We start from the raw sequence: 57,671 nt of genomic DNA on the forward strand, positions 1-57,671 counted from the left end.
GCAACGGCAACCCGACCGGAATGTTGATCGCCAAACCCAATGCCATGATCCTTTATTCGACGCTGGCAAAAGGACCAAAACTGCCGCTGGAAATGCAGGTTAACTCGACCCGTCAGTTTATGCGCGAGCTGAACCGTCTGGGACTGACCAGCGCCATCGATGCGGGCGGTGGGTTCCAGAACTACCCGGAAGATTATGAGATAATTGAGCAGCTACACGCCAATAAACAGATGACGGTGCGTATCGCCTACAACCTGTTTACCCAGCGTCCGAAGCAGGAACTGGAAGACTTTGAACGCTGGACCGATATGCTCAAGCCAGGGCAGGGAACCGACTTCTATCGTGCCAATGGGGCAGGGGAAATGCTGGTTTTCTCGGCCGCGGATTTTGAAGACTTCCTCCAGCCACGCCCGGATCTGCCGGAAGGTATGGAAGATGAGCTGGAGCGCGTGGTGCGACACCTGGTTGAGCACCGCTGGCCGTTCCGCTTGCATGCTACCTACGATGAATCCATCAGCCGAATGCTGGACGTGTTTGAGAAGGTAAATCGTGATATCCCGTTCAATGGTCTGCACTGGTTCTTCGATCACGCCGAAACGATTACCGAACGGAATATCGAGCGTGTAAAAGCGCTGGGGGGCGGGATAGCGGTTCAGCACCGTATGGCGTTCCAGGGCGAATATTTTGTCGATCGCTATGGTAAAGATGCGGTCAAACATACACCGCCGGTGGCGAAAATGCTGGCGGCTGACGTTCCGGTCGGATTGGGGACTGACGCCACCCGCGTGGCCAGCTACAACCCGTGGACCGCGCTCTACTGGCTGGTTTCGGGCCGTACCGTTGGTGGTATGGCGATGTACGATGATAACAATTGCCTGCCACGCGATGTGGCGCTGGAACTGTGGACGGCCGGTAGCGCCTGGTTCTCCAGCGAACAGGGTAAGAAAGGGCGCATCGAGAAAGATCAACTGGCCGACCTGGTGGTGCTGTCTAAAGATTACTTCAGCGTGCCGGAAGAAGAGATCAAAGGCATCGAGTCGGTGATGACCATTGTCGATGGCAAAGTGGTGTACGCGGCAGGGTATTTCACTCCGCTGGCACCGCCAGCCATTCCGGTTGTGCCGGACTGGTCGCCGGTAGTGAAGGTGCCGGGGCACTATCGCTCAGCGCCACCTGCTGCGGCGAAAATTGGCGCAATGGTGCAGATGCACCAGTGCTGCGGCAGCTGCGGCGTACACGGTCACCAGCATGATATTGCGCGTAAGTCGGGGATTCCGGTGTCGGACGATCGGGCTTTCTGGGGCGCACTTGGTTGCTCCTGCTTCGCGTTTTAATCCCTCCTCACAGCCCCTGGCCAAACGCAGGGGCTGATTGTATTTTCTGAAAAGCGGGTCATAGTGTTAACAGATATGGCGTAACTGCAACAAATTGTGTCATTCTGGTCTGTCTTTATACAGTGAAGGTGGAAACATGGATGAGCTGCTAACCCTTGGCTGCATTGTTTTATTCTTCGCGCTGGTAGTGGTACCTTGCCTCGCGATCGTGGCATACAGACGCAGTGCGGCGGTACGTTCCGAACTGGTGGCCTTGCGCCGTCGGGTAGAGGAACTTGAGCTGCGCGGCGTGGTGCCAGAGTCTGTGGCGCAGGCAACAGCCATTGAGCCGACGCCTGCAACAGAGAGTATTCTTTCTGATGCGCCAACGTCTGCGATTAGCAACGTGGTGCCGGAACCTGTCACTGAGCCGACGCCGGAACTTGTTAACCCGTGGGCTTCGCAGCCGAAGCCGGAGAAAGCGGCGGTATCCACGCCCAACGTCGAGCGCCCTTCTGCTTTTGGTGGGGTGATGTCATCGCTGGTGCGCTGGTTTATGCAGGGCAACCCGTTGGCAAAGCTCGGTATTTTGCTCCTGTTCCTGGGGCTTTCTTTCCTGTTGCGTTACACCGTCGAACATTCTTTGTTTCCGCTTGAGCTGCGCCTGGTGGCTGCCGCATTGTTTGCTATTGTCCTGTTGGCACTGGGCTGGCGGTTAAGGCATAAGCAACCGGTCTATGCGCTGATCCTACAGGGCGGGGCTACGGGGGCACTCTATCTCACCGTCTTTGGCGCGTTCCGGCTGTGGCAAATGCTGCCCATGACGCTGGCATTTGCGCTGCTGGTGGCGATTTGCGCGGCCAGTGTGGGTCTGGCTATTTTGCAAAAGGCACTCAGCCTGGCGATGCTGGCAAGCCTTGGCGGCTATCTCGCGCCGCTGCTGCTTTCCACCGGCGGCGGCAGTCATGTCGCACTCTTCTCTTTCTATCTTTTGCTCTCGGTGGGCATTCTCGCCATCAGCATCTGGCAGCACTGGCGGGAGCTGAATCTGCTCGGCCTGCTGTTTACCTTTGGCGTTGGCGGTTTGTGGGGACTGGATGACTATCGGCCTGAGTATTACCTGAGCTGCCAACTTTTCCTGATCGCCAACACCATTATTTTTGGCGTGCTGAGCGTGGCGCTATCGCTTCGGGCGCAGGAAAAAGGCAAACAGATTATTGACGGCGTGCTGCTGTTTGCTCCTCCACTGATAGGTTTTGGCATGCAGTATGCCATTACCCGACATATGGCATATGGTCCGGCGCTCAGCGCGCTAGGCTACGGTGGTTTCTATCTGGTGTTGGCGACGCTTGCCTTGCGGCGTTCGTCTTCTCTGGGGAGACCTCTGGTATTAGCTGCCCTGGCGCTCGGCGGCGCATTTACCACCCTGGCCATTCCGTTGGCGCTTTCAGCCCGTTGGACGGCGATGGCCTGGTCGCTGGAGGGGCTGGGTATCCTCTGGTTGGGCGTGCAACAACAGCAACGACGCATGAGTTATAGCGGTACGGCGCTGCTCGTGCTGGCCGTGGGCAGCGCGCTATGGGCGCTGACGAACGGCACAACCGCACTTTCGATGATGCTGATTTTTGCCGTGCTTAGCCTTAGCTGGCTGGCTGGTGCATGGCTATGGCGCAACATTCGGATACAGGGCAGTTGGGGGCTTCTCGCGGGTGGTTTGCTTTTCTGGATTATTGCACTTGTTGCGGCATCGCAACTCATCCTGAAACAGGATCGGTGGGTGCTGTCTGGCGTGTTGGCATTAATGGCGGTATCGGTTTGGGGCTGGCGAGCGATTGCTGGTCGCCTGGCATGGCGGGAGCTGGATGCCAGTAAATGGCTGCTGTGGCCGATGATGCTCGTGGTGCTGATGTATCAAATCTCTTTGCAGCAGATTTTTGCGGCGGGTTGGCCGAATCTGGCCTGGTGTGCGGCGCTAGTTGTTGCGCTGGCGCTGCTCTGGCGTGACGCGCAGATATTACCGCCAGCGCTTTCCCGGCTGGCGCATTTGTCGTTCTTCTGGATGATTTTATTGGCGCTGGCGGTTGAGCTGTTCTGGTTCGCGCAGGCGCTGCCGTGGGGCAGGGCTGCGTGGGGAAGCGGCCTGATGATGGCGGCTGGTGGGCTGCTGATTTTCATGGTTTATCAAGCTGTTCATCGCAAGCTCTGGCCGTTTCGCATCTGGCCGGCCCTCTATTCAGTTCAGGCGATGATTCCCGTTGCGCTGGCACTGGTCGGTTTGCTCGTGCTGACGAATTTACAGGATGGCGTGGTTTATCGTCAGACGTATCTGCCGTTGCTCAACCCGTTGGAAGAGGGCGCAGCGTTTGCCCTGCTGGGGTTGGTGGTGTTTTATCGCGTGTCTCAACGCTATTTCCCGGTTCAGCTTTCCGTATGTCGCCCATGGCCGGTTGTGGCGCTGATGGCGCTCAGCTTTTGGTGGCTTAATGGTTTGCTGCTGCGCGTGTTGTCCTGGTATGGCGAAGTTGCGTGGAATGTCCAGGCGCTATGGGATTCGCGGCTGATTCAAACCTGTTTTGCTCTGTTCTGGATGTTAGCGGCGCTGGTGGTGATGCTGCGAGCGACCCGGCGTCGCTCGCGCCAGGAATGGCTGTGTGGCGCGGTTTTGCTGGGGATAGTCATCGTTAAACTGATGCTGGTGGACAGCGCGGGAGGCGGCGGCCTGGCGCGTGCGGTCGCGTTTATTGGCGTGGCCATTCTGGTGCTGATTATTGGCTATTTTTCACCCTTACCGCCCAAAGCTGGAGAAGAAAAATGAAATGGATGAAAGCGGTTCTCTGGAGTGCTCTGTTAGGAGCAACCGGCGCTGCGTGGGGCAGTAATACGGCTACGGATGCGCCAGCAGACTACGCGACGGGAGTGAAGCTCTTTACGCCTGGGTCAGAGCAATGGTATAGCCTCCCTCTGCCTTTAGCGGTATACCACGAGGCAGTCTGGCCGGACTTACGTGATATCAGGGTGTTCAACCGTCAGGGTGACGTAGTGCCTTTCACTCTGCTGGCAGAAAAAGCGCAGGCAACGTCCCCGAAAACCATTCCTCTGCGCCTTTTCCCGTTTGATTCTACGGCGCAGCAGGTGACGCCAACGCAAGATAATGAACGACCCGCGGTCCTGCTGCGTTCTAAAAATGGCATAGAAATTCGCTTCGAAAGTGAAAACCAGCAATCCATCGGGCAGAGTTATTTAATCGCTTTGCCAGACGATGTGAAAGAGACGCCATCGCTGTCCCAGTTACGTTTGATCTGGGATGCGCCTGCGAAAAACTGGCAGGGAACGGCATCGCTTTATTACAGCCGCGATTTGCGTGACTGGAGGTTGATTACAGGAAATGCGCCGCTGATGGATCTGACGCATAGCGACGACCGGTTGAAAATGGACACCTTAGGCGTTGATGATTTGCGAATGTCCGCTGATGGCGTCCCCTGGCTGCTGCTGATTCTTGATTCGCAAAGTCCTGCGCTGAATCTGAGCGGGGTGAGTGGAATAACCCGTGAGGAGCCTTCGCTTATCCGGCCTGTTTCGATGAATGCTGAAGCGGAGAGAATCGCCGAAAACCAGGCGATTTGGCGATGGTCCAGGCCGCAACCGTTGACCTCATTAAAGGTTTCACTGGATAACGAAGGCGTGTTGCCGGTTGAGCTTGAATGGCGCAAGGCAGAAAAAGAGGCCTGGCAGCCTTTAACCCGAACGGTTCTCTACAATCTGGAAAATCAGTATTCGGATGATATTCCGCTCTCCGGTGAATTGGTTGAGGCTGTCCGGATGACGACGCTTCAGGCGCGTTTGCCTGCCACCTTACCCGTGCTCAGAGGGGAGCGTGACAGCTATAAAGTGATTTTTAACGCGCAAGGCCAAAGCCCGTTTATCCTGGCATGGGGAAACAAAGCGGCGGAACCGGCGAGCATCAGTCTGGCGATGCTGATCCCGGAGGCGTTACGCAAACACAACGACCCCGACAAAATGTCGCAGGCTTTTGAGGATGAACGGGTCACCCTGGGTGGCGAGGCGAGGCTGACGGCAACGTCAGTCGCTGAGCAACAAAGCCAGTGGAAAACGCTGTTGGTATGGGGGGCGTTGATACTTGGCGTCGCCGTACTGGCTCTGATGGCGTGGAGAATCTGGCGAGAAGTGAAAAAGGGTAATCCGACATAAACCAATAAAAAAGGCCCGCATTGCGGGCCTTTTGTCGATTCATGCCAATTACAGGCTGGAAACGTTCTCGGTCAGGTATTTTGCCACGCCGTCCGGAGACGCGTTCATACCTTCTTTACCTTTTTCCCACTGTGCCGGGCAAACGTCGCCGTGCTCTTCGTGGAACTGCAGCGCGTCAACCATGCGCAGCATTTCGTCGATGTTACGGCCCAGCGGCAGATCGTTAACCACCTGGTGGCGAACAACGCCGTTAGCGTCGATCAGGAAAGAACCGCGCAGAGCAACGCCCGCTTCCGGGTGCTCGATGCCGTAGGCTTTCTGAATTTCGCGTTTGATGTCAGCAACCATTGCGTATTTCACTGCACCGATGCCGCCTTTGTCGACAGGGGTGTTACGCCATGCGTTGTGGACAAATTCAGAGTCGAAGGAAACGCCAACAACTTCAACGCCGCGCTTCTGGAATTCTTCGTAACGTTTGTCGAATGCGATCAGTTCAGACGGGCAAACGAAGGTGAAGTCCATCGGCCAGAAGAACAGAACGGTAGTTTTACCGTTGGTATGCTGTTTGAAGTTGAAGTTTTCAACGATCTCACCACTACCCAGTACCGCAGCTGCTGTGAAATCCGGAGCCTGACGAGTTACCAGTACCATATAATTCTCCTGCAATGTTAAGGGGTTTTTGGAACGCAACGCGGGCCAGTATAGAGAGTGTTCGGGAATAAGACAAAGAGGCGTTGGCAATCAATGAGACAGGTTTTGTCTATCAATCTTTTGCCGGATCGCGGCTACGGCTTATCCGGCGGGGAATGCGGGCTGCAATCAAAGGGTTTTACGCCGCGCCTGGTCCATCATTTGCGGATAAAATTGCCAGAAACGTTCTTCTAACGCATCGTAATGCGTATCGAGGTCATACCATGAGTCGCGCAGGGCATCGAGTCGCGGGCGGCGGCTGGCCATGCCGTTCAGGACGTTCTGGATAAAATCCATGTCCCGGTAGCGCTCAAGCCATTTCTCTGACCATATATAGTTGTTCAGATTGATAAAGCGCGGCGGCGATTCCGGCAAAATAGTGGTTACCTGGGTACGGGCATAGCGCACAAAGTCCGTCAGCGGGAAGTCAGGGGAGATTTCCGACCAGTGGCGCGACAGAAAATGATCCCACATAACGTCCAGCGTAATCGGTGCGACGCGGCGCGTTTCGCTACGAAACCACTCTTTGGCTTCACGCACCTGCGGCAGGTTATCGGTCATCACGTCGATACGACGGTGCATGAAGATGCCTTCCACCACGTCAGGCGAATAGTGCGTTTCCGGATTACCCCGGACAAAATCGGCCAGCAGATTGCCGGAAAGCGAGCTGTCGGCAAGATGAGCGAGATGCAAATGTGCAAGAAAATTCATAGTTAAACGTTTATCCAGAGGGGTAAAGGTTGCAGGGAGAACGCCCCGGCACTAGACTACCCGCCTCTTATTTTAGTCTGAGTCAGTGTCATGCGCGTTACCGATTTCACCTTTGAACTACCCGAATCCCTGATTGCCCACTATCCGCAAGCTGAGCGCAGTAGCTGCCGCTTGCTGTCTTTGGACGGGCCGACGGGCGCGCTGACGCACGGTACTTTCACCGATTTGCTCGATAAGCTCAACCCTGGAGATTTGCTGGTCTTTAACAACACTCGCGTCATTCCTGCGCGTTTGTTTGGCCGTAAAGCCAGCGGCGGCAAGATTGAAGTACTGGTCGAGCGTATGCTGGATGACAAACGTATTCTGGCGCATATTCGTGCTTCGAAAGCGCCGAAGCCGGGCGCTGAGCTGCTGCTGGGCGACGACGAAAGTATTAACGCGACGATGGTCGCCCGCCATGACGCGCTGTTTGAAGTTGAGTTTAACGACGAACGCAGCGTGCTGGATATCCTCAACGCCATCGGCCATATGCCGTTGCCGCCGTATATCGACCGTCCCGATGAAGACGCCGACCGCGAGCTGTACCAGACCGTGTATAGTGAAAAACCGGGTGCCGTCGCCGCGCCGACTGCGGGTCTGCACTTTGACGATCCGCTGCTGGCTAAACTGCGCGATAAAGGTATTGAAATGGCGTTCGTCACGCTGCACGTCGGCGCGGGTACTTTCCAGCCGGTGCGCGTAGACACCATTGAAGACCACATTATGCACTCTGAATATGCGGAAGTGCCGCAGGATGTGGTGGACGCGGTGCTGGCGGCGAAAGCGCGCGGCAACCGCGTGATTGCGGTGGGCACCACCTCCGTACGTTCACTGGAAAGCGCAGCGCAGGCTGCCAAAAACGACCTTATCGAGCCATTCTTCGGCGATACGCAAATTTTCATTTATCCAGGCTATAAATATCAGGTGATTGATGCCCTGGTAACCAACTTCCACCTGCCGGAATCGACGCTGATCATGCTGGTTTCCGCGTTTGCTGGTTATAAAAACACCATGCACGCCTATCATGAAGCGGTAAAAGCGGAATATCGCTTTTTTAGTTACGGTGATGCGATGTTTATCACGTACAATCCGCAGGCTATTTCTGAGCGACCGTGAGAAGGCTATCTCACTTGCCATTTTGATGGCGGGCAGTGCTCGCCATCCTCACGTACTGCGTGTACGCTCCGGTGGCTGTGCGCTGGTCGCTCCCAAACTGGCTGTGCCGATTGCGCCTTCGCCAGTGGGTTAAGATATTTTTACTCCGTGGAGTGAATCCATGGGGAAAGTTTAATCATCAGACTGTCTCTCTGATGCAGGAGAAAAAATGAAATTTGAACTGGATACCACAGACGGTCGCGCGCGTCGCGGCCGCCTGGTTTTTGATCGTGGCGTAGTAGAAACGCCTGCTTTTATGCCGGTCGGTACTTACGGCACCGTAAAAGGCATGACGCCGGAAGAAGTTGAAGCGACCGGCGCACAGATCATCCTCGGCAACACCTTCCACCTGTGGCTGCGCCCGGGTCAGGAAATCATGAAGCTGCACGGCGATCTGCACGATTTTATGCAGTGGAAAGGGCCGATCCTCACCGATTCCGGCGGCTTCCAGGTGTTCAGCCTGGGCGATATCCGTAAGATAACCGAGCAGGGCGTGCATTTCCGTAACCCGATCAACGGCGATCCGATTTTCCTCGATCCCGAGAAGTCGATGGAGATTCAATACGATCTCGGTTCCGATATCGTGATGATCTTCGACGAATGTACACCGTATCCGGCCGACTGGGACTATGCTAAACGCTCGATGGAGATGTCTCTGCGTTGGGCGAAGCGCAGTCGCGACCGTTTTGATAGTCTCGGCAACAAAAATGCGCTTTTTGGCATCATTCAGGGCAGCGTTTACGAAGATTTACGTGATATCTCTGTTAAAGGTCTGGTAGATATCGGCTTTGATGGCTACGCTGTCGGCGGTTTGGCTGTCGGTGAGCCGAAGGAAGATATGCACCGCATCCTGGAGCATGTATGCCCACAGATTCCGGCAGATAAACCGCGTTACCTGATGGGCGTCGGCAAACCAGAAGATCTGGTTGAAGGCGTGCGTCGCGGTATCGATATGTTTGACTGTGTGATGCCAACGCGAAATGCCCGTAATGGTCATTTGTTTGTGACTGACGGCGTGGTAAAAATTCGTAACGCGAAACATAAAAGCGACACCAGTCCGCTCGATGCTGAGTGTGATTGCTACACCTGTCGCAATTATTCGCGCGCTTACTTGCATCATCTCGACCGTTGCAACGAAATATTGGGCGCGCGTCTCAACACGATTCATAACCTTCGCTACTACCAGCGTTTGATGGCGGGTTTACGCAAGGCTATTGAAGAGGGTAAATTAGAGAGCTTCGTGACCGATTTTTACCAACGTCAGGGTAGACCAGTTCCACCTGTGAACGTTGATTAATTTTAATAATGAGGGAATTTGAATGAGCTTTTTTATTTCTGATGCGGTAGCGGCAACAGGTGCTCCGGCGCAGGGCAGCCCGATGTCTCTGATTCTGATGCTGGTGGTGTTTGGTCTGATTTTCTACTTCATGATCCTGCGCCCGCAGCAAAAGCGTACCAAAGAACATAAAAATCTGATGAGCTCCATTGCGAAAGGCGATGAAGTGCTGACTAACGGTGGTCTGGTGGGTCGCGTGACCAAAGTAGCAGAATCTGGCTACATCGCTATCGCGCTGAACGACACCACTGAAGTGGTTATTAAACGTGATTTCGTAGCTGCCGTTCTGCCGAAAGGCACCATGAAGGCGCTGTAATTTATTGTTTTCCCAAAGGGAACTGCCGTGTTAAACCGTTATCCTTTGTGGAAGTATGTCATGCTGATCGTCGTTATTGTCGTCGGTCTGCTCTATGCGCTTCCCAACCTGTATGGTGAGGATCCGGCTGTTCAAATCACTGGCGTGCGCGGTGCCGCCGCCAGTGAGCAAACGCTGATCCAGGTCCAGAAAACGTTACAAGAAGATAAAATCACACCTAAGTCTGTGGCTCTGGAAGAGGGTGCTATTCTCGCGCGCTTCGACTCCACTGATACCCAACTGCGCGCACGTGAAGTGTTAATGGGCGTACTGGGCGATCAGTATGTCGTGGCGCTTAACCTTGCTCCGGCAACCCCGCGCTGGCTGGCAGCCATTCACGCAGAACCGATGAAACTCGGTCTTGACCTGCGTGGCGGCGTTCACTTCCTGATGGAAGTGGATATGGACACCGCGCTGAGTAAGTTGCAGGAACAAAATATCGATAGTCTGCGCAGCGATCTGCGTGAAAAAGGCATTCCTTATACTACCGTTCGTAAAGAAGATAACTACGGTCTGAGCATCACTTTCCGTGATAGCAGCGCCCGTGATGAAGCTATCTCTTACCTGAGCAAGCGTCACCAGGATCTGGTTATCTCCAGCCAGGGCAGCAATGCTCTGCGTGCGGTAATGACCGATGCGCGCTTGAGCGAAGCCCGTGAGTACGCGGTACAGCAGAACATCAACATTCTGCGTAATCGTGTTAACCAACTGGGTGTTGCTGAGCCGGTGGTACAACGCCAGGGTGCTGACCGCATTGTGGTCGAACTGCCGGGTATTCAGGATACCGCGCGTGCGAAAGAAATTCTGGGCGCAACCGCGACGCTGGAGTTCCGTCTGGTAAACACCAACGTTGACCAGTCCGCTGCGGCATCGGGTCGTGTTCCGGGTGACTCGGAAGTGAAACAGTCTCGTGAAGGTCAGCCGGTTGTGCTGTACAAACGCGTGATTCTGACCGGTGACCATATCACCGACTCTACTTCCAGCCAGGACGAATACAATCAGCCGCAGGTTAACATCTCGCTGGATAGCGCGGGTGGTAACATCATGTCCAACTTCACTAAGGACAACATCGGTAAGCCGATGGCGACCCTGTTCGTGGAGTACAAAGACAGCGGTAAGAAAGATGCTAACGGTCGCGCAGTGCTGGTGAAACAGGAAGAGGTGATTAACATCGCCAACATTCAGTCTCGCCTGGGCAACAGCTTCCGTATCACCGGTATCAACAACCCGAACGAAGCGCGTCAGCTTTCTCTGCTGTTACGTGCCGGTGCGTTGATTGCGCCGATTCAGATTGTTGAAGAACGTACCATCGGCCCAACCCTGGGTATGCAGAACATTAAACAGGGTCTGGAAGCATGTCTGGCCGGTCTGGTGGTGTCTATCCTGTTCATGATTTTCTTCTATAAGAAGTTCGGTCTGATTGCGACCAGTGCGCTGATTGCTAACCTGGTGCTGATTGTCGGTATTATGTCGTTGCTGCCGGGTGCTACGCTGAGTATGCCGGGGATTGCGGGGATCGTCTTAACCCTTGCCGTCGCGGTCGATGCGAACGTACTGATCAACGAACGTATCAAAGAAGAGTTGAGTAACGGGCGTTCGGTGCAGCAGGCGATCAATGAAGGTTATGCGGGCGCATTTAGCTCCATCTTTGATGCGAACATTACGACGCTGATCAAGGTCATCATCCTGTACGCAGTGGGCACCGGGGCAATTAAAGGGTTCGCGATTACTACCGGTATTGGTGTGGCGACGTCGATGTTTACCGCGATTGTCGGTACACGTGCCATCGTAAACCTGTTGTATGGCGGCAAGCGCGTCAAAAAGCTGTCAATCTGAGGAGTGCGAAGTGGCACAGGAATATACTGTTGAACAATTGAACCACGGCCGTAAAGTCTGGGACTTTATGCGCTGGGACTACTGGGCTTTCGGCATTTCAGGTTTCCTGCTGATTGCGGCCATCGTGGTGATGGGCGTACGCGGGTTTAACTGGGGTCTCGATTTCACCGGTGGTACGGTTATTGAAATCACGCTGGAAAAACCGGCCGATATGGACGTGATGCGCGATGCGCTGGAGAAAGCGGGCTTTGTTGATCCGCTTCTGCAGAACTTCGGCAGCAGCCACGACATTATGGTACGTATGCCGCCAACTGAAGGCGCAGACGGCGGTCAGGTGCTGGGCAGCAAAGTGTTGAGTGTGATTAACGAATCCACCAACCAAAACGCCGCGGTGAAACGAATTGAATTCGTGGGGCCGAGCGTGGGTGCAGACCTGGCGCAAACCGGTGCGATGGCGCTGATGGCGGCGCTGATCTCCATCTTGGTGTACGTCGGTTTTCGCTTTGAATGGCGACTGGCGGCTGGGGTAGTTATCGCGCTGGCGCACGACGTGATTATCACACTTGGGATCCTGTCGTTGTTCCATATCGAGATTGATCTGACTATCGTCGCATCGCTGATGTCGGTAATCGGTTACTCGCTGAACGACAGTATCGTAGTATCTGACCGTATTCGTGAAAACTTCCGCAAAATTCGTCGCGGTACGCCTTACGAAATCTTTAACGTGTCATTGACTCAGACGCTGCACCGTACGTTGATTACGTCCGGTACGACGTTGATGGTTATTCTGATGCTGTTCCTGTTCGGTGGTCCGGTACTGGAAGGCTTCTCGCTGACGATGCTGATCGGTGTTTCCATCGGTACCGCATCTTCTATCTACGTGGCATCGGCGCTGGCGCTGAAGCTGGGTATGAAGCGTGAACACATGCTGCAGCAGAAGGTCGAGAAAGAAGGGGCGGATCAACCGTCGATTCTGCCTTAACCATTAAGAGTGAAGATACTGGAATCCCGATCGCAAGGTCGGGATTTTTTTTGCCTGCGATTTAGCAGCAAACCATTATCTTTTTCTCTCGACACACTACTGACAGTATGCTGTCAGTAGCCCTGTCTTATAGTCCTTCTGAGATTACCCACACAGGCAGGAGGAAGTATGAAGAACGTAATTAACTGGTTTGAAATCCCCGTGGCACAAATGGATCGCGCCATCGCTTTTTATGAGCCAGTGATGCAGGTTTCGTTGCGTCGGGAGAATATGGATTGCGCCGAGCTTGCCGTATTCCCGTATCAGGATCCCGCGCCCGGCGGGGCGCTGGCTAAATTTGACGGTATTACGCCTTCAGCGCAGGGCGCTATTATTTATCTGCATACGGACGATTTGGCAGCCACGCTTGAACGCGTCGCCACTGCTGGCGGTCAATGCGTGTTTGGCCCACTCGAATTGGGGCAGGACATTGGTACGATTGCGCTATTTACTGACAGTGAAGGCAATCGTGTTGGTTTACATCAACCCGCGTAATACTTTCAGGACTGAGGATTAACATGAGCAGACGCGCCGACCGCTTGTTTCAGATTGTACAAATCCTGCGTGGCAGGCGAGTGACAACGGCGGCGCTGCTGGCAGAACGCCTTGAAGTTTCTGAACGGACGATTTATCGCGATATCCGCGATCTCTCTTTATCCGGCGTGCCCATTGAAGGAGAAGTGGGCAGCGGATACCGCTTGATGGCCGGGTTTGATCTGCCGCCGTTGATGTTAACGCATCACGAATCAGAAGCATTGATGGTAGCGATTCGGTTGCTGAAAACATGGGGCGGAGATTCACTCTCACAGGCGCTGGAATCCGCGCAGGAAAAAGTGCTGGCGATATTGCCGCCAGAGAGTCGGCGCAGAGCCGAGCAAACGCGGATTTTCGCGCCAGATTTTGGTAATCAGCCGCATTCACGCAGTGCGTTCGATCTCATACATCGCGCGGTTTCGGCGCAGCAGGCGCTGGCGCTGCATTATCGCGATGAGTCCGGGAACCTCTCCTGGCGCGACGTTCAACCGTTGGGCTTATTTTTCTGGGGCGAGCACTGGCTGCTGGTTGCCTGGTGCGAGATGCGTGACGATTATCGCTGCTTTCGCGTTGATCGATGTCTGAAGATCACGCCACTCAACAGGCACTTTCGCGAATCGGCGGATCGCTCGCTAAGTGACTTTTTACGTAAAGTACGCTGTGAAGACCAGCCATAAAAAAGCCAGCGGTTAAGCTGGCTTGTCTGCGAAACATTGTCTGGATTAGAAGTTGTAACCTACGACCAGGTAACCACCCCAACCGGTAGATTTCGCGCTGAAGTCGCCTTCGCCCCAGTTCAGAGTATCTCCACCTTTCCACTGGCCGCCGTTATGGAAGTAACGCGCGACTACGGAGTAGTGCCAGTGATCGTAGTTCAGCGCCAGCACGTGGCTGGAAGCGATAGAGTTGCTGGTGCGGTTCGGATCATCACCCAAATCTGAGCCCCAGTCGAAGTTGGTGAAGCCGATGTAGGTCAACTGACCGCCCCAAACCTGGGTGATCGGCACAAAGTATTTCACTTTGAAACGGTAGCCATCCCACTCGTTTTCGTTGGATGCGCCATAGTTCTGCCACTGGTATTTAGCATACACGTTCAGGGAAAGACCCATCGGCAGACCGGTATCGATATCGGTACCCAGGCCCATATACCAGGTGCTCTGGCGGCTGGCTTTGTTGTCACCCATATCGTAGATGTAGTTGTTGGCGAAATACCATTCTTTGAACGGGCCAAAGCTCAGGTCAGCACCGGTCAGTTTGTCGATGGAGAAACGCGGTTCGATTTCCATAAACAGCGGGGAACCGTCAGACCAGATGCCTTTGTCGTTGCCGTTACCCCAGTCGAAGGTTTTCGGAATATCGATGTAGCCATAGAAGTCAAACCAGTCTTTTTTAGCAAACGCTTCGTATTCCAGATACACATCGTTGTTCAGTTTCGGGGAGAAACGGGTGTGGTAGCTGCCCACCACGTTGACGCTCTGGTGCCACCAGTCGGACAGATATTGCGGTTTGTCATTTTCTGCTGCATTGGCAGTGAAAGACGAGGAGAGCGCCAGCACTGCACCGGCTGCAAGTAATGTTTTTTTCATATGTATGCCACTGTTTGAAATCCCTTTCGGGATAGAAAAATGCGCAATTTGCGTTTCTATACACTTCATCCTTCAAGACGCCTCTTTGTTGGCTGCCTTTGCTCACCCCTGTTACTTACTGATGTAAGCTCCAGGGATTCACGCAGTTGCCGCCTCGATGCATCTTGCATGATTTTGTGTAGAAATATTTCGTGTTTCTTCGGAGCCTATTATAAAAATCATTGTTCACAAAAATATGTCTTGTTTCACAGTTCTATCATTTGCGTAATCGATTGCGTTCACGTTTGCGTACTTTAGGCGGCGAATTGTACTGGCTCCCATGAATGTTGCCAAGTTTTAACAGAAATATTGGTTATGTCAGGGGAGTAACAAAATAAGGCGAAGTGATGTTGCGGAACGCACAAAACGTCCCGCAAAAAAGTTTATTGGCTAACAGGCTGGATGTCGTGGATGCGAACAAACCCTAACTGGTCCGCAGAAAGGCCATTTAACTGCAGCGGAATATCGACGTCGCTGGGTGCAAGGATACTCGCGGGGGCAGTGACCAATTGATTCTGAACGTTCACTTCCTGATAGTTATCCGTGGTGCCCTGAATTTGTCCGTACTCGACGGTGGCGCTAAAGGCGGGTAAAGGTGTGTTGGATTCACCCTGAATCCGCAGCGTCAGACGTGTGCCGTCGGCGTTTGGCGCAATATTGATTAGCGACATACGTAGCGTGCCAATCTGGCTGTCCAGTCGGGCAGGCGTTTTGGAACCCGGCAACAGATAGACGCCGCTGGTTGATTTTGCATTCAACATATTCTGTTGTGTAATTTTTACCGTTTCCTGATTGAGCTGCGTCATCTCTTTGTTCAACGTGCTAACGCTTTGATGCATCTGACGTACTTCGCTTTGCTGTGCGCAGGCGCTAAGACTAAAGAGACTTCCCACCAGGACAATTCTTAGGTAACGTCTTGTCATTGTGATTACTTCCTTCATTGTCGCGATAGCATAATGGTAGTGCGCACTGAGCACGAAGGCATCGATCCTTTGTCTCAAAAGCGCTGCGCCTTTGTTGTCACGCCAGTTCAGGGTAAAATAGATTTCTGTTAACCACTGAGGTACAGGACGCCGTATGCATTGCCCATTCTGTTTCGCCGTAGACACTAAGGTAATTGACTCTCGTCTTGTAGGCGAGGGCTCCTCAGTACGCCGCCGTCGGCAGTGTCTGGTCTGTAATGAACGTTTCACCACTTTTGAAGTGGCTGAACTTGTTATGCCGCGCGTTGTGAAAAGCAACGATGTGCGTGAACCCTTTAATGAAGATAAGCTGCGCAGCGGCATGCTCAGAGCGCTTGAGAAACGCCCGGTCAGCTCTGATGACGTCGAAATGGCGTTGAACCATATCAAATCACAACTGCGTGCAACTGGCGAGCGTGAGGTGCCGAGCAAGATGATCGGCAACCTGGTGATGGAGCAGTTGAAAAAACTCGATAAAGTCGCCTATATTCGCTTCGCCTCGGTTTATCGGAGCTTCGAAGATATCAAAGAATTTGGCGAAGAGATTGCTCGCCTACAGGACTAAGCCATGCAGGATGAATTGTACATGGCGCGCGCGCTGAAGCTTGCTGCGCGCGGACGTTTTACCACGCATCCCAATCCCAATGTGGGCTGCGTGATTGTGAAAGATGGGGAGATCGTCGGTGAAGGATATCATCACCGCGCGGGCGAACCGCATGCTGAAGTCCATGCCCTGCGGATGGCTGGAGAAAAAGCGCAAGGGGCAACCGCCTATGTCACGCTTGAACCCTGCAGCCATCATGGTCGTACGCCGCCATGCTGCGATGCGTTGATTGCCGCGGGTGTGACGCGTGTGGTTGCGGCGATGCAGGATCCCAATCCACAGGTAGCAGGTCGTGGCCTCTACCGTTTGCAGCAGGCGGGTATCGATGTCAGCCACGGGCTGATGATGAGCGAGGTTGAGCAGCTTAATAAAGGTTTTCTCAAGCGCATGCGTACCGGATTCCCGTATCTGCAGCTTAAGCTTGGCGCGTCGCTTGATGGGCGTACGGCGATGGCCAGTGGTGAAAGCCAATGGATAACCTCGCCGCAGGCGCGCCGCGATGTGCAACGTCTGCGGGCGCAAAGCCATGCCATCTTAACCAGCAGCGCGACGGTGCTGGCCGACGATCCTCTGCTTACCGTGCGTTGGTCGGAGCTTGGGGAGTCAACCCAGGCGAGTTACCCGCAGGAAAATCTGCGCCAGCCAATCCGCATTGTTCTTGATAGCCAGAATCAGGTCACGCCGGAGCATCGTATTGTGCAACAGCCAGGAGAAACCTGGATTGTCCGGACTGAAGACGATTCTCGTAGCTGGCCGGAGGCGGTACGCAGCCTGAAGGTGCCGGAACATAACGGGCATCTGGATCTGGTGGTGCTGATGATGCAGTTGGGCAAACAGCAAATTAACAGCATTTGGGTTGAAGCTGGCCCTACGCTTGCGGGCGCGTTATTACAGGCCGGTTTGGTTGATGAGCTAATCGTGTATGTTGCGCCTAAACTGTTAGGCAGTGATGCGCGAGGATTATGTGTGCTGCCAGGGCTTGAGAAACTGGCCGACGCGCCCCATTTCAAATTCAACGAGATACGCCAGGTGGGCCCGGACGTTTGCCTGCATTTAACCACTGCGTGAGGCTTTCTGAATTAGAGCAAGCAGCGCACAGAATATTATGATAAAATCCGCCCCCCTTACGGGGCCATAAATCGAACCCGAAGGAAGAATATGAACATTATTGAAGCTAACGTTGCTACCCCGGACGCTCGCGTCGCCATCACCATTGCGCGTTTCAACAACTTTATCAATGACAGCCTGCTGGAAGGTGCGATTGACGCCCTGAAACGTATTGGCCAGGTAAAAGATGAAAACATTACCGTCGTTTGGGTTCCAGGCGCATATGAGCTGCCGCTGGCGGCTGACGCGCTGGCGAAAACCGGTAAATACGACGCGGTGATTGCGCTCGGTACGGTGATCCGTGGCGGTACTGCGCACTTCGAATATGTGGCTGGCGGTGCTAGCAATGGCCTGGCGCATGTCGCTCAGGACAGTGGCATTCCGGTAGCCTTCGGTGTTCTGACCACCGAAAGTATTGAACAAGCCATCGAACGTGCTGGCACTAAAGCCGGCAACAAAGGCGCAGAAGCTGCACTGACTGCGCTTGAAATGATTAATGTATTGAAAGCCATCAAGGCCTGATTTTTGTAAGGGGAAATCCGTGAAACCTGCTGCTCGTCGCCGCGCCCGTGAGTGTGCCGTCCAGGCGCTTTACTCCTGGCAGTTGTCCCAGAACGACATCGCTGATGTTGAATACCAGTTCCTGGCGGAACAGGACGTGAAAGATGTTGACGTTCTGTATTTCCGTGAACTGCTGTCCGGGGTGGCGACTAACAGCGCGTACCTGGATGGATTAATGAAGCCTTACCTGTCTCGTCTGTTGGAAGAGCTGGGTCAGGTAGAAAAAGCCGTGCTGCGTATTGCGCTGTTTGAACTGTCTAAACGTAGTGATGTGCCGTACAAAGTGGCCATCAACGAAGCGATTGAACTGGCGAAAACCTTCGGCGCTGAAGACAGCCACAAGTTCGTGAACGGCGTACTGGATAAAGCAGCACCTGTGATTCGCCCCAACAAAAAGTAATCCCGAGGCCGGCTGGATGGTGGAACCTGTTTCCGCTGTCCCCGGCTTTTTCTTTTTTTTCTGCTGAGGCATAACGTATGGCATGCGGCGAGTTTTCCCTGATTGCCCGTTATTTTGACCGCGTAAGAACGTCTCGTCTTGATGTCGAAACCGGTATTGGTGACGACTGCGCACTTCTGAACATCCCTGAAAAACAGACGCTGGCGATCAGTACCGATACGCTGGTGGCTGGCAATCATTTCCTTCCCGACATTGATCCTACCGATCTGGCCTGGAAAGCCCTGGCGGTGAATTTGAGCGATCTGGCGGCGATGGGAGCCGATCCTGCGTGGCTGACGCTGGCGCTCACGTTACCTGACGTCGATGAAGCCTGGCTTGAAGCTTTCAGCGATGGCCTGTTTGAACTCCTTAATTACTACGATATGCAGCTGATTGGCGGTGATACCACGCGTGGACCGCTGTCGATGACGTTGGGTATTCATGGCTACGTTCCCGTTGGGCGTGCCTTAAAACGCTCCGGTGCGAAACCGGGTGACTGGATTTATGTGACCGGCACGCCGGGCGACAGCGCTGCCGGGCTGGCGATTTTGCAGGATCGCTTGCAGGTTGCAGAGGTAAAAGACGCAGACTATCTGCTGAAACGCCATCTGCGTCCCACGCCGCGTATTTTGCAGGGACAAGCCCTGCGCGATCTGGCCAGTGCGGCTATCGATATCTCTGACGGTCTGATTTCCGATCTGGGGCATATCGTTAATGCCAGCGGCTGCGGCGCACGGGTTAACGTTGACGCGCTGCCTTACTCCGCGGCGTTTGCCCGGCACGTGGAGCCGGAACAGGCCCTGCGCTGGGCACTCTCGGGTGGTGAAGATTATGAGTTATGCTTTACCGTACCGGAAATTAATCGTGGCGCGCTGGACGTAGCGCTGGGAAATCTCGGCGCAACGTTTACCTGCATAGGACAGATGAGCGCGGACGTGGAAGGTATTCACTTTACGCGCGATGGAAAATCCGTCACGTTCGACTGGAAAGGATATGACCATTTTGCCGCGCCTTAAAAAAGATGTCGCCAAAAGCCGCCTGAGTATGCGCAATCCGTGGCATCTGTTAGCCACCGGTTTTGGCAGCGGGCTGAGCCCAATTGTTCCTGGCACCATGGGATCGCTGGCGGCGATCCCTTTTTGGTATTTAATGACGTTTCTGCCGTGGCAGCTGTATTCACTGGTGGTGATGTTATCTATCTGTATCGGCGTTTATCTGTGCCATCAAACGGCGAAAGATATGGGCGTGCACGATCACGGTAGCATTGTCTGGGACGAGTTTGTCGGGATGTGGATAACCCTGATGGCGCTGCCGACCAACGACTGGCAGTGGGTTGCCGCCGGATTTGTGATTTTCCGTATTCTGGATATGTGGAAGCCGTGGCCGATTCGTTGGTTCGATCGCAACGTACATGGCGGTACGGGAATTATGATCGACGATATCGTGGCCGGGATACTGTCCGCCGGGATACTGTACTTTATTGGCCATCACTGGCCGGTAGGGATCATTTAACGGGTTTGCCGGATGGCGGCGTAAATGCCTTATCCGGCCTACAATCGCGCTTATTTAAATCCCACCACCGGATGCTGTTTGTACGGCGTTTCCAGCTCGGCAATCTGCTCCGGCTTCAGCGTTAAATCCACCGCATTGAGCAACTCATCCAGCTGTTCCTCGCGCGATGTGCCGATAATCGGTGCTGCCACACCCGGTTTGCTCAGCAGCCAGGCCAGCGCGACCTGCGCACGGGTTACGCCCAGTTCCTCACTGACGCCGGTCAGCCGTTCGGCGATTTGCGCGTCGTTTTCATCGCTCTCGCTGTACAAATTTTTACCGACCTCATCGGAAACCAGACGGGCGGTCGTTTCTCCCCAGGGGCGCGTCAGGCGACCACGCGCCAGCGGACTCCATGGGATCACTGCCACACCCTCCTGATAGCAAAGCGGCAGCATTTCGCGTTCTTCTTCGCGGTAGATCAGGTTGTAGTGATCCTGCATGCTGACGAACTGCGCCCAGCCGTGTTGCTTCTGTAAGGCCAGCGCCTGAGCAAACTGTGAAGCGTGCATGGATGAGGCGCCGATATAGCGCGCTTTACCGGCTTTCACTACGTCGTTAAGGGCTTCCAGCGTTTCTTCGATCGGCGTGTTGTAATCCCAGCGGTGAATTTGCAGGATGTCCACATAGTCCATACCCAGGCGTCTGAGGCTGTCGTCGATTGAGCGCAGGATTTGTGCGCGGGATAAACCTTCCGCTAAATCATCCACCTGGTGAAAAACCTTGGTCGCCACCACGACATCTTCGCGGCGGGCGAAATCACGCAGCGCGCGGCCGACAATCTCTTCGCTGCTGCCAGCGGAGTAGCTGTTGGCGGTATCGAAAAAGTTAATGCCGCCTTCAAGAGCGTGTTTGATTATCGGGCGGCTACTTTCTTCAGGTAGCGTCCAGGCATGATTGCCGCGATTGGGCTCGCCAAACGTCATGCAACCCAGGCAAAGGCGGGAGACCCGAAGGTCGGTTTTTCCTAAGGTGTTGTATTTCATCAATCCACTCCTGCTTAGCTCGTGATGAGTTAAGCATAGCAGGAGCGGAGAGAGGATTATGCCAGCCAGGCCTTGATTTTGGCCTCAATGCCGGCGGCATCAAGACCCAGATCGGCGCGAGCCTCATCCTGAGTCCCCTGCGGGATGAAGAAGTCAGGCAGGCCAATGTTCAGCACCGGAACGGGTTTGCGATGGGCCATCAGCACTTCGTTTACGCCGCTGCCAGCGCCGCCCATAATGGCGTTCTCTTCGAGGGTGACCAGCACCTCGTGTTGGGCTGCCATTTCGAGGATCAACGTCTCATCCAGCGGTTTGACAAAGCGCATATCAACCAGCGTGGCGTTCAGCGACTCTGCGACCTGCGCGGCTTCCGGCATTAGGGTACCGAAGTTCAGTATCGCCACTTTCTCCCCGTGACGCTTCACGATGCCTTTCCCAATTGGCAGTTGCTCCAGCGGCGTTAGCTCAACGCCCACCGCGTTACCGCGTGGGTAGCGTACAACCGTTGGGCCGTCGTTGTAGTGATAGCCGGTGAACAGCATCTGGCGACATTCGTTCTCATCGCTCGGGGTCATAATGACCATTTCCGGGATGCAGCGCAGGAAGGAAAGATCGAACGCCCCCTGGTGGGTTTGCCCATCTGCGCCAACAATACCAGCCCGGTCAACGGCGAACAGGACCGGCAGTTTCTGAATGGCGACATCATGCAGCACCTGATCGTAGGCGCGTTGCAGGAAGGTAGAGTAAATAGCCACGACCGGCTTATAGCCGCCAATCGCCAGACCGGCAGCAAACGTTACCGCGTGCTGCTCGGCAATCGCCACATCGAAGTAGCGGTCCGGGAACTTACGTGAGAACTCCACCATACCGGAGCCTTCACGCATCGCCGGAGTTATCGCCATCAGCTTATTGTCTTTCGCTGCGGTTTCGCACAGCCAGTCACCGAAGATTTTTGAATAGCTCGGCAGGCCGCCGCTGCTTTTCGGCAGGCATCCGCTGGACGGATCGAATTTTGGTACCGCGTGGAAGGTAATCGGATCTTTTTCCGCAGGCTCGTAACCACGACCTTTTTTGGTCATGATGTGCAGGAACTGCGGACCTTTAAGGTCGCGCATGTTCTTCAGCGTAGTGATAAGCCCCAGCACGTCGTGACCGTCTACCGGACCAATATAGTTAAAGCCCAGCTCTTCAAACAGCGTACCCGGCACAACCATGCCTTTGATGTGTTCTTCGGTACGCTTGAGCAGCTCTTTAATCGGCGGCACGCCGGAGAAAACTTTCTTCCCGCCTTCGCGCAGCGAGGAGTAGAGTTTGCCAGAGAGCAGTTGCGCCAGGTGGTTGTTCAGCGCGCCGACGTTCTCTGAAATCGACATTTCGTTGTCGTTGAGGATAACCAGCATGTCGGGCTTAATATCACCCGCGTGGTTCATCGCTTCAAACGCCATCCCGGCGGTGATAGCGCCGTCGCCAATCACACAAACGGTACGACGATCTTTGCCTTCTTTCTCGGCGGCAACCGCAATACCAATACCGGCGCTGATGGACGTTGAGGAGTGCCCAACGCTCAGTACGTCATACTCGCTCTCACCGCGCCACGGGAACGGATGCAAACCGCCTTTCTGACGAATGGTGCCGATTTTATCGCGGCGGCCGGTCAGAATTTTGTGCGGGTAAGCCTGATGTCCCACATCCCAGATTAACTGGTCAAACGGGGTGTTGTAGACATAGTGCAGCGCGACGGTGAGTTCCACCGTGCCCAGACCAGAGGCGAAGTGCCCGCTGGAACGGCTTACGCTGTCGAGCAAATAGCGGCGCAGTTCGTCGCAAAGCTTTGGCAGACTCTCTTTTGGCAGCAGGCGTAACTCCTGGGTGGAGTCGACCAGCGCCAGGGTCGGGTATTTGGCTATATCAAAACTCATCGCAAGCTCATGGGATATGTTGGTTTATTTATCACGCTGGATTATATAGTCCGCTAGCGCTTCCAGTGCCGAGGTATCGAGTGACTGTGCGGCCAGCAAACTTAGCGACTCGCGGGCATCCTCAATTAAATCCCGGGCTTTGTTCTGGGCTTGCTCAAGACCCAGAAGTGCAGGATAGGTACTTTTGCCAAGCTGCTGGTCAGCACCCTGACGTTTACCCAATGTTGCAGTATCGCCTACCACATCCAGGATGTCATCCTGAACCTGGAAGGCCAGACCGATGCTTTCTGCGTATTTGTCGAGTATTGCCAGGCATTCTCGCCCTTTATCGCCAGCGCTTAATGCTCCCAGACGTACGGCGGCGCGAATCAGTGCCCCGGTTTTATGGCGGTGAATACGCTCCAGCGCATCCAGCTCAACCTGATGACCTTCAGCTTCCAGATCCAGCGCCTGACCGCCGCACATACCGGCAATACCGCTGGCCCGGGCCAGTTCAGAGATCATCGCGATGCGGTCACGATCGGACACTTCCGGCATCGGGGCATCGCTGATAATAGAGAACGCCAGCGTTTGCAGCGCATCTCCGGCCAGGATCGCGTTTGCCTCGCCAAATTTTACGTGGCAGGTCGGCAGACCGCGGCGCAGGTCATCGTCGTCCATCGCGGGTAAATCATCATGCATTAGCGAATAGGCATGAATGCACTCGACGGCGGCAGCGGGAGCATCAAGCGTACTCAGGCTAACGCCAAACATCTGACCGGTCGCATACACCAGGAACGGGCGCAGACGCTTACCGCCTAATAATGCGCCATATTGCATGGTTTCGACCACGGGAGTGTTCTGAAAGGGCAATGGCGCAATAAAACGGCTCAGTGCCTGGTTGGCCTGCTCAACGCATGCCTGTAGCTGCTGCGTAAAATCCATTTACTCATTATCCGGTGTGAAAGGCGTAAGGGCGGCGTCTTCAGTATCTGACAGCAGGATTTGTACGCGCTGTTCAGCCTGTTGCAATTTGACCTGTCCCTGACGCGCCAACTGTACGCCACGTTCGAATTCGTTCAGCGCTTCTTCCAGCGGCAGGTCGCCGCTTTCCAGGCGGGTAACAATCTGTTCCAGCTCGCTCAGCGCTGTTTCAAAACTGGCTGGCGCTTCATTTTTCTTCGGCATAATGAATGTCTGACTCTCTGTATTGGCAGCACAAGACTATGGTAACGGACTCGTACTGATAAGCAAATAACGCGCAATGGTAAGGCGATGTGCACAGGATGACCATGATAGTGGTATACTTGCGCGCCTGGATGCAGCCGCAGGGTATGGGCTGCTGTATTTTTTTCCATTACAAGTCGTTCAGACTTGCCAAAGAACCATTGCCGCCATGAAGTTTATCATTAAATTGTTCCCAGAAATCACCATCAAAAGCCAATCTGTGCGTTTGCGCTTTATAAAAATTCTGACAGGGAACATTCGTAACGTTTTAAAGCATTATGATGAAGACCTTGCCGTTGTCCGTCACTGGGATCACGTTGAGGTTCGCGCTAAAGATGAAAGCCAGCGCCTGGATATACGCGACGCGTTGACCCGTATTCCGGGGATCCACCATATTCTCGAAGTAGAAGACGTGCCGTTTACCGATATGCACGATATTTTCGAGAAAGCGCTGGTGCAGTATCGCGATCAACTGGAAGGTAAAACCTTCTGCGTACGCGTTAAGCGTCGCGGTAAGCATGAGTTTAGCTCCATTGAGGTGGAACGCTATGTTGGCGGTGGACTGAACCAGCATATTGAATCCGCACGCGTGAAGCTGACGAAGCCGGACGTGACGGTTAATCTTGAAATCGAAAACGACCGTCTGCTGCTGGTTAAAGGCCGCTATGAAGGTATTGGCGGTTTCCCGATTGGTACGCAGGAAGACGTACTGTCGCTGATCTCCGGTGGTTTCGACTCCGGTGTGTCCAGCTACATGCTGATGCGTCGCGGCTGCCGCGTACACTATTGCTTCTTCAACCTCGGCGGCGCAGCGCATGAAATCGGCGTTCGCCAGGTGGCGCATTATCTGTGGAATCGCTTTGGCAGCTCGCATCGCGTGCGTTTTGTTGCAATCAACTTTGAGCCGGTGGTTGGCGAGATCCTGGAGAAAGTCGACGACGGCCAGATGGGCGTGGTCCTCAAACGCATGATGGTACGCGCGGCGTCGAAAGTCGCTGAGCGCTACGGCGTACAGGCGTTGGTCACCGGTGAAGCACTGGGTCAGGTGTCCAGCCAGACGCTGACCAACCTGCGCCTGATCGATAACGTATCTGACACCCTGATCCTGCGCCCGCTTATCTCCCATGATAAAGAGCACATCATCAATCTGGCGCGTGAAATTGGTACCGAGGACTTTGCCCGTACCATGCCGGAATACTGTGGTGTGATTTCAAAAAGCCCGACGGTGAAAGCGGTTAAAGCGAAGATTGAGGCTGAAGAAGAAAACTTCGATTTCTCTATCCTCGATAAGGTGGTTGAAGAAGCCAACAATATCGATATTCGCGATATCGCTCAGCAGACACAGCAGACCGTGGTGGAAGTTGAAACCGTGAGCGGCTTCGGCCCGAACGATGTGATTCTGGATATCCGTTCGGTGGATGAACAGGATGACAAACCGCTGAAAGTTGACGGTGTGGACGTCGTTTCTCTGCCGTTCTACAAACTGAGCACTAAATTCGGCGATTTGGACCAGAGTAAAACCTGGCTGCTGTGGTGTGAACGCGGGGTGATGAGCCGCCTGCAGGCGCTGTATCTGCGCGAGCAGGGCTTTGAAAACGTGAAGGTGTACCGCCCGTAATTGACTAAACACCGTGTTGTAAGCCGGATAAGGCGGTTACGCCGCCATCCGGCAATATAACGATATTATTCAAAACGCACGGGTAGTGTCTTTCCGTTCGATTCCCAGACGCCCTGATAGACACCGTCTTTTAACTCCAGCGTTATCTTCTCTTCCGATTGTTCAGCGGCAGACGTCTTCAGTTCATAATGTCGATTGTCGGCTGTGTCGCACTTACCGGTTAATTCAATCGGTGCGCCAAATTTCTGGTAAAAGTAAGCCCCTTCAAAAAAATCACCGTATTTGCAGTCCACCTTCAGCACAATACGCATGCTTTTTCCCAACGTGCCGTACATGACCTTGCCGTCAATGCCGGGAGTGGGCTCAACCGGTGTTGTACTCTTTGCACCAGTCAGATACTGGCCGTATGGCGTGAACTGTTTATGCAGTTCACCGGTAGGGATTTTCGTGGTGAAATCGCCCAGCTCGTCACCCGCGCGGTTGGCATGGTTGCTACAGCGTCCGTTCAGGAAAGCCAGATGATCTTTTTGCAGGGAGAATCTGTCGATGTAGTACAACCCGTCAGTGTAGGTTGCGCACGAGGCGTAGAATTCGGCATAGCCAGGATCTCCACCGTCCTTCTGTGCCGTAACAAAGGTATCAATTTGGCTGCGGATATCTTTTCTGATGCGGGTGTTTAATTCGGCCATCGTGGAGCGGGAAAAAAGATCGTTAAGGGTAATTGCCGCGCCGCTGGCCAAATCGAAGCTGATCGGCACATTGTATGACTCGCAATACGCTCCGCAGCCTTCGACAAACATATTCAGGGTCAGGACATTGGCATCGCGATACTCAATCGTGTAGTCAAGGTTTGCGGTAGGGTTCATCTCTGAATTTGCAAACTGATTCACTGTCGTTTGCGGATTATTTCCCGGTAGCTGATTGATAAAGCTGGCGAAAATATAATCGTTAATGCGTTTTGCAACCTGTGGGCTTTCCTTTGAAGTAAACCACGGCACGCGATACTGCATCTCAGTACTTGCGGGATAGCGATACTCAAGGTTTTTTATTTCAAGCTGTGTTGCACAGGCGTAACCAGAAAAGAGCAGTAAAGCCACTGTGCTCAGATATCCTTTCATTATAATTCCTTGTATGTGAGTGGCCTGAAAGTTTACTCGTAGTAGTTATAAATTCCCGCGGCCATCACCAGCTGTGACGCCACCTCGTGAGCTTTTTCGCGACTCACCAGCAGATCAATGATTTTTAAACCGAAATCGATTGAGGTTCCCGGTCCCTGGCTGGTTAACAGATTGACGCGCGGATCCCATACGACGCGCTTGTCCTGCCACTGGTCAGCGGGGATCTTGTCTTTCAGCGCCGGGAAGCCCGTCATATTTCCGATGGGGAAAATATCGTGTGGGACGAGGACGGTGGCGGCAGCGGCGCAAATTGCTGCGACAATGCGCCCGGAGCGATGAAACTGTTTCACGGTTTCGACCAGCAGAGGGCTGTCGCGAAAACACTCGGCGCCTTTAATTCCGCCCGGCAGCACGATGATATCGAAATCGCCGTCAGCAACTTCCACTAATGGCGCATCCGCCAGCAGCTTCACTCCGCGTGAACACACAATAGCCAGGCCGCCATCGCTGGCGACGCTTGCGGTCGTGACCTTAATCCCGCCGCGAACCAGCAGATCGATAGTGGTGACCGCTTCGGTTTCTTCACTACCAGGGGCGAGACATACCAGTGCTTGAGCGCTCATACTCACTTTCCTTTCTCTTAACCATTTCAAACAGGCGGGCATTTTCCGGGACGGCGATGCCGTGCGCGCGGGCGCGTTTTAACAAATAGCCGGTAATGTAATCGATCTCAGTATGGCGCAGCGCACGAATGTCTTGCAGCATCGATGAGATATTTTCCGCAGTACTGTCAATTACTTGCTCGACATAATAGCGTAAATCATCCGCTGATGTGTGGTGGCCTTCGCGTTCAATGACCGCTGCTACTTCCTCGCAGATGAGTGCTATTTTTTCTGGATGATGGCGTAACTCGCCGTTTGGGCAATCCCATAATGCGGTCAGCGGATTAATAACGCAGTTTACTGCCAGCTTGCGCCATAGCTCGGCGCGGATAGTGTTGTGCCAGGCGACGTCCGGCAGCACTTCTTGCAGGACTTCAGCCAGATAGCTGAAATCACCGTCTTGTTCACGCGCCGGACCAATCCTTGTAGTACCCTGAGCGACATGAATGATGACGTTCCCGTCACGGCGTGCCGCGTGGGTGGTGGTGCCCATCAGCAGAGGTTGCTTAATGTTATGCAGTTCTTCAATCGTCCCCATACCGTTGTGAATCAGCAGAATGGGAGTGGTTTCAGGCAGTATTGCGGCCAGGCCTTTTACCGCATCAGAAACCTGCCAGGCTTTCAGGGTGACCAGCAGCAGGTCGCTTTTCGCCAAAAAATCGGGGTCGTTTGCCGTCAGGGATTCATTAAAAACTGACCCATCCGTGTCGATCAGGTTAACGCTGCAATAGGGTTGCGGTACGCGTAGCCACCCCTGAACTTCATGTCCATGTTTGCACAGCGCGGTTAGCCAAAGCTGTCCTAACGCTCCACATCCCAGTACGGTAATTTTCATTTTTCCTCCTCACCTGCAACAGCACCAGGTGTTAATCCATATCGGCCGTACCCCATTATTGTTCGCAGGTGTCAGTACCACGTACAATTAAAGGATACAGCCTAGTATAGCGCTGTCTGTTGTGTAACTTTGCAGGTATTATGCTTCGCATCAAAAATGAAGGGAGAGGAAAAGATGCCATCTTTCGATATTGTTTCTGAAGTTGATCTTCAGGAAGCCCGTAACGCGGTAGATAACGCCAGCCGTGAAGTGGAATCACGCTTTGATTTTCGTGGCGTTGAAGCGACTTTTGAGCTGAATGAGTCAAATAAGACGATTAAGGTGCTGAGCGAGTCTGATTTCCAGGTCAACCAGTTGCTGGATATTTTACGTGCCAAGCTGTTGAAGCGCGGTATTGAGGGCACGTCGCTGGACGTACCAGAAACCTTCGTGCACAGCGGTAAAACCTGGTTTGTGGAAGCTAAGCTGAAGCAGGGCATTGAAAGCGCGGTGCAAAAGAAAATCGTTAAGCTGATTAAAGACAGCAAACTGAAGGTGCAGGCGCAGATTCAGGGCGAAGAAATTCGTGTGACCGGTAAGGCGCGTGACGATCTGCAATCCGTTATGGCGCTGGTTCGCGGTGGCGATCTCGGCCAGCCATTCCAGTTTAAGAACTTCCGCGATTAAGTCGTAATGCCTGATGGCGCTACGCTTATCAGGCCTACAGGTAGCACACGCTATTGGTAGGCCGGATAAGGTGATAGCCGCCATCCGGCAATCTTCACGCCTGGCTGATGGCCTGCTCAACCTCAAATCGATTCGTCACTTTGCTGTCGATTTTCACGTAGGCCGAGTGCTCTTTCGCGACAATTAACACTTCGCTTATCCCTTCTTTAGCCAGCAGACGCTGCTTCAGGGTGTCATCCGCAGCAATTTCAGGTGGGATTTCCACCCGCAGGCTGCTGACATACGGCGGCTCTTTCATTGTACTTGCCACCAATAACCACACTGCCGCCAGAAGCGCACCAGCCAGGAATACTGTCTGACCATCAAACATTTCGACTACCCAACCGCCGAGCGAACCGCCAATCGCCACACCGATGAACTGGCTGGTGGAGTAAACGCCCATCGCCGTGCCTTTATAGCCAGCCGGAGATTCTTTACTGATAAGCGAGGGGAGGAGGGCTTCCATCAGGTTGAAGGCGAGGAAGAATATCTGAACGCCCGCAATCAGCCCCCAGAAACGAATGTTAGCGCTCCACAATACAATCTCTGCAATAAGAATCAGTAACACGCAGGCGAGGAACACGCGTTTCATCCGGCGCTTCACTTCGGCGTAAATGATGAACGGCACCACGGAAACAAAAGACAGCAGCATCGTCACCAGATAAATTTTCCAGTGTTCGGCGGCGGGGAAGCCTGCTTTCGCCAGTTGGCCCGGTAAGGCGACGAAGGTAGACATCAGCAAAATGTGCAGACACATGATGCCGAAGTTGAGCTTCAGCAGTTTAGGTTCCGCGAGCACTTTGCTGAAGCTGCCTTTTACCATGCCCGACTCGCGGTTCAGCACGTGGTTGGTACTATTAGGAACGACCCAAATAGTCAGCACGATACCCGTGGTAGCAAGAGCGGCAATCATCCAGAACAGCGCGTGTAGCCCCAGCGCATGGGTAACGATGGGCCCCAGCACCATCGCAATGGCGAAAGTGATACCAAAGCTGACGCCGATAAACGCCATCGCTTTCGTTCGGTTTTGCTCACGGGTTAAGTCGGAAAGCAGCGCCATCACAGCGGCGGCAATCGCGCCAGAGCCTTGCAGAGCCCGGCCGAGAATAATTCCCCAGATTGAATCGGAGAGGGCGGCAATTACGCTGCCGAGAACGAATACCGCCAGCCCGCCGACGATAAGCGGCTTACGACCTATGCGGTCAGAGAGCAGACCAAAGGGGATCTGGAAAACGGCCTGCGCCAGACCGTAAATGCCGATGGCAAGGCCTATCAGCGCTTCGCTGGCGCCCTGTAGCGCCATACCGTATGTGGTCAGAACCGGCAGGACCATAAACATGCCAAGCATGCGCAACGAGAATACGGTCCCTAAACCCCAGGTGGCGCGCAACTCACCGGGCGTCATTTTGTAATCGTTCATTCCCACCTCTGTATTAATTTCGCGCCTAGTGTAAAGCGGGGAAGGGGTGGGGTAAACCTCTACGATATGTGGAATTGTGTAGTGGGATAATTGAAATAATTACCAACGCAACTAATTTACTTGTGATAATTACGGGTGTAGTCTTTTTGTGGTTGTTTCTAATGGAAAGAGGGAAAAGGAAATGGTATTTCGCGATAAATATAACCAATTGTTTCAAGCTGATGACTGTATTCAGTGGACATCATTCTAGTGAGTATTCAGGACGATGTGTTAAAACTTTTCAGGGAAGAAATACCTGGGTATTTGGATGAAAAATGGAAGGAGGTTCCTTTAGAACTCGACTCAGAATTGTTTGATGTCCCCGGAGATGATCTCCACAGCGCTCTGGATCGATATGAGAAAGAGTTCAAAGTTGATTTATCATGTGTGAACTGGAAACCTTATTATCCATGGCACAATCTGCCACTATTCACGAGATGGTTCAAAGCTAACCGGGAAGAAGTGGAAGCAACACGCATACCGTTAACCGTAAGGATGTTTGCTGAGTCGGCTGAAGCGGGGAAATGGTTGTTTGAGAGCTGGCCTGAAGAACAAAAAGACGAGACCTGACGCTCTCAAAATAACGTAGTAAATAAAAAGGGTGCCAGAGCACCCTTTTCGTATCTGCAGATTCTTACCAGACGTAAGTCAGCAGGTTCTGCGAGTTTGGCACCATAAAGTCGACTGACATCATCACGGAAAGCGCGGTAATGGCGATGATGGAGAAACCGAACAGCTTGCGCGCCCAGACTCTGTCATCTTCCACTTTATATCCGCGCAGCGCCATGCCCAACCACCAGACGCTCACCGCCGCAGCAACAATCAGGTATTTATAACCAGCATAGCCGCCCAGGGTTAGCATTAACGTGGCGATAGCAAACGCTACGATGTACAGCGTGATATGGTTTTTCGCGACCGAAATACCTTTCACCACCGGCAGTACCGGGATGTTGGCAGCCTGATAATCCTTGAAGCGGAAAATCGCAATCGCGTAAGAGTGCGGCATCTGCCACAGGCTGAAAATAGCCAGCAGAATCAGCGCACCGCTATCGAACACACCGGTTACGGCGCAGTAGCCAATCACCGGCGGCGCTGCGCCGGAGAGTGAGCCAATCAGCGTACCGTAAACGGAATGGCGCTTCATATACAGGCTATAGACGCCCACATAGACCACGAAGCCCATTACCCCCAGCCAGCAGGCCAGAGGGTTCGCGCCAAACCACAGCAGCATAAAGCCAGCAATACCCAGCAGGGTGGCGTATACCAGCGAGACCGCAGGGGAAATCAGACCTTTAACCAGCACGCGGTTTTTGGTCCTCTCCATCTTCCTGTCGATATCCCTGTCGATGTAGTTGTTAAATACACAACCCGACGCCACAACCAGTGACACCCCAACCAACGTGTAGATAAACAGGGGATAGTCGATGCTGCCTTTCGAGGCCAGCAGGAACCCCCCAATCACCGAGATCAGGTTGCCAAAGATGATGCCTGGTTTCGTTACTTGCAGGTATTGCTTAAACATCATAATCGCCGCTCTTAGTGCATCATCATGTTGTAGTTAAGGTTCCACATAATCCAGATGGAGCCCACAACCAGGATGGCGATGATTAGCACAGTAAAGACAAAGGCCGTCATGTTCCAACCTTCATCAGATTTGCTATTCATGTGCAGGAAGCACACCAGGTGCACCAGAATCTGTACCACTGCCATTGCCAGAATAGTTCCCAGAATGACGGCCGGAGAGGCAGCACCCGTCATGACCATCCAGAACGGAATGACCGTCAGGATTACCGACAGGATAAAACCTGTCATGTAGGTCTTTACGCTGCCATGGGATGCGCCGCCGCTCTCGTTAGAATGACTCATTACATCGCCCCCATCAGATAAACAACAGTGAACACACAGATCCACACCACATCAAGGAAGTGCCAGAACAGACTCAGACACATGATGCGGGTGCGGTTAGTACTGGTCAGGCCGCGACGAGCAACTTGCACCATCAGCACCGCCATCCAGATAAGACCGGAGGTAACGTGCAGACCGTGCGTGCCGACCAGCGCGAAGAACGCAGACAGGAAGCCGCTGCGATCCGGGCCCATACCGTTAACAATCAGGTGATGGAATTCATAGAGTTCCATCCCGATGAATCCGGCACCGAACAAGAAGGTCAACGCCAGCCAGGAGATAACCTGACTCTTGTTGTTCTTGTACATGGCAATCGCTGCCATGCCGTAAGTAATGGAGCTGAATAACAGCAGGAATGTTTCAACCAGAACGAACGGCAGTTCAAAAATGTCCTTACCTGTTGGGCCACCTGCGGTGCCGTTCACCAGAACGGCATAGGTTGCAAACAGAATAGAGAACAGAATGCAGTCGCTCATCAGGTAGATCCAGAATCCGAAGATCTTGGTCTGGCCTGCATCGTGGTGCCCGTGTTCGTGCGCGTGGGCAGTCGCGTGCGTTAAAGTATCAGTTGCCATTTTTCAGCCCTGCCTTAGTAATCTCATCGAAATGCTGATTTTCCAGTTTTTCGACTTCCGGGACCGGCACGTAGTAATCCACGTCTTCATCAAAGCTTTTCACAATCCAGCTGATGATCATGCCTGCGAAGCTTGCAATCGCCAGCCACCAGATATGCCAGATCATGGCGAAACCAAACAGTGTTGCGAAGGCGGTAATGACGATACCGGCACCGCTGTTCTTCGGCATATGAATTTCTTCATAGTGCGCAGGCTGTTTGTACGCTTCACCTTTTTCTTTCATTTCCCAGAAGGCATCACGCTCGTGAACGTGCGGCACAATGGCAAAGTTATAGAACGGAGGCGGGGAAGACGTTGCCCACTCCAGCGTACGACCACCCCATGGGTCACCGGTCAGGTCACGGTTCTGCTCGCGGTCGCGAATAGACACGTAAATCTGAATCAACTGGCACAGGATACCCAGTGCAATCAGCGCGGCACCGCAGGCGGCAACGACCAGCATCGGATGGAACTGCGGGTCAATCTGCTGGCTGAGGCGACGGGTCATACCCATGAAGCCCAGCACGTACAGCGGCATAAATGCCACGAAGAAGCCGATGATCCAGAACCAGAATGCGCGTTTACCCCAGGTTTCGTTCAGCGTGAAGCCAAACGCTTTTGGCCACCAGTAGGTCATACCAGCGAAGCATCCAAATACAACGCCGCCGATGATAACGTTATGGAAGTGCGCAATCAGGAACAGACTGTTGTGCAGTACGAAGTCCGCACCCGGCACCGCCAGCAGTACGCCGGTCATGCCGCCGACTGAGAAGGTGACGATAAAGCCAATCGTCCACAGCATCGCTGAGTGGAATACGATACGGCCCTGATACATGGTGAACAGCCAGTTGAAAATCTTCACCCCGGTTGGGATAGCGATAATCATGGTGGTAATACCGAAGAAGGCGTTTACGTTAGCGCCCGCACCCATGGTGAAGAAGTGGTGCAGCCAAACAACGAACGACAGAACGGTGATACACACGGTTGCCCACACCAGTGAGGTGTAGCCAAACAGACGTTTACGCGAGAAGGTTGCAGCGATTTCGGAGAATACACCGAACACCGGCAGAACCAGAATGTACACTTCCGGATGGCCCCAGGCCCAAATCAGGTTGATGTACATCATCATGTTGCCGCCCATATCGTTGGTAAAGAAATGGGTACCCAGATAGCGATCCAGGGTCAGCAACGCGACGGTAACCGTCAGGATTGGGAAAGAAGCGATAATCAGGATGTTCGCACACAGAGATGCCCAGCTAAATACCGGCATCTTGAACATGGTCATTCCTGGCGCACGCATCTTAATGATGGTCACAAAGAAGTTGATACCGGTCAGAGTGGTACCAATACCTGACAACTGAACTGCCCATATCCAATAATCGACCCCGACGCTTGGACTGTACTCTATTCCCGAGAGCGGCGGGTACGCCAGCCAACCGGTCTGTGCGAACTCTCCCACGCCCAGAGACAGGTTAACCAGGATTACGCCGACAACGGTGAACCAGAAGCTCAGGTTGTTCAGGAATGGGAACGCAACGTCACGAGCGCCGATCTGCAGCGGAACCACCAGGTTCATCAGACCGATAACAAATGGCATTGCCACGAAGAAGATCATAATCACGCCGTGAGCCGTGAAGATCTGATCGTAGTGGTGAGGTGGCAGGAAGCCCGCTTCACCTGCAGAAGCCAGCGCTTGCTGGCTACGCATCATGATGGCGTCGGCAAAGCCACGAATCAACATGACGATTGCAACGATGACATACATGATGCCAAGGCGTTTGTGGTCAACAGAAGTCAGCCACTCTTTCCATAGATAGGTCCACTTACCGAAGTAAGTGATTAGGCCCAGTAAGGCCGCACCACCGATGATTATTGCAGCGATCGTAACCATGACAATGGGTTCATGGAACGGCACTGCATCCAGCGTCAATTTTCCGAACATCGTATTCTTCCTCAACCCTTGGAGTGGGCGGATTCCGCGTGGCTCATGTCCATGCCTTCGTGTGCGCTGTGCTCACCTTCGGGTTGGGTCATGTCCATGCTCTTACCGTGAGCCATAAATTTGTTAATAACGTCTTTAAACAAATCGGGTTTCACGTTGGAGAAGTATTCCACCTGGTTGTATTCACTTGGCACAGCCACTTTCTCGAACGCTGCCATGTCGCTCATGGTGTTCGTGGACTGTTTAGCTTTAGCAACCCATTGGTCGAATTCGGCGCGGTCCTTTGTTGCGATAGCCTTGAACTTCATACCGGAGAAGCCAGGTCCGCTATAGCTTGCGGAGATACCATCATAAGTACCGGCTTCGTTGGCGATCAGATGCAGTCGAGTCTGCATACCGGCCATGGCATAAATCTGGCTACCCAGACGCGGGATAAAGAAGGAGTTCATCACGGAGTTGGATGTCACTTTGAACTCAACCGGAGTATTCGCCGGGAAGGCGATTTCATTCACGGTAGCGATACCCTGTTCCGGATAGATGAAGAACCATTTCCAGTCCATGGAAACCACTTCGATGGTAATGGGCTTCTCGTCATGCGCCAGCGGTTTGCTTGGCTCAAGAGCGTGAGTGGTTTTCCAGGTCAGTACGGCAAGGAAAATGATGATTAAGATCGGCACCGTCCAGACCACAGCTTCCACTTTATTGGAGTGTGACCAGTTCGGGCTGTACTTCGCATCTTTATTGCTTGCACGATACTTCCAGGCAAAACCAACAGCCATCAAGATGGCGGGAATAACGACAATCAACATCAGGCCAAATGCCGTCAGTATCAATGAACGTTGTTCCAGTCCAATCTGTCCTTTAGGGTCAAGCAGCGCAGAATTACAGCCACTGAGTAACGCAGTACCTGCAATTAATGACAACCATCCCAAACTTTTATTGTATTTCCTGAGTCTCATTTAACGACCTCAATTCCACGGGACCGGGTGGCGTTTAAAGTGTGAGGTCATTTTACGGGAAGGTTACATTACTGTAAACATCCTTGGATCTGTGTTACTGGGTTCTGCCGCGCATGTCACATATGTTGCAATATATGTCGCTTTGGCTTTAAGAACCTGTTGCAACATCACGTTATAACGAAAGCGGGCAGGCGAGGGACTTGCTGAGGGCAATTGGTATAACCAATACGAAAATAAAACAATTGTTTAACAATTGATTATCAATAAAAAGACAATTAAAGAACAAAAAATAAATCTGTAGTGGCTGAATCGAGTAAGGAAAATAGTATATATAAAAGGCGTCAATAATTTCCAAATTCTTTGGCGCACAAAATAACAAATTATATTTTTAGCGATTGTTGTTTATTTAGCCGTTATAATTACGCAAGGTGATTACAACGGCGATATTAATGCGGATTGTTACGCCAGCCGGGTTTTGCGCAGTGCCAGATAATCCAGCAATCCACCAAAAACGACTCCACAGACCGCGACCACCACTGAGACTTCAAGCAGTTCCGGCAGGAAGGAGAAGTTGGTGTAATCCAGTGCGTTCATAGTTAACAGCAGTAGCCAAACCAGCAGTAAGCAGCAGCCCGCTACCAACGTCATTAATGCCAGGCTGTACGCCCCACGAAATTCCGTGCGTGGAATAAAGCTTTCATTTTTCCAGCTATGCTCCAGCGTCTGACGACAAACCAGCAGCAGTATGAGGCCGGGGATCGCGGCAAACACGGAGAACAAATAAAACGTTGGCCAACCGTGCGCTTCGACAAACCAACCCGCTACCGGGCCAACGTAAACGCGACCAACGGCTGAAAGCGCGGAGAGCAGGGCGAACTGGGTCGCTGAGAAGGACTTATTGCACAGCGTCATTAATAAGGCGACAAACGCTGCCGTGCCCATTCCACCGCACAGGTTTTCAAAGAAGACGGCGGCCGCCATACTGAACATGTGTTTGTCAGTGATGGACAGTAACCAATAACCCGCATTCGACGCCCCCTGCAGGATGCCGAAAATCAGCAAGGCGCGAAACAGCGAAAGGCGCTGCATCAGGATCCCGCCGTACAGCGCGCCAACGATGGTGGCCAGCAGACCGAGCGTTTTATTCACCACGCCAACTTCACCCGCATCAAACCCAACGCCGCGGATTAAAAAGGTGGTGGTCAGGCTCATGGCGAAAGCATCCCCAAGCTTATACAGCACAATCAGCAGCAGGATCAGCCAGGCGTTGTTACGACCAAAGAAGTCGCGCAGCGGGGCGACTACCGCCTGCTCCAGCGTTTTGGGCACCGGAATGGCATCAGTTGGTTCGGGGGCCAACAGGGTCGCGATGATACAAGGTATCATCAGCGCCGCCATCAGCCAGTACATGCCCTGCCAGCCCAGCCAGCGATCGGCCATCCACAGGGCCAGCCCACCGGAAACCAGCATCCCTAAGCGATAGCCCAGCACGCTGATAGCCGCACCGGTGCCGCGTTCTTCGGCGGGCAACACGTCGGTTTTCCAGGCATCAAAGACGATGTCCTGCGATGCTGAGCAAAACGCGATCACCACCGCTAGCGCGGCCATCCAGCGCAGCTGCGTACCAGGTTCCAGAAAACCCATCGCGGCGATAGAAATCAGTAACAGTACCTGGGTTGCCAGCAGCCAACCCCGGCGTCGACCTAAAAACGGCGGAGTGTAGCGGTCCATTAGCGGGGACCAGAGGAACTTAAACACGTAGGCCTGGCCGACCAGAGAAAAGAAACCAATGGTTTTAAGATCGATATTCTCGACCGTCATCCACGCCTGAAGCGTACCCGAGGTCAGAGCGAGCGGTAAACCGGAGGCGAATCCCAGTATGAGCAGGATAGCTGAACGTGGTTGCTGAAAAATACGTAAGTAATGACTGGACATGGGCTTCTATAGGCCCGACGAGCGCCGGGCCATATGGGCAGAAATTAACGAGCGTTCTGCTTGATGAAATCGTGAACGCTGGTGTCCTGAGACATATCAGCGATGGTGTCGGTCAGTACGCTGTTAACGGCGTCAGCGATATTTTTGTTAGAGGCCTGCAGTGCGCCTTCAACAGAATAGCTTGCGCGGTAGTTTTTGGTCATCTTGTTGCCGTTAGCGGCGGTCGCGATGATGGCGATGTCTGCCTTGGTGGCGATGTTGTAACGCACGCTACCCTGAGACACGTCAGCATACAGTTGGCTAACAATAATTTGCAGGTTGACTGCACCGTTTGGCCCAATCATATAACCGCGTGCGGTCATCTGTTTTTCCAGTACTTCTTGCAGCAGGAAGCGCAGATCGCGAGACGCGGTCAGGGTAACCAACTGGTTGTCACGGGTGACTTTTGCCAGCGCCTGATCCTGACGCTGGTCGGCACCGTTGATGCTAACGGTCACGCCCATCAGGCTTGGGTCCTGCTGCGGCAGAGTGATTTTTGGGGAAACTTCAATAGTGGTCGGTGGCGTTGCGCATCCAGCTAACATAAACAGCGCGACAAACGGGACGAGGATTTTTTTAAACATGCCAGGGCTCTCAGCGAATCTAAATTGTATGGTTGGAGAAAATTCCCGCCATCATAACATCGCCAACGATGAGGGGAAGTGGGTAACGCATGTAAATTCATTGTGTTGTCCGTTTTATGACTTTGTGGAGACCATAAACGGACTTTTTGCAATAAATCGAAGGGTGGATTCAGTGAACTTCATCCGTTTGGCTGAGAAAATCAGACAAGGGCTAATTTTTTGTTGCTAAGGTGTAATGAAAACGGTAAAAGCGGCTAGTATTTAAAGGGATGGGTGACATCTCAGCGTTGTCGGAGGAAAAATTTCATGATGATTCGTGAGCAAATAGAAGAAAAATTAAGGGCAGCGTTCGAACCCGTATTCCTCGAAGTTGTGGATGAAAGCTATCGTCACAATGTCCCGGCTGGTTCTGAAAGCCACTTTAAGGTTGTGCTGGTTAGCGATCGCTTTACAGGTGAACGTTTTCTTAATCGTCATCGGATGATTTACAGCACATTAACGGCGGAGCTTTCCACAACCGTTCATGCGCTTGCCCTGCATACCTATACCATTAAGGAGTGGGAAGCGTTGCAGGATACGATTTTTGCATCGCCTCCGTGTCGTGGGGCGGGAAGCATCGCGTAAAAACGGATTTGCAACAACCGACGCTTTTCCAGTATGTTGCTACAGATTATGTGAAAACGGCCTGCGGGCCGTTTTGTTTTGTCTGAATTCTGGGGCGCTCGTACAGTATTCAGACAAAAATTAGCCGGGAATTGTGAAAAAAGCCGCAGCAACGCGCGATAACCGTTCTCGACTCATAAAAGTGATGCCGCTATAATGCGCGTCTTATTTTTCGGAATGTCTTCGGGATGATTCTGACGACAGGGAATGTGATTGCTTATGAGAACATCCCAGTTCCGCGAAGCCAACAACCTGTGCTTGCGGAGAAGAGTTGACCGAGCACTGTGATTTTTTGAGGTAACAAGATGCAAGTTTCAGTTGAAACCACTCAAGGCCTTGGCCGCCGTGTAACGATTACTATCGCTGCTGACAGCATCGAGACCGCTGTGAAAAGCGAGCTGGTCAACGTAGCGAAGAAAGTGCGTATTGACGGTTTCCGCAAAGGAAAAGTACCGATGAATGTTGTTGCTCAGCGTTATGGCGCATCTGTTCGCCAGGACGTTCTGGGTGACCTGATGAGCCGCAACTTCGTTGACGCGATCATCAAAGAAAAAATCAATCCGGCTGGCGCACCGAACTACGTTCCGGGCGAATACAAACTGGGTGAAGATTTTACTTACGCGGTAGAGTTCGAAGTTTACCCGGAAGTTGAGCTGACTGGCCTGGAAGCAATCGAAGTTGAAAAACCGGTTGTTGAAGTCACCGACGCTGACGTTGACGTGATGCTGGATACCCTGCGTAAGCAGCAGGCTACCTGGAAAGACAAAGACGGCGCTGCAGATGCAGAAGACCGTGTAACCATCGACTTCACCGGTTCTGTAGACGGCGAAGAGTTCGAAGGCGGCAAAGCGTCTGACTTCGTACTGGCGATGGGCCAGGGTCGTATGATCCCAGGCTTCGAAGAAGGCGTTAAAGGCCACAAAGCTGGTGAAGAATTCACTATTGACGTGACTTTCCCAGAAGAGTACCACGCTGAAAACCTGAAAGGTAAAGCCGCTAAGTTCGTTATCAACCTGAAGAAAGTTGAAGAACGCGAGCTGCCGGAACTGACTGAAGAATTCATCAAACGTTTCGGCGTTGAAGATGGTTCCGTAGCAGGTCTGCGCGCTGAAGTACGCAAAAACATGGAACGCGAGCTGAAAGGCGCTGTGCGTAACCGCGTTAAGTCTCAGGCGATCGAAGGTCTGGTAAAAGCTAACGACATCGACGTTCCGGCTGCTCTGATCGACAGCGAAATCGACGTTCTGCGTCGTCAGGCTGCACAGCGTTTCGGCGGCAACGAGAAACAAGCTCTGGAACTGCCGCGTGAACTGTTCGAAGAACAGGCTAAGCGTCGCGTAGTTGTCGGTCTGCTGCTGGGCGAAGTGATTCGCACCAACGAGCTGAAAGCTGATGAAGATCGCGTTAAAGGCCTGATCGAAGAGATGGCTTCTGCTTACGAAGATCCGAAAGAAGTTGTTGAGTTCTACAGCAAAAATAAAGAGCTGATGGACAATATGCGTAACGTCGCTCTGGAAGAGCAGGCTGTTGAAGCCGTTCTGGCGAAAGCGAAAGTGACTGAAAAAGCCACTTCCTTCAACGAGCTGATGAACCAGCAGGCGTAATTCGTCGCTTTTTTAGCTCGAATTTCGTACGCAAGCCCGTCACCTTTTGGTGGCGGGTTTTTTTTTGTCACGCATTTTGCATGGGAAGAGTGCGAAAACAGCGTTTCAGTGTTAGCGTTACAACAAAAGATTGTTATGCTTGAATTATGGCGATGTCGTACCCATTACTGAGGGACTAGCTGATAATCCGTCCATAAGGTTACAATCAGCACAGCAGGTTTTTTCAAATTTTATCCAGGAGACGGAAATGTCATACAGCGGCGAACGAGATAACTTTGCACCCCATATGGCGCTGGTGCCGATGGTCATTGAACAGACCTCACGTGGTGAGCGCTCTTTTGATATCTATTCTCGTCTACTTAAGGAACGCGTCATTTTTCTGACCGGCCAGGTCGAAGACCATATGGCTAACCTGATCGTGGCGCAGATGCTGTTCCTGGAAGCAGAAAACCCAGAAAAAGATATCTACCTGTACATCAACTCCCCTGGTGGAGTGATCACTGCCGGGATGTCTATCTATGACACCATGCAGTTTATTAAGCCGGACGTCAGCACCATTTGTATGGGCCAGGCGGCCTCAATGGGCGCGTTCCTGCTGACTGCCGGGGCGAAAGGTAAACGTTTTTGCCTGCCTAACTCTCGCGTCATGATCCACCAGCCTCTGGGCGGTTACCAGGGCCAGGCAACGGATATTGAAATTCATGCCCGTGAAATCCTGAAGGTAAAAGGGCGCATGAACGAACTTATGGCGCATCATACGGGTCAATCTCTTGAGCAGATTGAACGTGATACCGAGCGCGATCGCTTCCTCTCCGCTTCTGAAGCGGTAGAGTACGGTCTGGTCGACTCGATTTTGACCCATCGTAATTAATGCCCAGCGCGCAGGTGTGCCGCTATAATTACCTGGAGCGGCACAACGCTGACTAGCGTCTTGCGCCTGAGAATGGCATTTGCGTCGTCGTGTGCGGCACAAAGAACAAAGAAGAGGTTTTGACCCATGACAGATAAACGCAAAGATGGCTCGGGCAAATTGTTGTACTGCTCTTTTTGCGGCAAAAGCCAGCATGAAGTGCGTAAGCTGATTGCCGGACCATCCGTGTATATCTGCGACGAATGTGTTGATTTATGTAACGACATCATTCGCGAAGAGATTAAGGAAGTAGCACCGCACCGTGAACGCAGTGCGCTGCCGACGCCACATGAAATTCGCAACCACCTGGACGATTACGTTATCGGTCAGGAGCAGGCGAAGAAAGTGCTGGCGGTCGCGGTATACAACCATTACAAACGTCTGCGCAACGGCGACACCAGCAATGGCGTCGAGTTGGGCAAAAGTAACATCCTGCTGATTGGCCCGACGGGTTCCGGTAAAACGCTGCTGGCTGAAACGCTGGCGCGCCTGCTGGACGTTCCGTTCACGATGGCCGACGCCACCACGCTGACCGAAGCCGGTTATGTGGGGGAAGATGTTGAGAACATTATTCAGAAACTGCTGCAGAAATGCGATTACGATGTGCAGAAAGCACAGCGCGGGATCGTCTATATCGATGAAATTGACAAGATTTCTCGTAAGTCCGATAACCCGTCCATTACCCGTGACGTTTCCGGCGAAGGCGTACAGCAGGCGCTGTTGAAACTGATCGAAGGTACGGTTGCTGCCGTTCCGCCGCAGGGTGGTCGTAAACATCCTCAACAGGAATTCCTGCAGGTTGACACCTCTAAGATCCTGTTTATCTGTGGCGGTGCCTTTGCCGGTCTGGATAAAGTGATTGCTAACCGTGTTGAAACCGGCTCCGGCATTGGTTTTGGCGCAACGGTAAAAGCGCAGTCTGACAAAGCCAGCGAAGGTGAACTGCTGTCGCAGGTAGAACCAGAAGATCTGATCAAATTTGGTCTGATCCCTGAGTTCATCGGTCGTCTGCCGGTTGTCGCGACGCTGAGCGAGCTGAGCGAAGAAGCATTGATCCAGATCCTCAAAGAGCCGAAAAACGCCCTGACCAAGCAGTACCAGGCGCTGTTCAATCTTGAAGGTGTCGATCTGGAATTCCGTGAGGAAGCGCTGGATGCGATCGCCAAGAAAGCGATGGCGCGTAAAACTGGTGCTCGTGGTCTGCGTTCAATCGTCGAAGCCGCGCTGCTCGACACCATGTACGATCTGCCGTCTATGGAAGACGTCGAAAAAGTGGTGATCGATGAGTCGGTGATTGGCGGTCAGAGCAAGCCGTTGCTGATTTACGGTAAGCCGGAAGCGCAGCAGGCATCTGGCGAATAATTCATCAATTCATACAGACATTTAATTAAAAAGGGGGGATTTTATCTCCCCTTTTATTTTTCCGTAAACATGGCGTTGAATGTGTGGGAAACATCCCCATATACTGACATACATGTTAAAGGTGGTGTGGAGCACAGTCGTACCACCTGATTACCTGGCGGAAACTAAACTAAGAGAGAGCTCTATGAATCCTGAGCGTTCTGAACGCATTGAAATCCCCGTATTGCCGTTGCGCGATGTGGTGGTTTATCCGCACATGGTCATACCCTTATTTGTAGGGCGGGAAAAATCTATCCGTTGTCTGGAAGCGGCTATGGACCATGATAAAAAAATCATGCTGGTCGCACAGAAAGAAGCGTCAACGGATGAGCCGGGTGTAAACGATCTTTTCACCGTCGGGACCGTGGCCTCTATTCTGCAGATGCTGAAACTGCCTGACGGCACCGTAAAAGTGCTGGTCGAGGGGTTACAGCGCGCGCGTATTTCTGCGCTGTCTGACAACGGCGAGCATTTCTCTGCGAAAGCGGAGTACCTTGACTCGCCAGCCATTGATGAGCGCGAACAGGAAGTGCTGGTGCGTACCGCTATCAGCCAGTTCGAAGGCTATATCAAGCTGAACAAGAAAATCCCACCAGAAGTGCTGACGTCGCTGAACAGCATTGACGATCCTGCACGTCTGGCGGACACCATCGCTGCACACATGCCGCTGAAACTGGCTGACAAGCAGTCCGTGCTGGAGATGTCCGACGTTAACGAACGTCTGGAATATCTGATGGCGATGATGGAGTCTGAAATTGATCTGCTGCAGGTTGAGAAACGCATTCGCAACCGCGTGAAAAAGCAGATGGAAAAATCCCAGCGTGAGTACTATCTGAACGAGCAGATGAAAGCCATTCAGAAAGAGCTCGGCGAGATGGACGATGCGCCGGACGAAAACGAAGCGTTGAAGCGTAAAATCGACGCGGCGAAAATGCCGAAAGAGGCAAAAGAGAAAGCGGAAGCAGAACTGCAGAAGCTGAAAATGATGTCTCCGATGTCCGCGGAAGCGACCGTAGTGCGTGGCTACATCGACTGGATGGTTCAGGTACCGTGGAATGCGCGTAGCAAGGTCAAAAAAGACCTGCGTCAGGCGCAGGAAATCCTCGATACTGACCACTACGGTCTGGAACGCGTCAAAGATCGTATCCTTGAGTATCTCGCGGTTCAAAGCCGTGTGAACAAAATCAAGGGACCGATCCTGTGCCTGGTTGGGCCGCCGGGGGTAGGTAAAACTTCTCTGGGACAGTCCATCGCTAAAGCCACCGGACGTAAATATATTCGTATGGCGCTGGGCGGCGTGCGTGATGAAGCTGAAATTCGCGGTCACCGCCGGACCTATATTGGCTCTATGCCGGGTAAACTGATCCAGAAAATGGCTAAAGTGGGCGTTAAAAACCCGCTGTTCCTGCTCGATGAGATCGACAAAATGTCTTCTGACATGCGTGGCGATCCGGCTTCCGCACTGCTTGAGGTGCTGGATCCAGAGCAGAACGTGGCGTTCAGCGATCACTACCTGGAAGTGGACTACGACCTCAGCGACGTGATGTTCGTTGCGACCTCTAACTCCATGAATATTCCAGCGCCGTTGCTGGATCGTATGGAAGTGATCCGTCTGTCCGGTTATACCGAAGACGAGAAGCTGAACATTGCTAAACGTCACCTGTTGCCGAAACAGATTGAGCGTAATGCGCTGAAAAAAGGCGAGCTAACGGTCGACGATAGCGCCATTGTGGGCATTATTCGTTACTACACCCGTGAAGCCGGCGTGCGTAGTCTGGAGCGCGAAATCTCCAAACTGTGCCGTAAAGCGGTGAAACAGCTGCTGCTCGACAAGTCGCTGAAACACATCGTGATCAATGGTGATAACCTGCACGACTACCTGGGCGTTCAACGCTTTGACTATGGCCGCGCGGACAACGAAAACCGCGTTGGTCAGGTAACGGGTCTGGCGTGGACGGAAGTGGGCGGCGATCTGCTGACTATCGAAACCGCCTGCGTACCGGGTAAAGGTAAGCTGACCTACACCGGTTCGCTGGGTGAAGTCATGCAGGAATCCATTCAGGCAGCACTGACCGTGGTGCGGGCGCGTGCGGAAAAACTGGGTATTAATCCGGACTTTTACGAAAAACGCGACATCCACGTTCACGTACCTGAAGGGGCGACGCCGAAAGATGGTCCAAGTGCGGGTATTGCCATGTGTACCGCGCTGGTGTCTTGTCTGACCGGTAACCCGGTACGCGCCGACGTGGCGATGACCGGCGAGATCACCCTGCGTGGTCAGGTTCTGCCTATTGGTGGTTTGAAAGAAAAACTGCTGGCGGCACACCGTGGTGGTATTAAAACGGTCTTAATTCCAGACGAAAACAAACGTGACCTGGAAGAGATTCCGGACAACGTGATTGCCGATCTGGACATCCATCCGGTGAAACGCATTGAGGAGGTTCTGACGCTTGCGTTGCAAAATGAGCCCTCCGGAATGCAGGTTGTGACCGCAAAATAGTGACCTCGCGCAAAGAGCACTAATAAAAACAGGGCTGGCAGGCCATTTCGGACTTGCCAGCCTTTTTTTGTATAGCTAATTTAGATGACGGATTGGGCTTGCCATCATTAACGGGTGTTGTAAGGGCATGGCAGGCCTGATATAACTGCTGCGCGTTCGCACTTTGAAGGATTCAGGTGCGATATAAATTATAAAGAGGAAGAGAAGAGTGAATAAATCTCAACTGATCGACAAAATTGCTGCAGGGGCTGATATCTCTAAAGCTGCGGCTGGACGTGCGTTAGATGCAATTATTGCTTCTGTTACTGAATCTCTGAAAGAAGGTGATGACGTAGCGCTGGTAGGTTTTGGTACTTTTGCCGTTAAAGAGCGTGCTGCCCGTACTGGTCGCAACCCGCAAACAGGTAAAGAGATCACCATCGCCGCGGCTAAAGTACCGGGCTTCCGTGCAGGTAAAGCACTGAAAGACGCGGTAAACTAAGTGATTTCCCCTTTGGGGATGTGACGAAGTACAAGGGCGCATCGACTGATGTGCCTTTTTTATTTGTAATTCCGGTACTTTCTACGCGTTGTGGGCTGACAATTGCCCCTGTTTCTTGTCACAATAGACCTTTGTGCGCAGCGTTCAGGAAACGCTATGCTGCGTGAAGCATATATACTCAAAATCCTTGCCGCCGTTGTTGTGCCTGCGCGCAGGCGGCTTGAGAGATAACGCGTATAGTCATCTACAGCGGAGTGTGGTTACACCATGATGGACAGCTTACGCACGGCTGCTAACAGTCTCGTGCTCAAGATTATTTTCGGTATCATTATCGTGTCGTTCATTTTGACCGGCGTGAGTGGTTACCTGATTGGCGGGGGCAATAACTTCGCCGCCAAAGTGAATGGCCAGGAGATCAGCCGCGGGCAGTTCGAGAATGCGTTCAACAGCGAACGTAACCGCATGCAGCAACAGCTGGGCGATCAATACTCCGAACTGGCTGCGAACGAAGGCTACATGAAAACGCTGCGTCAGCAGGTGCTGAATCGTCTTATTGACGAAGCGCTGCTGGATCAGTACTCCCACGAGCTTAAGCTCAACATCAGCGACGATCAGGTCAAACAGGCTATTTTCGCCACGCCTGCGTTCCAGGTGGACGGCAAATTTGATAACAACCGCTACAACGCGATTGTTAATCAGATGGGAATGACCGCCGATCAGTACGCTCAGGCATTACGTAATCAGCTCACTACCCAGCAGCTGATCAACGGTGTTGCCGGTACGGACTTCATGCTGAAAGGCGAAACGGACGAGCTGGCGGCGCTGGTTGCACAGCAGCGTATCGTTCGCGAGGCGACGATTGACGTTAACGCACTGGCCGCGAAGCAGTCTGTTACCGAGCAGGAAGTTGCCAGCTACTACGAGCAAAATAAAAACAACTTTATGACGCCGGAACAGTTCCGCGTGAGCTACATCAAGCTGGACGCCGCTGCTATGCAGGAGACGGCCAGCGATGCGGATATTCAGTCTTACTACGACCAGCATCAGGACCAGTTCACTCAGCCGCAGCGTAACCGCTACAGCATCATTCAGACCAAAACGGAAGATGAAGCCAAAGCGGTGCTGGACGAGCTGAACAAAGGCGGTGATTTCGCTGCGCTGGCAAAAGAAAAATCTGCTGACATCATCTCTGCCCGTAAAGGCGGCGACATGGGATGGCTGGAAGATTCCACCACTCCGGATGAGCTGAAAAGTGCTGGTCTGAAAGAAAAAGGCCAGCTGTCAGGCGTGATTAAGTCTTCCGTTGGTTTCCTCGTTGCGCGTCTTGACGACGTACAACCTGCACAGGTTAAACCGCTGAGCGAAGCCCGTGACGACATTGCGGCGAAAGTGAAGCAGGAAAAAGCGCTGGACGCGTATTACGCACTGCAGCAGAAAGTGAGCGATGCCGCCAGCAACGATAACGAATCCCTGGCGGGCGCGGAGCAGGCTGCTGGCATGAAAGCGGTTGAGACGGGCTGGTTTAGTCGTGACAGCCTGCCAGAAGAACTGAACTTCAAACCGGTCGCTGACATCATTTTCAATGGTGGTCTGGTTGGCGAAAACGGTACGCCTGGCAGTAACTCCGACATCATCACCGTGGACGGCGATCGTGCGTTTGTATTGCGTATTGCAGAACACAAAGCCGAAGCCGTTAAGCCACTGGCTGAAGTGAAAGATCAGGTAACTGCGCTCGTTAAGCACAATAAAGCAGAGCAGCAGGCGAAGCTTGATGCCGATAAACTGCTGGCGGATCTGAAAGCCGGTAAAGGCGATGAAGCGATGAAAGCGGCGGGTCTGAGCTTTGGCGAGGCGAAAACGCTGAGCCGTACCGGGCAGGATCCGCTGAGCCAGGCGGCCTTTGGCCTGAGTCTGCCAGCGAAAGACAAACCGAGCTACGGCGTGGCGAACGATATGCAGGGTAATGTTGTTCTGCTGGCGCTGGACGAGGTGAAAGCCGGTTCTATGCCTGAAGCGCAGAAGAAAGCGATGGTTCAGGGGATTACCCAGAACAACGCGCAGATTGTCTTCGAAGCGCTGATGAGCAACCTGCGTAAAGCCGCAAAAATTAAAGTCGGTGACGCGCTGGAACAGCAGCAATAACCGAGGCTGCTCGCAAAAAATTGCAAAAAGTTGTATCGACAAAAGGCCGCTTTCGCGGCCTTTTCCATTTCTGATATTTGCCGTTTGTCTGTCGTTGTGCACCCCGCTATCGTGATTCCACTGTTAACAAACAAGGAGAAAACAGTATGAAACATGGAATCAAAACCCTTCTTATCACTCTTTCATTGACCTGTGCCGGCATGGCTCAAAGCGCACTGGCTGCAGAGCCTGTCGCCAAAAGTCAGGCGACTCAAGCCAAAGCGGATGCTTCCACAGTGGCGCAAAGCAAAGCCACGTCAGCGGCTAAAGCGAGCGACGATGAAGGTACCAGGGTAAGCATCAACAGTGCTTCTGCTGAGGATTTAGCTCGAGTCATGAATGGCGTTGGTCTGAAGAAAGCGCAGGCGATTGTGAGCTATCGTGAAGAGTACGGACCGTTTAAAACGGTGGAGGACTTAAAGCAGGTGCCGGGCATGGGTAGCTCGCTGGTTGAGCGTAATTTGGCAGTTTTAACACTTTAATAACTTGCGCAGTGGCCAATATTTGCCACACTAGAGAGGTCATACCAGTTATGGCCTCACTACCCTGAATATATTCCTATAAAAACGTAAGGTTCCTGCGCTATGCAAACACAAATCAAAGTTCGTGGTTTTCATCTTGATGTCTATCAGCACGTTAACAATGCCCGCTATCTGGAGTTTCTGGAAGAAGCCCGCTGGGATGGTCTGGAAAACAGCGACAGCTTTCAGTGGATGACCGCACACAACATCGCTTTTGTGGTCGTTAATATTAATATTAACTACCGCCGACCTGCGGTGCTGAGTGACCTGCTGACCATCACTAGCCAGGTCCAACAGCTAAATGGTAAAAGCGGCGTGTTGAACCAGACCATCACCCTGGAGCCGGAAGGACAGGTGGTGGCAGACGCGTTGATTACCTTCGTCTGCATTGATTTGAAAACGCAAAAAGCGCTGCCGCTGGAAGGGGAGTTGCGCGAAAAATTGGAGCAGATGGTGAAGTAGTGGCTGCGAGTGTCTGCAGGCCGGATAAGCAAAAGCGCCATCCGGCATCACTCAACGTATTACTTTAACCCGGTTTTCTGCTTCATTGCCGCCATCACCGCCGATTTATCCGCCAGATAATGGTTCAGGCCGTTGGCGCGCAGATTACACGCCGCACAGTGACCGCAACCGTCACCTTTGATGCCGTTATAACAGGTCAGCGTTTCTTCGCGTACCAGGTCCAGCTTGCCCCAGTAATCGGCCAGTGCCCAGGTTTCGGCTTTATCGATCCACATTAACGGTGTTTCAAAGCGGATATCTTTTGCCATCCCCAGGCTTACGGCATGGTTCAGGGCTTTGACGAACTCATCGCGACAGTCCGGGTATCCGGAGAAATCCGTTTCGCAAACGCCGGTAATGACCGCTTCTGCCTGTACCTGATACGCGTAAATCGCCGCCAGCGTTAAAAACAGAATATTGCGTCCAGGCACAAAGGTGTTGGGGATGCCGTTGGCATCAGGTTCGTAATCAGGTACCGGAATGTTATCGCGGGTCAGGCTGCTGACGGCCAGTTCGCTGAGCAGCGTGACATCAAGGACTTTGTGCGCACGCGCGCCGAGTTTTAAGGCCAGGTCACGTGCGACATCAATCTCAGCGCGGTGGCGCTGACCATAATCAAAGGTCACGCAATGCACTTCATCATACTGATGCAGCGCTTGCGCCAGACAGGTTGTGGAGTCCTGGCCTCCACTGAATACAACAACGGCACGTTTCATGGCTTTTCCTGACTAGTAACGAAAGCGCTTATGGTAGCGCCTGGGCGTGTCGCCGACCAGCTTCTTCACGCTGAAGGCGGCGGCAGCCAGGCTTCGGTAAACTCGAACCAGCCGCGAGGGTTCAGGCGTACGCCGTTCACACCTGGAGGGGCGCTAATACGATAGTGATAATTGAACAGCGGCGTCAGGGTCGCGTCATGCATCAGCGTGGCGAAAACTTGTTGTAAAGCCGCGTGACGATCGTCTTCATCAGCCTGAATTTGCAAGGCATCCAGAGTGGTTTGCAGATGAGTATAAGCCGGCGCGCTCAATACGTGTGACCAGAGCTGATCGCAGCGCAGCCACTGTTCGAGGGTATATTCAGGCGCTTCGCCAATTAGCCTGTCGCCCATCATCAGGTCGGCCTGGGCTAAAGGATGATCGCCATCCCAGTTCTTGGCATTATGAAAAATAAGCGTTAATTCACAACCGAGCAGCGCCAGCGCCTGGCGAAGCTGTTCAGCCATCGCATGCAGTTCTACCGGCAGATGATAGGCCAGCGTTAGTTTTTTCGGCAGCGTTACCTCGTCCAGTTCATCCCATTGTGGGATAGTCCATCCTGGCAGCAGCGCATTGCTTGGCGTAATCAGGTTTTCATCCACTTCAAGCGTTTGTAGCAGGGAAGAGCGGTGGATAATATTGACCAGTCGGCGGGCCTGCTGCGTATTCAGGCGCGCGCTTTTTCTGAGCGTAAGATAGCAAAAACCGAGGCTGATGCCGCTGCTTACCTGGCTTAGCATGGGCAATTCTTCGGGCTTACCAATCGCAATTTGCACCGGATGGCGACAGCTGGTGCCCAAATCCTGGGAGAAGAGTTGCGGGGTTATCCAGTATTCAATGGCTTTTAGCAGCGGATGACTCAGGTGGTAGTGATCGTGACTTTCGATACGCACCAGTTCAGGAGTAAACAGCGTCAATCGGAACGGACCGGTACCCACAAACGGATGTTCAGGATGCGCCAGATGACTGCTGTAGCTTGCCAGACGATGCGCCAGCCAGAAGTCGGGGCGATGCAGAATAAAGGTCAGGCACTGGGGATGCGTCACTTCAATGCGCTTCACGCTGATAAACAGCTTATTCAGCGCGGGTAGCGCTAACAGCTTCTGCAATTGTTGATGTAGCTGCTTGCTGCTGACCGCATCGCCGTTATGCCAGTGCAGGGTGGAACGAATATAGAAATCCCAGCGCAGGCCATCGGCGGAGATATTCCAGTGGTGGGCTAAATCTCCGCAGGGGCGTTGCGTCTTGCTGTCGAACCGTGTCAGGCCAGAAAATAGTTGTCCGGCGAGGTGTTGCTCAGCGCGACCGGGGAGAAATCCAGGGTGCAAAGGGTCGAGCTGGCGGTAATAGGGGATACGCAGGGTTGGCGTGTCGTTTTGCCACTGACCCCCCATAAACGGTTGTAGCAACGTTCTTAATTCGCCTGGCGCCAGTTGAGCCAGTTCAAGTACGCTGAGCTGTTCTCCCTTTTGCAGCGCCTGTTCCATCATGGTGTTGCGCAGCGAATCTGGCGTCACCAAAAAACGTAGCAGCCCGCGTTTCCCGCGCCCCGACTGAGCGTACCACTCCAGCCAGCCAGCATCCTGCGCTTGCTTTAGCAAGGTTCGCACGTGGCGCTCGCTGCAAAAACAGCGTTTGGCCAGTTCGCCCACGGTCACTGACTGTGGTTCGCCGTTCGACGGTTGCCACAGGCGCTGGTACTGATTCAGTCGATTCAATAATCGCATATAAACCCGGAACAATTCATTTTATCTATTCACTATTACTTCCGTATATCTCAGGTGATACTGAATCACAAGTTAACCGCGTCACAGTGTGGAGAAAGAAATGGCTCGTCTGGCTGCATTTGATATGGATGGCACCCTTTTGATGCCGAATCACCATTTAGGTGACGAAACGCTTTCAACGCTGGCGCGCCTGCGTGAACGCGATATCACCCTGACCTTTGCCACCGGTCGCCATGTGCTGGAGATGCGCCATATTTTGGGTTCTGTGTCACTGGACGCTTTTTTGATCACGGGTAATGGCACGCGTATTCACTCTCTTGAGGGCGATGTGCTGCACCGTCAGGATCTGGATCCGAATGTTGCGGATATCGTGCTACATCAGAAGTGGGATACCACCGCCAGCATGCATGTCTTTAATGACAACGGTTGGTTCACCGGACAAGAGATCCCCTCGCTGCTGCAGGCGCATGTATATAGCGGATTTCGCTACCAGATTGTCGAAGTGAAACGTATTCCTGCTCATCAGGTCACGAAAGTTTGTTTCTGCGGCGATCATGACTCCCTGATCCAATTACGCATTCAGCTGAATGAAGCGCTGGGTGAACAGGCGAATCTCTGTTTTTCCGCGTTTGATTGTCTTGAGGTACTGCCGTTGGGCTGTAACAAAGGATCTGCGCTGGCGGTACTAAGCGAGCACTTAGGTTATTCAATGGCCGAGTGTATGGCGTTTGGCGATGCCATGAACGATCGCGAAATGTTAGGCAGCGTTGGTCGCGGTCTGATTATGGGTAACGCGATGCCGCAACTGATTGCCGAACTGCCTCATTTATCGGTTATTGGGCATTGCCGCAATCAGGCAGTATCACACTTTTTGACGCATTGGCTGGACAATCCGCATCTACCTTATTCCCCCGAATGAGAGATCCCTTCCAGCAAGCCAGACTTCGCGTCTGGCTTTTTTTTATCCTGTTAATGGGTGTTCAGAAGTCGGGCGAGTTCCCCTTTCCACGGCGTTAAATCACCGATCTGCGCGTCGACCCATTGTGGGTTGTAGTAGGTTTCCAGATAGCGTTCGCCACTGTCGCACAGTAGCGTTACCAGTGAACCGGTAACGCCTGCATCGCGCATACGAGCGGCAAGCTGCAGGGTTCCCCACATGTTGGTACCGGTTGAAGCGCCGACTTTTCGGCCCAATTGCGTTTCCAGCCAGTGCGCGGTAGCCACGCTTGCGGCATCCGGTACGCGCAACATTTCATCAACCACGTCAGGAATGAAAGACGGTTCGACACGCGGGCGGCCAATGCCTTCGATTTTACTTCCTACCGGGCTGCGCAACGTTGCATCGCGATCCTGCCAGAAGGGCAGAAAGACCGAGTTTTCCGGGTCCACAACCATCAGTTGAGTGTCGTAGCCCTGACAGCGTATATAGCGGCCAATGGTTGCTGAGGTGCCGCCGGTTCCGGCGCTCATCACGATATGGCGGGGAACGGGGTTGGGCTCGCACTGCATCTGACGAAAGATGCTGTCGGCAATATTATTATTGCCACGCCAGTCGGTGGCGCGTTCAGCGTAAGTAAACTGATCCATGTAATGACCGTTCAGCTCACGCGCCAGCTGTTCAGAAGCCGCATAGATTTCGCAGGCGCTTTCCACGAAATGACAGCGACCGCCGTAGAATTCAATCTGTTCAATTTTACGTTTCGCCGTACAGGAAGGCATGACGGCAATAAACGGCAGTCCTAACAGTCGGGCGAAATAAGCCTCGGAAACCGCCGTTGAACCGGACGATGACTCAATGATGGTGGTGCCTTCTTTGATCCAGCCATTGCACAATCCGTACAAAAACAGTGAGCGCGCCAGACGATGCTTCAGGCTCCCGGTCGGATGCGTGCTCTCATCTTTTAAATAGATCTGAATGCCCGGGAACGCCGGTAGCGACAGACGAATGAGATGCGTATCCGCAGAACGCTGATAATCCGCGTTGATTTCATTGATGGCGTTTTTAACCCAGGAGCTATTCATCATTAATAGATATCCATTTGTCATTTTGTGCCCAGAATAGCGAAAAGCACGGAAAAAATTGTTGCCATTTAGCCTTTAAAATAGAATGTAAGGAGAAAATTCTTCTCTGTGGAGTGGTTATGTTAGACAAAATTGACCGCAAGCTGCTTGGCTTACTGCAACAGGACTGCACCCTTTCTTTGCAGGCGTTAGCAGATGCCGTTAATCTGACTACCACCCCCTGCTGGAAACGTCTCAAACGACTTGAAGATGACGGTATCCTGCTAGGCAGAGTCGCGCTGTTGGATCCAGAAAAGCTGGGGCTGGGACTCACCGCGTTTGTGCTGATCAAGACTCAGCATCACAGCAGCGAATGGTATTGCCGCTTTGTCACTGAAGTGACCGGAATGCCCGAGGTTCTGGGATTCTGGCGTATGGCTGGGGAGTATGACTACCTGATGCGAGTGCAGGTTGCCGATATGAAAAGCTATGATGAATTCTATAAGCGCCTGGTGAACAGCGTACCGGGCCTGTCTGATGTCACCTCCAGCTTTGCGATGGAACAGATTAAATACACAACTGCTCTACCTATTGAATAATTCTCCCGGCGCTCATTGCCGGAAATCTTGTCAGGACATAACGCGTGCGATTATTTGCTCAATTAAGCTGGTACTTCCGCCGGGAGTGGCGTCGCTATCTCGGGGCAGTGGCCTTGCTTATCATCATCGCTATCCTTCAGCTTATTCCGCCGAAAGTGGTTGGGATCATTGTCGATGGCGTGACGACACAACGCTTCACCACCGAGCGGCTGCTGATGTGGGTGGGAACAATTGCCCTGATCGCAGTGGTGGTTTATTTGCTGCGCTATGTCTGGCGCGTGCTGCTGTTTGGCGCATCCTACCAACTGGCGGTTGAACTGCGGGAAGATTATTACCGTCAGCTGAGTCGCCAGCATCCAGAATTTTATCTGCGTCACCGTACGGGCGATCTGATGGCGCGTGCAACTAACGATGTCGATCGCGTCGTATTTGCCGCCGGAGAAGGTGTGCTGACGCTGGTGGATTCGCTGGTGATGGGGTGTGCGGTGCTGATCGTGATGTCTACGCAGATAAGCTGGCAACTGACGCTGATTGCGCTACTGCCGATGCCGGTGATGGCGATAATGATCAAACGTTACGGCGATCGACTCCATAATCGCTTTAAGCTGGCGCAGGCGGCGTTTTCCAGTCTCAATGACCGTACTCAGGAAAGCCTGACCAGTATTCGTATGATCAAGGCCTTTGGTCTGGAGGATCGGCAGTCGGCATTATTTGCCGCCGATGCCGAGGATACCGGTAAGAAAAACCTGCGCGTGGCGCGCATTGACGCCCGCTTTGATCCCACGATTTATATTGCCATTGGTATGGCTAACCTGCTGGCGATTGCCGGAGGAAGCTGGATGGTGGTGCACGGTTCGCTGACGCTCGGCCAGCTCACCAGCTTTATGATGTATCTCGGTCTGATGATTTGGCCGATGCTGGCGTTGGCATGGATGTTTAATATCGTCGAACGCGGCAGCGCTGCCTACAGCCGGATTCGCGCTATGCTGGCCGAAGCGCCGGTGGTGGATGACGGCACTGAGTCGGTACCGGAAGGACGCGGCGAGCTGGCGGTGGCGATTCGTGAATTTTGTTACCCGCAGACCACCCACCCGGCGCTGGAAAATGTGAATTTCCAGCTTAAACCTGGACAGATGCTGGGCATCTGTGGTCCGACCGGCGCGGGAAAAAGTACGGTGCTGTCGCTGATCCAGCGTCATTTTGATATCACTCAGGGCGATGTACGCTTTCATAATATCCCGTTAACGCGCTTACAGCTTGATAGCTGGCGCAGCCGACTGGCGGTCGTTAGCCAGACGCCATTCCTGTTTTCAGATACCGTCGGTAATAACATCGCGTTAGGACGCCCACAGGCCACGCAGGAAGAGATCGAGCATGTGGCGCGCCTTGCCAGCGTTCATGAGGATATTTTACGTCTTCCGCAGGGCTACGACACCGAAGTGGGCGAACGTGGGGTGATGCTGTCTGGTGGGCAAAAACAACGTATTTCTATCGCTCGGGCACTACTGCTGAACGCTGAAATCCTGATCCTGGATGATGCGCTGTCGGCGGTGGACGGTCGTACCGAGCATCAGATCCTGCATAATCTGCGCCAGTGGGGCGAAGGCCGAACCGTCATTATCAGCGCCCACCGCTTATCGGCTCTGACGGAAGCCAGCGAGATTATCGTGATGCAGCATGGGCATATTGCCCAGCGCGGCGAGCATGACGTGCTGGTGCAGCAGGCTGGCTGGTATCGTGATATGTACCGCTATCAGCAACTGGAAGCGGCGCTGTCTGATGCACCAGAGATAAACGAGGAGGCGGCTAATGCGTAGTTTCGGGCAATTATGGCCGACTCTGAAAAGATTACTGGCATACGGTTCCCCATGGCGAAAACAGCTGGCGATTGCGGTCGTCATGCTGTGGGTGGCGGCTGCGGCGGAAGTCAGCGGCCCGCTGCTGATTAGCTATTTTATCGATAACATGGTGGCGAAGAACAATCTGCCGCTGGCGATGGTCGCCGGGCTGGTTGCGGCGTATGTCGGTCTGCAACTGCTGGCAGCAGGCCTGCATTATGCACAGTCATTGCTGTTTAACCAGGCGGCGGTTGGCGTAGTACAACAGCTACGCACCGACGTAATGGACGCTGCGCTGCGCCAGCCGCTCAGCGCCTTTGATACTCAGCCCGTAGGGCAGCTTATCTCCCGCGTGACCAATGACACCGAAGTGATTCGCGACCTGTATGTGACGGTGGTTGCAACGGTTCTGCGCAGCGCGGCATTAATCGGCGCCATGCTGGTCGCGATGTTCAGCCTCGAGTGGCGTATGGCGCTGGTGGCGATGGCTATTTTCCCGGCAGTGCTGGTGGTGATGGTGATTTATCAACGCTACAGCACCCCGATAGTGCGCCGGGTTCGCGCTTATCTGGCGGATATTAACGATGGCTTTAACGAAGTCATCAACGGCATGAGCGTTATCCAGCAGTTCCGCCAGCAGGCGCGGTTTGGCGAGAGAATGGGGGAGGCCAGCCGCTCGCACTATATGGCGCGTATGCAGACCCTGCGACTCGATGGATTTTTGCTGCGCCCGCTGCTGAGCCTTTTTTCGGCGCTGATCCTCTGCGGTTTATTGATGCTGTTCAGCTTTACCTCTGGCAGCTCCATCGAGGTTGGTGTGCTGTATGCGTTTATCAGCTACCTCGGCCGTTTAAACGAGCCGCTTATCGAACTGACAACCCAGCAGTCAATGCTGCAGCAGGCGGTTGTCGCCGGTGAGCGAGTGTTCGAACTGATGGACGGGCCTCGTCAGCGCTATGGTGAAGATGATCGACCGCTCAAAAGCGGTGACATTGAGGTGGATAACGTTTCATTTGCCTATCGCGACGACAATCTGGTGCTGCAAAACATCAGTCTGTCCGTGCCTTCGCGTAGCTTTGTGGCCCTGGTCGGACACACCGGCAGCGGCAAAAGTACGCTGGCCAGCCTGCTGATGGGGTACTACCCGCTGACGCAGGGTGAAATCCGACTTGACGGACGTCCGCTGTCTTCGCTGAGCCACGGTGCGTTACGTCAGGGCATCGCGATGGTGCAGCAGGATCCCGTGGTGATGGCGGATACCTTCCTGGCAAACGTCACGCTGGGTCGCGATATCTCAGAAGAGCGGGTATGGCAGGCGCTGGAGACCGTGCAACTGGCAGAACTGGCCCGCGGTTTGAGCGAGGGGATTCATACCCGGCTGGGTGAGCAGGGCAATAATCTCTCCGTTGGGCAGAAACAACTGCTGGCGCTGGCGCGGGTATTGGTTGAAACGCC

Annotated in this window: 54 protein-coding genes (2 of these 54 cut by a window edge); 32 read left to right on the plus strand and 22 right to left on the minus strand. The window is 53.2% G+C overall.

The features are described 5' to 3' along the window. From OGV94_RS15330 to OGV94_RS15340, 3 genes are all read left to right on the plus strand, one after another. On the plus strand, positions 1–1,334 hold the 3' portion of the coding sequence (locus tag OGV94_RS15330; protein ID WP_221922504.1) for an amidohydrolase. The gene continues 535 nt to the left of window position 1, outside the view; only the last 1,334 of its 1,869 coding nucleotides appear in the window; its start codon lies beyond the left edge, outside the window; it ends in the stop codon at positions 1,332–1,334. 136 nt (positions 1,335–1,470) lie between these two features. Then, positions 1,471–4,128: a DUF2339 domain-containing protein gene (locus OGV94_RS15335; protein ID WP_286523737.1), complete on the plus strand. Its 2,658-nt coding sequence runs from the start codon at positions 1,471–1,473 to the stop codon at positions 4,126–4,128. Beyond that, a complete protein-coding gene (locus OGV94_RS15340; RefSeq protein ID WP_286515593.1) occupies positions 4,125–5,522 on the plus strand; it encodes a DUF3999 domain-containing protein in 1,398 nt (465 codons plus the stop codon). The genes OGV94_RS15335 and OGV94_RS15340 overlap by 4 nt, the downstream gene beginning before the upstream one ends. Positions 5,523–5,570: 48 nt before the next feature. Here OGV94_RS15340 and OGV94_RS15345 read toward each other — a convergent pair whose 3' ends face one another. After that, complete coding sequence (locus tag OGV94_RS15345) at positions 5,571–6,173, minus strand: peroxiredoxin (protein ID WP_003021524.1); 603 nt, start codon at positions 6,171–6,173, stop codon at positions 5,571–5,573. Positions 6,174–6,341: 168 nt separating this feature from the next. Next, entirely contained in the window at positions 6,342–6,923 is a 582-nt protein-coding gene (gene acpH, locus OGV94_RS15350; RefSeq protein WP_043015379.1) for an ACP phosphodiesterase, read from the minus strand. Positions 6,924–7,013: 90 nt separating this feature from the next. Here acpH and queA point away from each other — a divergent pair, with 90 nt between their 5' ends. The 7 genes from queA (at position 7,014) to OGV94_RS15385 (ending at position 13,876) form a co-directional block, all read left to right on the plus strand. Beyond that, entirely contained in the window at positions 7,014–8,078 is a 1,065-nt protein-coding gene (gene queA, locus OGV94_RS15355; protein ID WP_043015380.1) for a tRNA preQ1(34) S-adenosylmethionine ribosyltransferase-isomerase QueA, read from the plus strand. Positions 8,079–8,286: 208 nt separating this feature from the next. Beyond that, a complete protein-coding gene (gene tgt, locus OGV94_RS15360) occupies positions 8,287–9,414 on the plus strand; it encodes a tRNA guanosine(34) transglycosylase Tgt (protein WP_003021535.1) in 1,128 nt (375 codons plus the stop codon). A gap of 22 nt (positions 9,415–9,436) precedes the next feature. Next, entirely contained in the window at positions 9,437–9,769 is a 333-nt protein-coding gene (gene yajC, locus OGV94_RS15365) for a preprotein translocase subunit YajC (RefSeq protein WP_043015381.1), read from the plus strand. A 27-nt stretch (positions 9,770–9,796) separates the two neighbouring features. Further along, positions 9,797–11,644, plus strand: coding sequence for a protein translocase subunit SecD (gene secD, locus OGV94_RS15370; RefSeq protein WP_003021547.1), 1,848 nt, complete (start codon positions 9,797–9,799; stop codon positions 11,642–11,644). 10 nt (positions 11,645–11,654) lie between these two features. Continuing rightward, positions 11,655–12,626, plus strand: a complete 972-nt coding sequence (gene secF / locus OGV94_RS15375) for a protein translocase subunit SecF (protein ID WP_003021550.1) — start codon at positions 11,655–11,657, stop codon at positions 12,624–12,626. A gap of 168 nt (positions 12,627–12,794) precedes the next feature. Further along, complete coding sequence (locus OGV94_RS15380; RefSeq protein WP_005125129.1) at positions 12,795–13,160, plus strand: VOC family protein; 366 nt, start codon at positions 12,795–12,797, stop codon at positions 13,158–13,160. Positions 13,161–13,183: 23 nt separating this feature from the next. Then, positions 13,184–13,876, plus strand: coding sequence for a helix-turn-helix transcriptional regulator (locus tag OGV94_RS15385; protein ID WP_286523739.1), 693 nt, complete (start codon positions 13,184–13,186; stop codon positions 13,874–13,876). A 45-nt stretch (positions 13,877–13,921) separates the two neighbouring features. Here the strand turns inward: OGV94_RS15385 and OGV94_RS15390 are convergent, their stop codons facing one another. Beyond that, entirely contained in the window at positions 13,922–14,785 is an 864-nt protein-coding gene (locus tag OGV94_RS15390) for a nucleoside-specific channel-forming protein Tsx (RefSeq protein WP_003021561.1), read from the minus strand. 422 nt (positions 14,786–15,207) lie between these two features. Next, positions 15,208–15,747 (minus strand): SadB/YajI family lipoprotein, encoded by a 540-nt coding sequence (locus tag OGV94_RS15395; RefSeq protein WP_286523740.1) that lies wholly within the window; start codon positions 15,745–15,747, stop codon positions 15,208–15,210. Between the two features lie 154 nt (positions 15,748–15,901). Between OGV94_RS15395 and nrdR the strand changes: the two genes are divergently transcribed. From nrdR to pgpA, 6 genes are all read left to right on the plus strand, one after another. Next, entirely contained in the window at positions 15,902–16,351 is a 450-nt protein-coding gene (gene nrdR / locus OGV94_RS15400) for a transcriptional regulator NrdR (protein WP_016152032.1), read from the plus strand. Positions 16,352–16,354: 3 nt separating this feature from the next. Continuing rightward, positions 16,355–17,458 (plus strand): bifunctional diaminohydroxyphosphoribosylaminopyrimidine deaminase/5-amino-6-(5-phosphoribosylamino)uracil reductase RibD, encoded by a 1,104-nt coding sequence (gene ribD, locus OGV94_RS15405; RefSeq protein ID WP_075145069.1) that lies wholly within the window; start codon positions 16,355–16,357, stop codon positions 17,456–17,458. Positions 17,459–17,548: 90 nt separating this feature from the next. After that, the gene (gene ribH, locus OGV94_RS15410) at positions 17,549–18,019 is read left to right on the plus strand and encodes a 6,7-dimethyl-8-ribityllumazine synthase (protein WP_003021575.1); all 471 of its coding nucleotides are present in this window, start codon (positions 17,549–17,551) and stop codon (positions 18,017–18,019) included. A gap of 19 nt (positions 18,020–18,038) precedes the next feature. Continuing rightward, positions 18,039–18,458, plus strand: coding sequence for a transcription antitermination factor NusB (nusB, locus tag OGV94_RS15415; RefSeq protein WP_000801129.1), 420 nt, complete (start codon positions 18,039–18,041; stop codon positions 18,456–18,458). Positions 18,459–18,535: 77 nt separating this feature from the next. Then, a complete protein-coding gene (thiL, locus tag OGV94_RS15420; protein ID WP_043015387.1) occupies positions 18,536–19,513 on the plus strand; it encodes a thiamine-phosphate kinase in 978 nt (325 codons plus the stop codon). Continuing rightward, a complete protein-coding gene (gene pgpA / locus OGV94_RS15425) occupies positions 19,491–20,009 on the plus strand; it encodes a phosphatidylglycerophosphatase A (protein WP_003021578.1) in 519 nt (172 codons plus the stop codon). Before thiL ends, pgpA begins: the two co-directional genes overlap by 23 nt. Before the next feature lie 50 nt (positions 20,010–20,059). Here pgpA and yajO read toward each other — a convergent pair whose 3' ends face one another. From yajO to xseB, 4 genes are read right to left on the minus strand one after another with little or no spacing between them, the layout of a single operon-like run. Continuing rightward, positions 20,060–21,034, minus strand: a complete 975-nt coding sequence (gene yajO, locus OGV94_RS15430; RefSeq protein ID WP_043015388.1) for a 1-deoxyxylulose-5-phosphate synthase YajO — start codon at positions 21,032–21,034, stop codon at positions 20,060–20,062. A 56-nt stretch (positions 21,035–21,090) separates the two neighbouring features. After that, positions 21,091–22,953 (minus strand): 1-deoxy-D-xylulose-5-phosphate synthase, encoded by a 1,863-nt coding sequence (gene dxs, locus OGV94_RS15435; protein ID WP_047413051.1) that lies wholly within the window; start codon positions 22,951–22,953, stop codon positions 21,091–21,093. A 24-nt stretch (positions 22,954–22,977) separates the two neighbouring features. Beyond that, a complete protein-coding gene (gene ispA, locus OGV94_RS15440; protein WP_043015390.1) occupies positions 22,978–23,877 on the minus strand; it encodes a (2E,6E)-farnesyl diphosphate synthase in 900 nt (299 codons plus the stop codon). Further along, complete coding sequence (gene xseB / locus OGV94_RS15445) at positions 23,878–24,120, minus strand: exodeoxyribonuclease VII small subunit (protein WP_038638224.1); 243 nt, start codon at positions 24,118–24,120, stop codon at positions 23,878–23,880. A gap of 208 nt (positions 24,121–24,328) precedes the next feature. Here xseB and thiI point away from each other — a divergent pair, with 208 nt between their 5' ends. Next, on the plus strand, positions 24,329–25,777 hold the full coding sequence (gene thiI, locus OGV94_RS15450; protein WP_003021587.1) for a tRNA uracil 4-sulfurtransferase ThiI: 1,449 nt from the start codon (positions 24,329–24,331) through the stop codon (positions 25,775–25,777). Between the two features lie 65 nt (positions 25,778–25,842). Here the strand turns inward: thiI and OGV94_RS15455 are convergent, their stop codons facing one another. From OGV94_RS15455 to panE, 3 genes are read right to left on the minus strand one after another with little or no spacing between them, the layout of a single operon-like run. Continuing rightward, the gene (locus tag OGV94_RS15455; protein WP_286523743.1) at positions 25,843–26,895 is read right to left on the minus strand and encodes a hypothetical protein; all 1,053 of its coding nucleotides are present in this window, start codon (positions 26,893–26,895) and stop codon (positions 25,843–25,845) included. Positions 26,896–26,927: 32 nt separating this feature from the next. Next, complete coding sequence (gene yajL, locus OGV94_RS15460; protein WP_043015393.1) at positions 26,928–27,518, minus strand: protein deglycase YajL; 591 nt, start codon at positions 27,516–27,518, stop codon at positions 26,928–26,930. Next, complete coding sequence (gene panE / locus OGV94_RS15465) at positions 27,481–28,392, minus strand: 2-dehydropantoate 2-reductase (protein ID WP_043015394.1); 912 nt, start codon at positions 28,390–28,392, stop codon at positions 27,481–27,483. The genes yajL and panE overlap by 38 nt, the downstream gene beginning before the upstream one ends. 174 nt (positions 28,393–28,566) lie before the next feature. Between panE and OGV94_RS15470 the strand changes: the two genes are divergently transcribed. Beyond that, a complete protein-coding gene (locus tag OGV94_RS15470) occupies positions 28,567–29,058 on the plus strand; it encodes a YajQ family cyclic di-GMP-binding protein (protein ID WP_003831002.1) in 492 nt (163 codons plus the stop codon). A gap of 94 nt (positions 29,059–29,152) precedes the next feature. Here the strand turns inward: OGV94_RS15470 and OGV94_RS15475 are convergent, their stop codons facing one another. Beyond that, on the minus strand, positions 29,153–30,517 hold the full coding sequence (locus OGV94_RS15475; protein WP_047413041.1) for an MFS transporter: 1,365 nt from the start codon (positions 30,515–30,517) through the stop codon (positions 29,153–29,155). Positions 30,518–30,751: 234 nt separating this feature from the next. Here OGV94_RS15475 and OGV94_RS15480 point away from each other — a divergent pair, with 234 nt between their 5' ends. Continuing rightward, complete coding sequence (locus OGV94_RS15480) at positions 30,752–31,126, plus strand: DUF1493 family protein (protein WP_172862779.1); 375 nt, start codon at positions 30,752–30,754, stop codon at positions 31,124–31,126. 64 nt (positions 31,127–31,190) lie between these two features. Here OGV94_RS15480 and cyoE read toward each other — a convergent pair whose 3' ends face one another. From cyoE to OGV94_RS15515, 7 genes are all read right to left on the minus strand, one after another. Further along, a complete protein-coding gene (gene cyoE / locus OGV94_RS15485; RefSeq protein ID WP_100194043.1) occupies positions 31,191–32,081 on the minus strand; it encodes a heme o synthase in 891 nt (296 codons plus the stop codon). Between the two features lie 11 nt (positions 32,082–32,092). Next, positions 32,093–32,422: a cytochrome o ubiquinol oxidase subunit IV gene (locus OGV94_RS15490; protein ID WP_043015398.1), complete on the minus strand. Its 330-nt coding sequence runs from the start codon at positions 32,420–32,422 to the stop codon at positions 32,093–32,095. After that, on the minus strand, positions 32,422–33,036 hold the full coding sequence (locus tag OGV94_RS15495) for a cytochrome o ubiquinol oxidase subunit III (protein ID WP_003021608.1): 615 nt from the start codon (positions 33,034–33,036) through the stop codon (positions 32,422–32,424). Before OGV94_RS15495 ends, OGV94_RS15490 begins: the two co-directional genes overlap by 1 nt. Continuing rightward, complete coding sequence (gene cyoB / locus OGV94_RS15500) at positions 33,026–35,017, minus strand: cytochrome o ubiquinol oxidase subunit I (protein WP_043015399.1); 1,992 nt, start codon at positions 35,015–35,017, stop codon at positions 33,026–33,028. Before cyoB ends, OGV94_RS15495 begins: the two co-directional genes overlap by 11 nt. Before the next feature lie 11 nt (positions 35,018–35,028). After that, the gene (gene cyoA / locus OGV94_RS15505; protein WP_047413039.1) at positions 35,029–35,976 is read right to left on the minus strand and encodes a cytochrome o ubiquinol oxidase subunit II; all 948 of its coding nucleotides are present in this window, start codon (positions 35,974–35,976) and stop codon (positions 35,029–35,031) included. A 459-nt stretch (positions 35,977–36,435) separates the two neighbouring features. Further along, positions 36,436–37,911 carry a muropeptide MFS transporter AmpG gene (ampG, locus tag OGV94_RS15510; RefSeq protein ID WP_100194044.1) on the minus strand — a complete coding sequence of 492 codons (1,476 nt, stop codon included), beginning with the start codon at positions 37,909–37,911 and terminating at the stop codon, positions 36,436–36,438. 44 nt (positions 37,912–37,955) lie between these two features. Beyond that, the gene (locus OGV94_RS15515) at positions 37,956–38,534 is read right to left on the minus strand and encodes a lipoprotein (RefSeq protein ID WP_016152050.1); all 579 of its coding nucleotides are present in this window, start codon (positions 38,532–38,534) and stop codon (positions 37,956–37,958) included. Between the two features lie 306 nt (positions 38,535–38,840). Here OGV94_RS15515 and bolA point away from each other — a divergent pair, with 306 nt between their 5' ends. From bolA to fadM, 9 genes are all read left to right on the plus strand, one after another. Beyond that, positions 38,841–39,158 carry a transcriptional regulator BolA gene (gene bolA / locus OGV94_RS15520; RefSeq protein WP_003021619.1) on the plus strand — a complete coding sequence of 106 codons (318 nt, stop codon included), beginning with the start codon at positions 38,841–38,843 and terminating at the stop codon, positions 39,156–39,158. 344 nt (positions 39,159–39,502) lie between these two features. Continuing rightward, positions 39,503–40,801, plus strand: coding sequence for a trigger factor (gene tig / locus OGV94_RS15525; RefSeq protein ID WP_003021622.1), 1,299 nt, complete (start codon positions 39,503–39,505; stop codon positions 40,799–40,801). 247 nt (positions 40,802–41,048) lie between these two features. Continuing rightward, positions 41,049–41,672: an ATP-dependent Clp endopeptidase proteolytic subunit ClpP gene (gene clpP, locus OGV94_RS15530; protein ID WP_003021624.1), complete on the plus strand. Its 624-nt coding sequence runs from the start codon at positions 41,049–41,051 to the stop codon at positions 41,670–41,672. 126 nt (positions 41,673–41,798) lie between these two features. Next, positions 41,799–43,073: an ATP-dependent protease ATP-binding subunit ClpX gene (clpX, locus tag OGV94_RS15535; RefSeq protein ID WP_003831013.1), complete on the plus strand. Its 1,275-nt coding sequence runs from the start codon at positions 41,799–41,801 to the stop codon at positions 43,071–43,073. A 184-nt stretch (positions 43,074–43,257) separates the two neighbouring features. Continuing rightward, positions 43,258–45,612 carry an endopeptidase La gene (gene lon / locus OGV94_RS15540; protein WP_038638272.1) on the plus strand — a complete coding sequence of 785 codons (2,355 nt, stop codon included), beginning with the start codon at positions 43,258–43,260 and terminating at the stop codon, positions 45,610–45,612. Positions 45,613–45,802: 190 nt separating this feature from the next. Continuing rightward, positions 45,803–46,093 (plus strand): nucleoid-associated protein HU-beta, encoded by a 291-nt coding sequence (gene hupB / locus OGV94_RS15545; protein WP_219352570.1) that lies wholly within the window; start codon positions 45,803–45,805, stop codon positions 46,091–46,093. A gap of 267 nt (positions 46,094–46,360) precedes the next feature. After that, positions 46,361–48,235: a peptidylprolyl isomerase gene (gene ppiD, locus OGV94_RS15550; protein ID WP_043015402.1), complete on the plus strand. Its 1,875-nt coding sequence runs from the start codon at positions 46,361–46,363 to the stop codon at positions 48,233–48,235. Between the two features lie 146 nt (positions 48,236–48,381). Then, a complete protein-coding gene (locus OGV94_RS15555) occupies positions 48,382–48,756 on the plus strand; it encodes a helix-hairpin-helix domain-containing protein (RefSeq protein WP_043015403.1) in 375 nt (124 codons plus the stop codon). A gap of 102 nt (positions 48,757–48,858) precedes the next feature. Continuing rightward, positions 48,859–49,257 (plus strand): long-chain acyl-CoA thioesterase FadM, encoded by a 399-nt coding sequence (fadM, locus tag OGV94_RS15560; RefSeq protein ID WP_016152055.1) that lies wholly within the window; start codon positions 48,859–48,861, stop codon positions 49,255–49,257. Positions 49,258–49,316: 59 nt separating this feature from the next. Here the strand turns inward: fadM and queC are convergent, their stop codons facing one another. Continuing rightward, on the minus strand, positions 49,317–50,012 hold the full coding sequence (queC, locus tag OGV94_RS15565; protein WP_043015404.1) for a 7-cyano-7-deazaguanine synthase QueC: 696 nt from the start codon (positions 50,010–50,012) through the stop codon (positions 49,317–49,319). Between the two features lie 65 nt (positions 50,013–50,077). Next, positions 50,078–51,778: an SgrR family transcriptional regulator gene (locus OGV94_RS15570; RefSeq protein WP_200007576.1), complete on the minus strand. Its 1,701-nt coding sequence runs from the start codon at positions 51,776–51,778 to the stop codon at positions 50,078–50,080. A gap of 100 nt (positions 51,779–51,878) precedes the next feature. Between OGV94_RS15570 and cof the strand changes: the two genes are divergently transcribed. Then, positions 51,879–52,697: an HMP-PP phosphatase gene (gene cof / locus OGV94_RS15575; protein ID WP_200007574.1), complete on the plus strand. Its 819-nt coding sequence runs from the start codon at positions 51,879–51,881 to the stop codon at positions 52,695–52,697. A gap of 50 nt (positions 52,698–52,747) precedes the next feature. Here cof and OGV94_RS15580 read toward each other — a convergent pair whose 3' ends face one another. After that, positions 52,748–53,803 carry a PLP-dependent cysteine synthase family protein gene (locus tag OGV94_RS15580; RefSeq protein WP_220133950.1) on the minus strand — a complete coding sequence of 352 codons (1,056 nt, stop codon included), beginning with the start codon at positions 53,801–53,803 and terminating at the stop codon, positions 52,748–52,750. 116 nt (positions 53,804–53,919) lie between these two features. On the opposite strand from OGV94_RS15580, the gene decR reads away from it, so the two are divergent. The 3 genes in view from decR to OGV94_RS15595 are tightly spaced (at most 44 nt apart) and all read left to right on the plus strand, a layout consistent with a single transcriptional unit that may run on beyond the window. Next, positions 53,920–54,378: a DNA-binding transcriptional regulator DecR gene (gene decR / locus OGV94_RS15585; RefSeq protein ID WP_003831023.1), complete on the plus strand. Its 459-nt coding sequence runs from the start codon at positions 53,920–53,922 to the stop codon at positions 54,376–54,378. A 44-nt stretch (positions 54,379–54,422) separates the two neighbouring features. Further along, positions 54,423–56,195 (plus strand): SmdA family multidrug ABC transporter permease/ATP-binding protein, encoded by a 1,773-nt coding sequence (locus tag OGV94_RS15590; protein ID WP_043015407.1) that lies wholly within the window; start codon positions 54,423–54,425, stop codon positions 56,193–56,195. Then, positions 56,188–57,671 carry the 5' portion of a SmdB family multidrug efflux ABC transporter permease/ATP-binding protein gene (locus OGV94_RS15595; RefSeq protein WP_043015408.1) on the plus strand. Its footprint extends 295 nt past the window's final position, so only the first 1,484 of its 1,779 coding nucleotides appear in the window; the start codon lies at positions 56,188–56,190; its stop codon lies off the right edge, out of view. Before OGV94_RS15590 ends, OGV94_RS15595 begins: the two co-directional genes overlap by 8 nt.

This window comes from Citrobacter sp. Ce006 (assembly GCF_030336535.1).
Classification (GTDB): domain Bacteria; phylum Pseudomonadota; class Gammaproteobacteria; order Enterobacterales; family Enterobacteriaceae; genus Citrobacter; species Citrobacter europaeus.

Excerpts from the sequence above, each read along its gene's own strand:
- OGV94_RS15395 (WP_286523740.1), bottom strand. The coding sequence starts at position 15,747 with ATGACAAGACGTTACCTAAGAATTGTCCTGGTGGGAAGTCTCTTTAGT.
- tig (WP_003021622.1), top strand. The coding sequence starts at position 39,503 with ATGCAAGTTTCAGTTGAAACCACTCAAGGCCTTGGCCGCCGTGTAACG.
- OGV94_RS15335 (WP_286523737.1), top strand. The coding sequence starts at position 1,471 with ATGGATGAGCTGCTAACCCTTGGCTGCATTGTTTTATTCTTCGCGCTG.
- OGV94_RS15495 (WP_003021608.1), bottom strand. The coding sequence starts at position 33,036 with ATGGCAACTGATACTTTAACGCACGCGACTGCCCACGCGCACGAACAC.
- cyoB (WP_043015399.1), bottom strand. The coding sequence starts at position 35,017 with ATGTTCGGAAAATTGACGCTGGATGCAGTGCCGTTCCATGAACCCATT.
- pgpA (WP_003021578.1), top strand. The coding sequence starts at position 19,491 with ATGACCATTTTGCCGCGCCTTAAAAAAGATGTCGCCAAAAGCCGCCTG.
- dxs (WP_047413051.1), bottom strand. The coding sequence starts at position 22,953 with ATGAGTTTTGATATAGCCAAATACCCGACCCTGGCGCTGGTCGACTCC.
- xseB (WP_038638224.1), bottom strand. The coding sequence starts at position 24,120 with ATGCCGAAGAAAAATGAAGCGCCAGCCAGTTTTGAAACAGCGCTGAGC.
- ribH (WP_003021575.1), top strand. The coding sequence starts at position 17,549 with ATGAACATTATTGAAGCTAACGTTGCTACCCCGGACGCTCGCGTCGCC.
- yajL (WP_043015393.1), bottom strand. The coding sequence starts at position 27,518 with ATGAGCGCTCAAGCACTGGTATGTCTCGCCCCTGGTAGTGAAGAAACC.
- ispA (WP_043015390.1), bottom strand. The coding sequence starts at position 23,877 with ATGGATTTTACGCAGCAGCTACAGGCATGCGTTGAGCAGGCCAACCAG.
- tgt (WP_003021535.1), top strand. The coding sequence starts at position 8,287 with ATGAAATTTGAACTGGATACCACAGACGGTCGCGCGCGTCGCGGCCGC.
- OGV94_RS15555 (WP_043015403.1), top strand. The coding sequence starts at position 48,382 with ATGAAACATGGAATCAAAACCCTTCTTATCACTCTTTCATTGACCTGT.
- ampG (WP_100194044.1), bottom strand. The coding sequence starts at position 37,911 with ATGTCCAGTCATTACTTACGTATTTTTCAGCAACCACGTTCAGCTATC.
- thiL (WP_043015387.1), top strand. The coding sequence starts at position 18,536 with ATGGCATGCGGCGAGTTTTCCCTGATTGCCCGTTATTTTGACCGCGTA.
- cyoE (WP_100194043.1), bottom strand. The coding sequence starts at position 32,081 with ATGATGTTTAAGCAATACCTGCAAGTAACGAAACCAGGCATCATCTTT.
- cof (WP_200007574.1), top strand. The coding sequence starts at position 51,879 with ATGGCTCGTCTGGCTGCATTTGATATGGATGGCACCCTTTTGATGCCG.
- panE (WP_043015394.1), bottom strand. The coding sequence starts at position 28,392 with ATGAAAATTACCGTACTGGGATGTGGAGCGTTAGGACAGCTTTGGCTA.
- OGV94_RS15475 (WP_047413041.1), bottom strand. The coding sequence starts at position 30,517 with ATGAACGATTACAAAATGACGCCCGGTGAGTTGCGCGCCACCTGGGGT.
- thiI (WP_003021587.1), top strand. The coding sequence starts at position 24,329 with ATGAAGTTTATCATTAAATTGTTCCCAGAAATCACCATCAAAAGCCAA.
- fadM (WP_016152055.1), top strand. The coding sequence starts at position 48,859 with ATGCAAACACAAATCAAAGTTCGTGGTTTTCATCTTGATGTCTATCAG.
- OGV94_RS15490 (WP_043015398.1), bottom strand. The coding sequence starts at position 32,422 with ATGAGTCATTCTAACGAGAGCGGCGGCGCATCCCATGGCAGCGTAAAG.
- OGV94_RS15580 (WP_220133950.1), bottom strand. The coding sequence starts at position 53,803 with ATGATGAATAGCTCCTGGGTTAAAAACGCCATCAATGAAATCAACGCG.
- OGV94_RS15345 (WP_003021524.1), bottom strand. The coding sequence starts at position 6,173 with ATGGTACTGGTAACTCGTCAGGCTCCGGATTTCACAGCAGCTGCGGTA.
- OGV94_RS15340 (WP_286515593.1), top strand. The coding sequence starts at position 4,125 with ATGAAATGGATGAAAGCGGTTCTCTGGAGTGCTCTGTTAGGAGCAACC.
- lon (WP_038638272.1), top strand. The coding sequence starts at position 43,258 with ATGAATCCTGAGCGTTCTGAACGCATTGAAATCCCCGTATTGCCGTTG.
- acpH (WP_043015379.1), bottom strand. The coding sequence starts at position 6,923 with ATGAATTTTCTTGCACATTTGCATCTCGCTCATCTTGCCGACAGCTCG.
- bolA (WP_003021619.1), top strand. The coding sequence starts at position 38,841 with ATGATGATTCGTGAGCAAATAGAAGAAAAATTAAGGGCAGCGTTCGAA.
- yajO (WP_043015388.1), bottom strand. The coding sequence starts at position 21,034 with ATGAAATACAACACCTTAGGAAAAACCGACCTTCGGGTCTCCCGCCTT.
- OGV94_RS15455 (WP_286523743.1), bottom strand. The coding sequence starts at position 26,895 with ATGAAAGGATATCTGAGCACAGTGGCTTTACTGCTCTTTTCTGGTTAC.
- OGV94_RS15380 (WP_005125129.1), top strand. The coding sequence starts at position 12,795 with ATGAAGAACGTAATTAACTGGTTTGAAATCCCCGTGGCACAAATGGAT.
- queA (WP_043015380.1), top strand. The coding sequence starts at position 7,014 with ATGCGCGTTACCGATTTCACCTTTGAACTACCCGAATCCCTGATTGCC.
- ribD (WP_075145069.1), top strand. The coding sequence starts at position 16,355 with ATGCAGGATGAATTGTACATGGCGCGCGCGCTGAAGCTTGCTGCGCGC.
- OGV94_RS15570 (WP_200007576.1), bottom strand. The coding sequence starts at position 51,778 with ATGCGATTATTGAATCGACTGAATCAGTACCAGCGCCTGTGGCAACCG.
- yajC (WP_043015381.1), top strand. The coding sequence starts at position 9,437 with ATGAGCTTTTTTATTTCTGATGCGGTAGCGGCAACAGGTGCTCCGGCG.
- OGV94_RS15390 (WP_003021561.1), bottom strand. The coding sequence starts at position 14,785 with ATGAAAAAAACATTACTTGCAGCCGGTGCAGTGCTGGCGCTCTCCTCG.
- cyoA (WP_047413039.1), bottom strand. The coding sequence starts at position 35,976 with ATGAGACTCAGGAAATACAATAAAAGTTTGGGATGGTTGTCATTAATT.
- clpX (WP_003831013.1), top strand. The coding sequence starts at position 41,799 with ATGACAGATAAACGCAAAGATGGCTCGGGCAAATTGTTGTACTGCTCT.
- ppiD (WP_043015402.1), top strand. The coding sequence starts at position 46,361 with ATGATGGACAGCTTACGCACGGCTGCTAACAGTCTCGTGCTCAAGATT.
- decR (WP_003831023.1), top strand. The coding sequence starts at position 53,920 with ATGTTAGACAAAATTGACCGCAAGCTGCTTGGCTTACTGCAACAGGAC.
- OGV94_RS15470 (WP_003831002.1), top strand. The coding sequence starts at position 28,567 with ATGCCATCTTTCGATATTGTTTCTGAAGTTGATCTTCAGGAAGCCCGT.
- queC (WP_043015404.1), bottom strand. The coding sequence starts at position 50,012 with ATGAAACGTGCCGTTGTTGTATTCAGTGGAGGCCAGGACTCCACAACC.
- OGV94_RS15515 (WP_016152050.1), bottom strand. The coding sequence starts at position 38,534 with ATGTTTAAAAAAATCCTCGTCCCGTTTGTCGCGCTGTTTATGTTAGCT.
- OGV94_RS15385 (WP_286523739.1), top strand. The coding sequence starts at position 13,184 with ATGAGCAGACGCGCCGACCGCTTGTTTCAGATTGTACAAATCCTGCGT.
- clpP (WP_003021624.1), top strand. The coding sequence starts at position 41,049 with ATGTCATACAGCGGCGAACGAGATAACTTTGCACCCCATATGGCGCTG.
- nrdR (WP_016152032.1), top strand. The coding sequence starts at position 15,902 with ATGCATTGCCCATTCTGTTTCGCCGTAGACACTAAGGTAATTGACTCT.